At 55.1% G+C, this 57,671-nt stretch carries 41 protein-coding genes and 1 tRNA gene (2 of these 42 cut by a window edge); 8 read left to right on the forward strand and 34 right to left on the reverse strand.

Translation table 11 applies throughout. The features are described 5' to 3' along the window. The 4 genes in view from whiA to uvrC are tightly spaced (at most 48 nt apart) and all read right to left on the reverse strand, a layout consistent with a single transcriptional unit that may run on beyond the window. Positions 1 to 320: the 5' end (the start) of a DNA-binding protein WhiA gene (gene whiA, locus HMPREF1627_RS09505; RefSeq protein WP_034503389.1), read on the reverse strand. It extends 664 nt beyond the left edge of the window; only the first 320 of its 984 coding nucleotides appear in the window; it begins with the start codon at positions 318 to 320; its stop codon lies beyond the left edge, outside the window. 38 nt (positions 321 to 358) lie between these two features. Further along, positions 359 to 1,363, reverse strand: coding sequence for a gluconeogenesis factor YvcK family protein (locus HMPREF1627_RS09510; RefSeq protein WP_034503392.1), 1,005 nt, complete (start codon positions 1,361 to 1,363; stop codon positions 359 to 361). 3 nt (positions 1,364 to 1,366) lie between these two features. Beyond that, on the reverse strand, positions 1,367 to 2,323 hold the full coding sequence (rapZ, locus tag HMPREF1627_RS09515) for an RNase adapter RapZ (protein WP_034503394.1): 957 nt from the start codon (positions 2,321 to 2,323) through the stop codon (positions 1,367 to 1,369). A 48-nt stretch (positions 2,324 to 2,371) separates the two neighbouring features. Next, the gene (gene uvrC, locus HMPREF1627_RS09520) at positions 2,372 to 4,381 is read right to left on the reverse strand and encodes an excinuclease ABC subunit UvrC (RefSeq protein ID WP_034503396.1); all 2,010 of its coding nucleotides are present in this window, start codon (positions 4,379 to 4,381) and stop codon (positions 2,372 to 2,374) included. A 111-nt stretch (positions 4,382 to 4,492) separates the two neighbouring features. Between uvrC and glnA the strand changes: the two genes are divergently transcribed. The 3 genes from glnA (at position 4,493) to HMPREF1627_RS09535 (ending at position 9,811) form a co-directional block, all read left to right on the forward strand. Further along, positions 4,493 to 5,917, forward strand: coding sequence for a type I glutamate--ammonia ligase (gene glnA / locus HMPREF1627_RS09525; RefSeq protein WP_034503737.1), 1,425 nt, complete (start codon positions 4,493 to 4,495; stop codon positions 5,915 to 5,917). Between the two features lie 72 nt (positions 5,918 to 5,989). Further along, positions 5,990 to 7,855, forward strand: a complete 1,866-nt coding sequence (locus HMPREF1627_RS09530; protein ID WP_034503398.1) for an AMP-dependent synthetase/ligase — start codon at positions 5,990 to 5,992, stop codon at positions 7,853 to 7,855. Positions 7,856 to 7,897: 42 nt separating this feature from the next. Beyond that, positions 7,898 to 9,811, forward strand: a complete 1,914-nt coding sequence (locus HMPREF1627_RS09535) for an AMP-dependent synthetase/ligase (protein ID WP_034503401.1) — start codon at positions 7,898 to 7,900, stop codon at positions 9,809 to 9,811. A gap of 61 nt (positions 9,812 to 9,872) precedes the next feature. On the opposite strand, the gene uvrA is transcribed toward HMPREF1627_RS09535, so the two are convergent. The 3 genes from uvrA to HMPREF1627_RS09550 are packed head-to-tail and all read right to left on the reverse strand — an operon-like array spanning position 9,873 to position 16,161. Then, positions 9,873 to 12,713: an excinuclease ABC subunit UvrA gene (gene uvrA, locus HMPREF1627_RS09540; RefSeq protein ID WP_034503403.1), complete on the reverse strand. Its 2,841-nt coding sequence runs from the start codon at positions 12,711 to 12,713 to the stop codon at positions 9,873 to 9,875. A 47-nt stretch (positions 12,714 to 12,760) separates the two neighbouring features. After that, complete coding sequence (locus HMPREF1627_RS09545; RefSeq protein ID WP_034503405.1) at positions 12,761 to 15,172, reverse strand: HAD-IC family P-type ATPase; 2,412 nt, start codon at positions 15,170 to 15,172, stop codon at positions 12,761 to 12,763. Between the two features lie 5 nt (positions 15,173 to 15,177). After that, positions 15,178 to 16,161: a TerC family protein gene (locus HMPREF1627_RS09550; RefSeq protein ID WP_034503407.1), complete on the reverse strand. Its 984-nt coding sequence runs from the start codon at positions 16,159 to 16,161 to the stop codon at positions 15,178 to 15,180. A gap of 210 nt (positions 16,162 to 16,371) precedes the next feature. Between HMPREF1627_RS09550 and HMPREF1627_RS09555 the strand changes: the two genes are divergently transcribed. After that, positions 16,372 to 17,286 carry a hypothetical protein gene (locus HMPREF1627_RS09555; protein WP_034503410.1) on the forward strand — a complete coding sequence of 305 codons (915 nt, stop codon included), beginning with the start codon at positions 16,372 to 16,374 and terminating at the stop codon, positions 17,284 to 17,286. Here HMPREF1627_RS09555 and HMPREF1627_RS09560 read toward each other — a convergent pair. The 4 genes from HMPREF1627_RS09560 to coaE all read right to left on the reverse strand — a co-directional run bounded on the left by HMPREF1627_RS09560 (position 17,262) and on the right by coaE (position 23,148). After that, positions 17,262 to 18,005: a CDP-alcohol phosphatidyltransferase family protein gene (locus HMPREF1627_RS09560; RefSeq protein WP_034503412.1), complete on the reverse strand. Its 744-nt coding sequence runs from the start codon at positions 18,003 to 18,005 to the stop codon at positions 17,262 to 17,264. The genes HMPREF1627_RS09555 and HMPREF1627_RS09560 overlap by 25 nt on opposite strands. Before the next feature lie 90 nt (positions 18,006 to 18,095). After that, positions 18,096 to 20,207 (reverse strand): excinuclease ABC subunit UvrB, encoded by a 2,112-nt coding sequence (gene uvrB / locus HMPREF1627_RS09565; RefSeq protein WP_034503415.1) that lies wholly within the window; start codon positions 20,205 to 20,207, stop codon positions 18,096 to 18,098. 192 nt (positions 20,208 to 20,399) lie between these two features. Next, positions 20,400 to 22,220, reverse strand: coding sequence for a family 16 glycosylhydrolase (locus tag HMPREF1627_RS10885; RefSeq protein WP_052040920.1), 1,821 nt, complete (start codon positions 22,218 to 22,220; stop codon positions 20,400 to 20,402). A 253-nt stretch (positions 22,221 to 22,473) separates the two neighbouring features. Next, positions 22,474 to 23,148: a dephospho-CoA kinase gene (gene coaE, locus HMPREF1627_RS09575; RefSeq protein WP_034503741.1), complete on the reverse strand. Its 675-nt coding sequence runs from the start codon at positions 23,146 to 23,148 to the stop codon at positions 22,474 to 22,476. A 99-nt stretch (positions 23,149 to 23,247) separates the two neighbouring features. On the opposite strand from coaE, the gene brnQ reads away from it, so the two are divergent. Next, positions 23,248 to 24,600 (forward strand): branched-chain amino acid transport system II carrier protein, encoded by a 1,353-nt coding sequence (gene brnQ, locus HMPREF1627_RS09580; protein ID WP_081940815.1) that lies wholly within the window; start codon positions 23,248 to 23,250, stop codon positions 24,598 to 24,600. A gap of 255 nt (positions 24,601 to 24,855) precedes the next feature. Here brnQ and rpsA read toward each other — a convergent pair whose 3' ends face one another. Continuing rightward, positions 24,856 to 26,313 carry a 30S ribosomal protein S1 gene (rpsA, locus tag HMPREF1627_RS09585; protein WP_009409460.1) on the reverse strand — a complete coding sequence of 486 codons (1,458 nt, stop codon included), beginning with the start codon at positions 26,311 to 26,313 and terminating at the stop codon, positions 24,856 to 24,858. A 127-nt stretch (positions 26,314 to 26,440) separates the two neighbouring features. Further along, a complete protein-coding gene (gene polA / locus HMPREF1627_RS09590) occupies positions 26,441 to 29,122 on the reverse strand; it encodes a DNA polymerase I (protein ID WP_034503745.1) in 2,682 nt (893 codons plus the stop codon). A 28-nt stretch (positions 29,123 to 29,150) separates the two neighbouring features. Here polA and HMPREF1627_RS09595 point away from each other — a divergent pair, with 28 nt between their 5' ends. Then, complete coding sequence (locus tag HMPREF1627_RS09595) at positions 29,151 to 29,570, forward strand: PaaI family thioesterase (RefSeq protein WP_081940816.1); 420 nt, start codon at positions 29,151 to 29,153, stop codon at positions 29,568 to 29,570. 46 nt (positions 29,571 to 29,616) lie between these two features. On the opposite strand, the gene HMPREF1627_RS09600 is transcribed toward HMPREF1627_RS09595, so the two are convergent. After that, on the reverse strand, positions 29,617 to 30,207 hold the full coding sequence (locus HMPREF1627_RS09600; protein ID WP_034503417.1) for an ANTAR domain-containing response regulator: 591 nt from the start codon (positions 30,205 to 30,207) through the stop codon (positions 29,617 to 29,619). 73 nt (positions 30,208 to 30,280) lie between these two features. Here HMPREF1627_RS09600 and HMPREF1627_RS09605 point away from each other — a divergent pair. Further along, positions 30,281 to 30,354 (forward strand) — tRNA-Leu (locus HMPREF1627_RS09605). A gap of 177 nt (positions 30,355 to 30,531) precedes the next feature. On the opposite strand, the gene HMPREF1627_RS09610 is transcribed toward HMPREF1627_RS09605, so the two are convergent. The 16 genes from HMPREF1627_RS09610 to aspS all read right to left on the reverse strand — a co-directional run bounded on the left by HMPREF1627_RS09610 (position 30,532) and on the right by aspS (position 51,229). Continuing rightward, positions 30,532 to 30,747 (reverse strand): hypothetical protein, encoded by a 216-nt coding sequence (locus tag HMPREF1627_RS09610; protein WP_173656060.1) that lies wholly within the window; start codon positions 30,745 to 30,747, stop codon positions 30,532 to 30,534. A 150-nt stretch (positions 30,748 to 30,897) separates the two neighbouring features. Beyond that, entirely contained in the window at positions 30,898 to 32,844 is a 1,947-nt protein-coding gene (locus tag HMPREF1627_RS09615; RefSeq protein ID WP_034503420.1) for an acyltransferase family protein, read from the reverse strand. A 73-nt stretch (positions 32,845 to 32,917) separates the two neighbouring features. Next, positions 32,918 to 34,366: a pyruvate kinase gene (gene pyk, locus HMPREF1627_RS09620; protein WP_034503423.1), complete on the reverse strand. Its 1,449-nt coding sequence runs from the start codon at positions 34,364 to 34,366 to the stop codon at positions 32,918 to 32,920. A 9-nt stretch (positions 34,367 to 34,375) separates the two neighbouring features. Further along, positions 34,376 to 35,359, reverse strand: coding sequence for a prolipoprotein diacylglyceryl transferase (gene lgt / locus HMPREF1627_RS09625; protein ID WP_034503425.1), 984 nt, complete (start codon positions 35,357 to 35,359; stop codon positions 34,376 to 34,378). A gap of 49 nt (positions 35,360 to 35,408) precedes the next feature. Further along, positions 35,409 to 36,281 carry an indole-3-glycerol phosphate synthase TrpC gene (locus tag HMPREF1627_RS09630; RefSeq protein ID WP_034503429.1) on the reverse strand — a complete coding sequence of 291 codons (873 nt, stop codon included), beginning with the start codon at positions 36,279 to 36,281 and terminating at the stop codon, positions 35,409 to 35,411. A 76-nt stretch (positions 36,282 to 36,357) separates the two neighbouring features. Beyond that, complete coding sequence (locus tag HMPREF1627_RS09635) at positions 36,358 to 37,104, reverse strand: prepilin peptidase (RefSeq protein ID WP_081940817.1); 747 nt, start codon at positions 37,102 to 37,104, stop codon at positions 36,358 to 36,360. A 3-nt stretch (positions 37,105 to 37,107) separates the two neighbouring features. After that, entirely contained in the window at positions 37,108 to 37,956 is an 849-nt protein-coding gene (locus HMPREF1627_RS09640) for a shikimate dehydrogenase family protein (RefSeq protein WP_034503432.1), read from the reverse strand. Continuing rightward, entirely contained in the window at positions 37,956 to 39,356 is a 1,401-nt protein-coding gene (gene mltG / locus HMPREF1627_RS09645) for an endolytic transglycosylase MltG (RefSeq protein WP_081940818.1), read from the reverse strand. The genes HMPREF1627_RS09640 and mltG overlap by 1 nt, the downstream gene beginning before the upstream one ends. Then, positions 39,353 to 39,826, reverse strand: a complete 474-nt coding sequence (ruvX, locus tag HMPREF1627_RS09650) for a Holliday junction resolvase RuvX (RefSeq protein WP_034503435.1) — start codon at positions 39,824 to 39,826, stop codon at positions 39,353 to 39,355. The genes mltG and ruvX overlap by 4 nt, the downstream gene beginning before the upstream one ends. Then, positions 39,826 to 42,534 (reverse strand): alanine--tRNA ligase, encoded by a 2,709-nt coding sequence (gene alaS / locus HMPREF1627_RS09655; RefSeq protein ID WP_034503438.1) that lies wholly within the window; start codon positions 42,532 to 42,534, stop codon positions 39,826 to 39,828. Before alaS ends, ruvX begins: the two co-directional genes overlap by 1 nt. 107 nt (positions 42,535 to 42,641) lie before the next feature. Next, on the reverse strand, positions 42,642 to 43,265 hold the full coding sequence (gene rpsD, locus HMPREF1627_RS09660; RefSeq protein WP_034503441.1) for a 30S ribosomal protein S4: 624 nt from the start codon (positions 43,263 to 43,265) through the stop codon (positions 42,642 to 42,644). 120 nt (positions 43,266 to 43,385) lie between these two features. Next, complete coding sequence (locus HMPREF1627_RS09665; RefSeq protein WP_034503444.1) at positions 43,386 to 44,756, reverse strand: replication-associated recombination protein A; 1,371 nt, start codon at positions 44,754 to 44,756, stop codon at positions 43,386 to 43,388. A 14-nt stretch (positions 44,757 to 44,770) separates the two neighbouring features. Then, a complete protein-coding gene (locus tag HMPREF1627_RS09670; protein WP_034503448.1) occupies positions 44,771 to 46,189 on the reverse strand; it encodes a L,D-transpeptidase family protein in 1,419 nt (472 codons plus the stop codon). Positions 46,190 to 46,255: 66 nt separating this feature from the next. Continuing rightward, positions 46,256 to 46,873 (reverse strand): L-threonylcarbamoyladenylate synthase, encoded by a 618-nt coding sequence (locus HMPREF1627_RS09675; RefSeq protein WP_034503451.1) that lies wholly within the window; start codon positions 46,871 to 46,873, stop codon positions 46,256 to 46,258. A 13-nt stretch (positions 46,874 to 46,886) separates the two neighbouring features. Beyond that, entirely contained in the window at positions 46,887 to 49,265 is a 2,379-nt protein-coding gene (locus tag HMPREF1627_RS09680; protein ID WP_034503456.1) for a TIM-barrel domain-containing protein, read from the reverse strand. Between the two features lie 146 nt (positions 49,266 to 49,411). Further along, positions 49,412 to 51,229, reverse strand: a complete 1,818-nt coding sequence (aspS, locus tag HMPREF1627_RS09685) for an aspartate--tRNA ligase (protein WP_199805883.1) — start codon at positions 51,227 to 51,229, stop codon at positions 49,412 to 49,414. Between the two features lie 157 nt (positions 51,230 to 51,386). Between aspS and HMPREF1627_RS09690 the strand changes: the two genes are divergently transcribed. Beyond that, a complete protein-coding gene (locus tag HMPREF1627_RS09690) occupies positions 51,387 to 52,766 on the forward strand; it encodes an MFS transporter (RefSeq protein ID WP_052040922.1) in 1,380 nt (459 codons plus the stop codon). Between the two features lie 14 nt (positions 52,767 to 52,780). On the opposite strand, the gene HMPREF1627_RS09695 is transcribed toward HMPREF1627_RS09690, so the two are convergent. The 4 genes from HMPREF1627_RS09695 to HMPREF1627_RS09710 form a co-directional block, all read right to left on the reverse strand. Beyond that, positions 52,781 to 54,736: a DEAD/DEAH box helicase gene (locus HMPREF1627_RS09695; RefSeq protein WP_199805890.1), complete on the reverse strand. Its 1,956-nt coding sequence runs from the start codon at positions 54,734 to 54,736 to the stop codon at positions 52,781 to 52,783. A gap of 220 nt (positions 54,737 to 54,956) precedes the next feature. Continuing rightward, positions 54,957 to 56,312, reverse strand: coding sequence for a histidine--tRNA ligase (gene hisS, locus HMPREF1627_RS09700; protein ID WP_034503466.1), 1,356 nt, complete (start codon positions 56,310 to 56,312; stop codon positions 54,957 to 54,959). Positions 56,313 to 56,357: 45 nt separating this feature from the next. Then, a complete protein-coding gene (locus HMPREF1627_RS09705; protein WP_199805891.1) occupies positions 56,358 to 57,089 on the reverse strand; it encodes an MBL fold metallo-hydrolase in 732 nt (243 codons plus the stop codon). Positions 57,090 to 57,097: 8 nt separating this feature from the next. Then, a protein-coding gene (locus tag HMPREF1627_RS09710) for a DUF349 domain-containing protein (protein ID WP_034503469.1) crosses the window boundary here: on the reverse strand, positions 57,098 to 57,671 show its 3' end. The gene runs 740 nt beyond the window's last position; 574 of the gene's 1,314 nt are visible here — the last part of the coding sequence; the start codon falls outside the window, past its right edge; its stop codon occupies positions 57,098 to 57,100.

The following is a 57,671-nucleotide window of genomic DNA, read 5'->3' on the forward strand; positions in this document are numbered from 1 at the left end:
GCAGCATCAACGAGGCCACTGAGACGTGCGAGTTCATCCGCCCGGTGCACGACCCGAACCACGTAGCGCTTGCCCCGGCGCAGTGACGAGCCCGAAACCACAACAACGAAGGACTCGACGTTGTAAAGAGTTGAGAGGAAAGCGCGAAGACGGCGGACCGCAACGGAAGAATCAAGTTCGGCCTCGATGAGGATGCGGCCACCCACTAGGTGAAGACCACCCGAAAAACGAAGAATCGCGCAGACCTCGGCCGCCATCGCGGACTGCGAAGTAACCGCGCTACGGGCAAGCTCATCCTTCATATCCGATGTGAGGGACACCTTTACTCCTTTAGAGAAAGTACAAGCACTGTGAGAAATCAGGGAAGCCAGGTCTCGCTACGACCAACTTCACCAAGGAAACCATCAAAAGCATCTCGTAAGGCCGCGGCCAGACGAAGAGGATCATGGTGAGGCTCGCCGTCGCCCGTGCGCACCTGGCGAAGGAGGACTCGCGCACCCAAAGCATCAGCGGCCTCGGCAAGGTCATCAATATCATCAGTCGTCGTCGGATCAGCAATGACGACATCGAGCTTGAAACTCGGTGCATACCGGGCAATAACGCGAACATGGTCAGCCGTGGTCATCGTGTCTGTTTCCCCGCGTTGACGCGAGAGATTCAAAATGAGCGCACGATGGGCTTCGGTGGTGACCAGCGAACGGTGAAGTTCAGGAACCAACAGGTGCGGAATCACCGACGTGTACCACGAACCTGGTCCTAGAACAACCCAGTCGGCCTCAGAGATCGCTTCAGTGACAGCTGCAGGAACGCGCGGCTTTGCTGGGGTCAAACGAACCGCTTCAACCGTCCCGGGGGCAATCGCAACTTTCGATTGTCCCTTCACCGTGTAGTGCCGGCCGTTGTCATCCATATCAGCTTCAATGCTCAGTGGATCGACAGACATCGGAAGCACGCGCCCCTGAGCGCCTAAGAGGCGACCAACAAAATCGAGTCCCTCTACCGGATCATCGAGAAGCTGCCACAAACCGGCAATGACGATGTTACCAACTGCATGTCCATCCATTGGGCCGCTGGTCTTCAAGCGCATTTGGAAAACATCGCGCCACGTCAGCCCCCACTCTGTTTCTTCACACAGTGAGGCAAGCGCCATGCGCAAGTCGCCAGGTGGGAGAATCGGCATTTCTGAGCGCAGACGTCCAGAAGAACCACCATCGTCTGCAACTGTGACAACAGCGGTGAGCTGACGCGTGATGTGTCGAAGGGCGCGAAGAGTTGCGGACAATCCGTGTCCGCCACCCAGAGCGACGACACGATTATTCGAATCGCCGCGCTGCATCCACCCAGCAGCATCAACGTAGGTCATCGACTATTCCTTTCCCATATCGCGGTGCGTGACGCGAACACTAAATCCATGTTCACGCAGCCGGCGGGCAATGAGCTCTGCGCTCGCCACTGAACGGTGCTTCCCGCCCGTGCACCCAACTGCGATCGTCGTGTACCGCTTGAGCTCACCAATATACCCCCTGAGCATGGGAGCGAGGAGATCTGCGTAGCCCAGAACAAAGTCACGAGCACCGGGTTGTGAAAGCACATAGTCAGCGACGGGTTGGTCTTTTCCTGTCAGATGGCGCAGTTCATCGACCCAGTAAGGGTTCTTTAAGAAACGAACGTCCAGAACATGATCTGCATCCAGGGGAAGTCCATGCTTAAACCCAAAGGATTCAACCGTAATTCGAAGTGGAACATCACCGGCATCGGCGATTACATCACGAATATGTCGCGTCAGATCGTGAACAGACATCCCCGAGGTATCAATGACGACATCTGCCGCGCGCCGAACCGGAGCAAGTGCGCGGGCCTCGGCGTGAATTCCTTCGAGAAGAGTGCCGTCTCCTTGAAGCGGGTGAGGGCGTCGATTCGATTCATAACGCCGAACCAACGTGTCCGTCGAGGCTTCAAGGAAGAACACTCGATAGGTCACTCCAAGCTCGCGCAGCTGTTCAAGGGAACGAGCGAAGTCAGCAAAAAACTCTCGGGAACGTACATCAACAACGACAGCTAGACGGTGCACTCCCCCGCCGTCTGGGGACATCATTCCCACGAGGGCAGGAAGCATAGCCGGTGGGAGATTATCGACAACGTACCAGTCAAGATCTTCAAGAGCGCGAGCGGCACCGGTTCGTCCTGCACCTGAACAGCCGGTGATGATCACGACTTCGTTTGAACCCGGATCGGGAACCTCTGGGGCAATCTCATCAAGCAACGGAATCCCTCCAGGAACAGTGTCCTCAGTGGGAACGGGGGGCATAGGGATATCGCTCATAGTCCTATGGTGCCATTTGTTGACGATTGTTACCGAAGTTTCGCCACTTTAGTCAGTTTTCTGCTCAGGGTTCAACGCATCGAAAATAGTCTGCGCAAGGGTATCTCCAATCCCAGGCACTTCGGCGATGGCCCCGACAGTGGCCTCGCGGATCTTCTTCACCGAACCAAAGCGGCGCAGGAGCGCCTTTTGTCGGGAGGGGCCAACGCCCGGGATCTCGTCAAGAACCGAACGCTGCTGGGTCTTTGCACGACGTTTCCTATGAGCAGTGATTGCAAAACGATGGGATTCATCGCGCACATATTGGAGCATGTACAAGGCAGCCGAGGTCCTGGGGAAAATGACCGGGAAATCTTCTCCTGGAATCCACACTTCTTCCAATCGTTTGGCCAAGCCAATCAGCGGAATATCGATTCCCATTGCGTCGAGTGCACTGCGTGCAGCATTCACTTGAGGAAGACCGCCATCGACGACCACAAGATCTGGCCGATAGGAAAAACGCCGTGGTCTCCCGCTAGCATCGACCGGACCGGACTCGAAAGCAATACCCTCATCATCTTCGCCATCTTCACCGTTTTCCTCGGCCAGGAGACGACGGAAACGTCTCCGCAATACTTCATCCATTGCCGAGGTGTCGTCCGGCGTCCCATTTCCGTCATCACCATGGATGTTGAAGTGCCGATAGGCATCTTTACGCGGGGTGCCGTCTTCAAAGACGACCATCGATCCGACCTGCTGCTGCCCCTGAGTATGCGAAATGTCGTAACACTCGATTCGAAGAGGCGCGGCAGGAAGATCAAGGTATTGCGCCAATTCATCCATTGCTTGGCCTCGTTGAGCAAGATCGCCCGAACGGCGAGTCTTGTGAAGCACCAGGGCCTGCTTCGCATTCTCCTTCACAGTCTCCATAAGCTGGGCCTTATTTCCCCTTTGGGGGACATGAATATCGACGATGCCGCCGCGTTTGCCCGCAAGCCACTGAGCCAGTGTCTCTCGATCATCTGGCATGACGCTGACAAGAATTTCTCGGGGAACCGCACGCGTAGGAGTGTGGACAACATCATCGACAGAGACTGCTTGGGCCTGCTCAATGGCGCGCGCTCCCGTTCCAGAGTCCTCCGGTATTTCGGAGTAAATCTGTTCGAAAAGCCGAGACATGAGCTCCGATTCATCAGCATCATCATCGCGCTCAATCACCCAGCCACGGGTACCGCGGATTCTTCCGCCGCGGACGTGGAAAACATGAACAGCTGCATCCAATTCATCGCTCACAAGAGCAAAAATATCCGCATCCGTTCCGTCGCCCAGAACCATGGTGTTCTTTTCGAGCACCGTTCGCAGCGCCTGTAAATCGTCGCGTTTTTCAGCCGCGGTTTCAAAATCAAGCTGAGCGCTTGCTTCGCGCATCTCGGCCTCGATCTGGCGCAATACGGGAGTTGCCCGGCCTTCCATGAACTCGCACATTGCTTGGGCAAGAGCTCGATGTTCTTCTTGAGAGATACGCCCGACACAAGGGGCTGAGCACTTATCGATATAGCCCAATAGACACGGGCGCCCTTGCGCCTGCGCACGACGAAAGACCCCGGCTGAACAGGTTCGCAGCGGAAACACTCGCAAGAGGAGATCAATGGTCTCTCGAATCGCCCACACCTTTGTGTAGGGTCCAAAGTATCGACTGTCCTTCCGGCGCGCCTCGCGCGTGACCTGAACTCGGGGATACTTCTCCCCCATGCTGACCGCCAGATAGGGATAGGACTTGTCGTCCTTAAACATCACGTTAAAGCGTGGATTGAATTCTTTAATCCACGTGAATTCCAAAGTGAGCGCTTCAATTTCGCTACGTACAACGGTCCATTGAACCGAGGCCGCAGTCGTGACCATTTTCTGGGTGCGGGGATGTAGATTGGCTAGATCCTGAAAATAGTTGGTCAAACGCGCACGAAGATTTTTGGCTTTCCCAACGTAGATCACTTGCCCCTGTTCGTCGCGAAAACGGTACACCCCGGGATCGGTCGGGATTTCCCCGGTTTTCGGACGATAGGTTGATGGATCAGCCATTCTTTTAGCCTAGCCGCGCCATGAACTTTGTGCGCACCCAGCAGGCCTATGGAAAAACTCTTGGTGCTGGGTTTATCATTTCTTGAAGTTACCGGTGCGGAAAGGTTCGTCATGTTTACCCAGGCCCAAGAAGTTATCGACTTCATTGCACAAGAAGAGATCGCGTACATTGATGTGCGCTTCTGTGATCTTCCCGGCGTTCAGCAACACTTCACGATTCCCGCCAGCGAACTCGAGGCCTCGGTCCTTAAAGACGGCCTGATGTTCGACGGCTCCTCAGTTCGGGGCTTCACGCAAATCCACGAGTCGGACATGAAACTGATTCCCGATCTGTCCTCTGCTTTTGTTGATCCTTTCCGCGCTAGCAAGACACTGGTCATTATTTTCTCGATCGTCGACCCTTTCACCGATGAGCCCTTCTCGCGCGACCCGCGCCAAGTCGCTGCCAAGGCCGAGGCTTACCTGCGTTCGACCGGAATTGCCGATACGTGCTACATCGGAGCAGAAGCTGAGTTCTTCGTTTTCAATGACGTTCGCTACCAAGTGAGTCCGCAACACACCTTCTACGCTCTCGATTCTGACGAGGCCTACTGGAATACCGGACGCAGCGAGGCGGGTGGAAACCTCGGGTACAAGGTTCCCGTCAAGGGCGGATACTTCCCGGTCTCCCCCGCTGATGACTTCACCGACCTGCGTGATGAAATGGCTAACCTCTTGACCGAGGTCGGACTTACCCTTGAACGCGCCCACCACGAGGTTGGTTCTGGCGGCCAGCAGGAAATCAACTACCGCTTCAATACCCTGATGGCCGCAGCTGATGACATGATGAAGTTCAAGTACGTCATCAAGAACGCTGCCCGCGCCGCCGGCCTGTCTGCCACCTTCATGCCCAAACCGATCTTCGGAGACAACGGCTCGGGAATGCACACACACCTGTCACTGTGGAAGAACGGCGAGCCTCTTTTCTACGACGAACGAGGCTACGGTTCACTTTCCGACACCGCACGCTGGTTCATTGGCGGACTACTGGAGCACGCTCCCGCGCTTTTGGCGTTCACCAATCCGTCGGTTAATTCTTTCCGACGCCTTGTTCCAGGTTTCGAGGCTCCGATTAACCTCGTCTATTCGGCGCGCAATCGCAGCGCCTGCATTCGTATCCCTGTAACAGGAACTTCACCGGCTGCAAAGCGTGTCGAATACCGAGTTCCCGATCCCAGTGCGAACCCCTATCTTTCCTTCGCTGCATGCCTCATGGCGGGAATTGATGGAATTAAGCGCCGCATTGAACCCGCTGCGCCAATCGACAAGGACCTCTACGAACTACCGAGCGCCGACTACGACTCGATCGCAAAGATCCCTTCAAGCTTGGAGGGCGCACTCGAAGCGCTTCGCAATGATTACGAGTTCCTCACTGAAGGCGATGTCTTCACAGAAGACCTGATCGAAACCTGGATTAACTATAAAGAAACGGTGGAGATTGCCCCCATGCGAGCTTATCCTCACCCGTACGAATTCCAGCTGTACTACGATCTGTGAGCTAGATGGCATTAGATTTGGCGCTACTATGCCTAGTGTCAACCTGAAACGTAGGTCTGAAACGGAGACGCAATGAAACGCTTGCGCGATGGCTCGTACACCATCAAGCCCACGTTCACGATTCACACCGATGAGCTACTTCCGGATCTATTCATGCGGCGAGCAGAAGCACATCCGGATCAGGTTGTCGTTGAAACACGTAGTTCTGTTGGTGCGGTTCGATCGATGACCGCAGCTGAGCTCCAACGTCAAGTCGAATACACCGCCTGCGGCCTTATTGGACTGGGCATTGAGTCCGGAGACTCTATTGCGATCCTCGCCTCCACCTCTTTTGAGTGGATGCTTCTGGACCTCGCCTTGCTCTCCATTGGCGCAGTTACGGTACCCATCTACGAATCCGACTCAGCGTCTCAGATTCAGCACATCCTCGAGGATGCACACGTTGTTCGTGTCTTTACCGCAACAACTCAACAGTCTGAACTTGTCCGTACGGTTGCCCCCGATTTTACGCGAGCAATTGAGAGCTTCGATCAAGGAGCCTTGCGCACTATCGCACGGGCCGCACGCAACGTTTCAATTGATAACATCAAGGAACGTCGTTCATCTTTAAGCTCCTCGTCGATCGCAACGATCATCTATACATCGGGCACGACGGGCGTCCCAAAGGGAGTTGTCCTCACTCACGCGAATTTCCTCGCGACGATCGCAGGCACACGCCAGGTGCTGGGTGAGGTCATCGATTCGCCTGATACTCGTCTCTTGCTCTTCCTCCCCGTCGCACACGTTTTGGCACGTTTGGTGATGCACGTTGTGCTCTCCGGTGCTGGCGTTTTAGGTTTCTCGCCGAATATCAAGAATTTGCTTCCTGATATCCAGGCGTTCAAGCCTTCAATCCTGCTTGTCGTTCCTCGCGTTCTTGAGAAGGTTTATAACGCTGCTTCCTCTAAGGCCGGTGGCGGTCTTAAGGGACGAATGTTCGCGTGGAGTGCAAAGCAGGCGCGCAGCTACTCTGTGGCTCAGCAGCGCACTTTCGGCCCTTCGCTGACGAAGAAACTTCGTCACGGCCTCGCAGATGCACTCGTCCTCAAAAAGATTCGCTCCGTCCTCGGACCGAACTTGCGCTACATCGTCTCCGGCGGCGCACCACTGGCAACCGATCTCGCTCAGTTCTATGCCGGCATGGGAATCACTCTTATCCAGGGTTACGGCCTGTCAGAAACAACCGGTCCGATCGCAGTTCAGCATCTGGGAGCAAACCCGATTGGAACCGTTGGCCTTCCCCTTCCTGGTAATTTCATCAAAATTGCCAAGGACGGCGAAATCCTTGTCCGAGGCCAGGCAGTTATGCCCGGTTACTATCACCTTCCCGAAGAAACTCAGGCAGTCATGCCCGATGGACGCTGGTTCCACACAGGCGATATCGGCTCTATCTCGCGTAACGGTCAGCTCTCCATTACCGGTCGTAAGAAGGAATTGATCGTCACTGCGGGCGGTAAGAACGTCTCCCCAGAGATCCTCGAAGACGCTCTTGCGACACACCCGCTCATCGCGAACGTCATTGTCGTCGGCGATCAACGTCCCTTCATCGGCGCTCTGATTACCTTGGATGCCGAAATGCTCCCCGATTGGCTTCGCAAGCACGGGCTGCCCCGCTGCTCCCCTGCCGAGGCCGCACAACTTTCTGAAGTTCAGGCCTCGCTTGAGCGCGCAATCGAGCGCGCAAATAAGGCTGTCTCTCGCGCCGAATCTATCCGCAAGTTCCGCATTATTGACGCCAGCTTCACCGTAGAAAACGGATACGTTACACCTTCGATGAAGCTGCGTCGCCGCAAAGTGATCGCGGACTACGCGCACGAGATTGATGAGCTTTACGGAGGACCCGTTGAAGCGACTGAAAGGCCGCGCCGCAGGTTCTCCTTCCGACGACGCGAGCACTGACGTCCTCGGCCTCATCGCAACAATTACCGAAAGGGAAAACAGATGACAGTACGCAGGCTTGCAGACGGTTCGTGGGAGTCTCCGGCTACGCGACAGGCAACTCCCGAAATGAACATTCCGAAGATGCTTCGCTTGCGTGCTGAAAACTACCCCTCACAGGTAGCGATCGAACGCCGCTCTCCGGTTGGGGCGTGGCGGCCGGTCACCATTGATCAGTTTTTAGCTGATGCGGACTCTCTTGCGCGCGGATTGATTGCTCTGGGGCTTGAGCCGGGAGAGCATCTGGCAATCCTCGCACCCACATCCTACGAGTGGGCACTCGTTGACGTTGCCGCCCTGTCGTGTGGAGCAATCACCGTACCGATCTACGAAACAGACTCGGCTGTCCAGATTGCCCATATTCTCAAAGATGCCGACGTTCGCATTGTCATCACTGCGACATCTCAACAAGCTGAGCTTGTCCAGTCTGTTCGCACTGAGCGCGTTCGGCAGATCTTATCGATCGACAAGGGTGCTCAAAGGGTCTTGGCTCAGGCCGGGATTGAAGTACCGATTGAAAAAGTTCGAGAGCGCACTGACGCAGTAGCACTCGAGGACGAAGCAACGATCATTTACACCTCCGGAACCACCGGTGTTCCCAAGGGCGTCGTGCTGACTCACGGCAATTTCATTAGCCCAATGCTTCAGGCCTACGACTTCTTGCCTCTCCTCATTAACGACCCGCGTTCTCGTTCGCTCCTGTTTTTGCCTGTCGCACACGTCCTCGCACGTTTTGTCATGTACTGTTTGCTGGCAGGTCAAGGGGTCGTTGCTTTCTCCCCTGATACACGCAACTTGGTTGATGACATCGCCACATTCAAGCCGAGTATGCTTCTTGTCGTTCCGCGTGTTTTGGAGAAGGTTTTCAATGCCGCTTCGGCCAAAGCTGGCGGTGGTTTCAAGGGACGTATGTTCTCCTGGGCCGCCCAGCAAGCACGTGCACTATCTCAAGCCACTGCGTACGCGAACACCCCCAAACCCGAATCCCTGGTTGCAGGTCCGCTCCCCGACACGACGCCGGTGCCTGACGCCTCGGAAATCCCCTCGCCCGGCCCTTCGACATTGCTCAAGATTCGCGGTCGAGTCGCCGACGCTTTGGTCCTCTCGAAGGTCAAGGCGATTCTCGGCCCCAATCTGCACACGATTATTTCGGGTGGTGCTCCTCTAGCTCTCGACCTCGCGAATTTTTACCGTGGTTTGGGTATTACGCTCCTGCAGGGCTACGGGCTCTCCGAAACAACTGGTCCGATCACTGTCGAGACCCCGGAAGATTTTCCCCCAGACAGCGTTGGGTTCGTGTGGCCGGGTAACCAAGCAAAGTTGGCTTCCGATGGTGAGCTCCTTGTCCGCGGGATCTCCGTTTCGCGCGGGTACCATAATCTTCCCGAGGCGACAGCTGAGGCCTTCGTTGACGGCTGGTTTAGGACTGGGGATCTTGCTTCGATTGACGATCGAGGCCACGTACGGATTACCGGCCGTAAGAAGGAATTGATCGTCACTGCGGGTGGTAAGAATGTTTCTCCAGAGATTTTGGAAGATGCTCTTTCCACTCATCCCCTCATCGCAAACATTATCGTCGTCGGCGATAACCGCCCCTATATTGGCGCGCTCATCTCCCTAGATACCGAGATGCTCCCCGAGTGGCTTCGCTCGCATGGACTGCCCATCGTGGATGCGGCACAAGCTGCCGAACTCCCGGCAGTTCGTGAGTCTTTGGAACGCGCGATCGCCCGGGCGAATAAGAAGGTCTCACGCGCGGAGTCGATTCGACGCTATCGCATTGTTAATGCCGCCTTCACCGTGGAGAACGGCTATATGACTCCCTCTTTGAAGCTGAAGCGACGTCGAGTACTGGCAGACTTTGCCGATGAGGTAGAAGCGCTCTACGAATCCGGGACGACTCCCGAAGCTCAGTAAAGTTGTGCGGGGCGGCTAGAGAGTATCTAGTCGCCCCGTTGTTTATGCAACTGAGAAGTGCTTACTTCCCGTTGAAGATCTCTGCCAAGAATTGACCGGTAAAGGACTCCTCGACCTGTGCAACTTCTTCAGGAGTACCTTCGGCAACAACAGTGCCGCCTCCGCTGCCTCCTTCAGGTCCCATGTCGATCACCCAGTCAGCACTCTTAATGACATCCAAGTTGTGCTCAATAACGATAACCGTATTGCCCTTGTCAACGAGGCTTTGCAAGACGAGCAGCAACTTGCGGATATCTTCCGTATGCAAACCCGTCGTAGGTTCGTCGAGAACGTAGACAGTACGGCCAGTTGAGCGTCGTTGGAGTTCTGAGGCGAGTTTTACGCGTTGCGCTTCACCGCCCGACAGCGTGGTCGCCGCCTGGCCGAGGCGCACATAGCCCAATCCAACTTCCACCAAAGTGTTCAGGTGGCGCGCGATACGCGAGATCGGCGCGAAGAACTCTGCGGCCTCGGCAATGGGCATATTGAGAACGTCAGCGACGCTCTTTCCCTTGTACAAGATCTCCAGCGTTTCGCGGTTATAGCGAGCGCCATGGCAGACTTCGCAGGGAACGTAGACGTCCGGAAGGAAGTTCATCTCGATCTTAAGAGTGCCGTCGCCCTTGCAGGATTCGCACCGACCTCCCTTGACGTTGAAGGAGAAGCGGCCCGGACCGTAGCCACGTAACTTCGCTTCAGGGACCTCAGCAAAGAGTTTACGGATCTGATCCCACACACCTGTATAGGTCGCGGGGTTAGAACGCGGCGTCCGACCGATCGGCGACTGGTCGACATGCACGACCTTATCGAGCTCATCGGTTCCAGTAACCGAGCGATGTCGTCCGGGAACGAGGCGTGCACCGTTGAGGCGCGTTGCCAGTGAACGGTAGAGAATCTGGTTGACCAGAGTCGACTTTCCCGAACCTGATACACCTGTTACGGCAATAAATGTTGAGAGTGGGAAGGAAACCGTCACATCTTTCAGGTTGTTCTCGTAGGCACCCTTCACCGTAATTTGTCGCTGGGGATCTCGCGGACGCCTAGTGGCGGGAACAGAAATTGAGCGCTTTCCACTTAAATATTGACCGGTCAGAGAACGCTTATTCTGGCGAAGTTCGTCAAGCGTTCCACTGTGGACAATCCACCCACCGTTCTCGCCAGCGCCAGGACCAACGTCAACAATCCAGTCAGCTGCTTCAATCGTCTCTTCGTCGTGTTCGACAACGATCAGAGTATTTCCAAGATCGCGAAGTCTTTCCAAGGTCGCAATAAGCTTGCGATTGTCGCGTTGGTGAAGACCGATTGAGGGTTCGTCGAGAACATAGAGCACCCCGACAAGGCCTGAACCGATCTGTGTCGCGAGACGGATGCGCTGCGCTTCCCCGCCGGAAAGGGTGGCGGCGCCTCGTGAAAGGGTCAGATAAGACAAGCCAACGTCAACGAGGAAGTTCAAACGCGCACGAATCTCAGTCAAGATCGGTGCGGCAATGACCGAGGACCGCTGCTCAAACTCAACATGATCCAGATGGCTCTTCGCCTGACTGATCGACAGATCCGATAGCTGCGCAATCGATAAATCACCTACGGTGACGGCAAGAACTTCCGGACGAAGCCGAGCTCCATGGCACGCACTACAGGGCACCTCGCGCATGTAGGAGTCCATCCGGTCAACCACAAGCTGTGATTCAGTTTCTTCTTTCTTGCGCTGAATGTAGGTCAGTGCGCCTTCGAACCCGGTCGTGTAGGAACGTTCGCGTCCCCAACGGTTTCGGAACTTAACCTTTACCTCGTAATTGCGACCGTTGAGGATGGCATCGCGAACTTCAGCAGGGAGATCTTTCCACGGAGTGTCCATGGAGAATCCGAGTTCTTGAGAAAGCGCCGTCAGAAGGTGCTTGTGGTACTTAAAATTCGAATTCCAGACAATGACAGCACCCTGTGCGAGAGAAAGCTCCTCATCTGGAACGACAAGTTCGGGATCGACTTCAAGCTTCGAGCCAAGCCCTGAGCACTCCGGACACGCGCCGTAGGGAGCGTTGAATGAGAAGGTCCGTGGTTCAATCTCATCCAAAGTGAGTGGGTGGTCATTGGGGCACGAACGTTTCTCCGAATACTTACGGCGTCGCTCGGGATCATCCTCTTCCAGATCGATGCAATCAATCACGACAAGACCATCGGATAGACGCAGCGATGTTTCGACAGAATCGGTCAAGCGTTGACGCATACCTTCGCGGACAACAAGGCGATCAACAACGACTTCAATCGTGTGCTTGAGCTTCTTTTCGAGAGGAGGAACCTCTTCCAAACGCATCAATTGTCCGTCGACAATCGCACGTACATATCCGGAAGCTTTGAGTTCTTCAAGAAGATCTTGATATTCACCCTTGCGTCCGCGAACTACGGGAGCAAGTACCTGGAAGCGTGTTCCCTCCGGCATTGAGCGCACACGGTCGACAATCTGCTGTGGAGTTTGAGCTTGAATACGTGCGCCGCATGTTGGGCAATGCGCGATACCCGCGCGTGCATACAACAGACGCAGGTAGTCGTGGATCTCGGTAATTGTGCCCACCGTCGAGCGAGGATTACGCGATGTCGACTTTTGGTCGATCGAAACCGCCGGGGACAGCCCTTCGATGAAGTCAACGTCAGGCTTATCCATCTGGCCGAGGAATTGCCGTGCGTATGAGGACAAAGACTCAACGTAGCGTCGCTGTCCTTCGGCAAAAATCGTATCGAAAGCGAGAGAGGACTTGCCGGAGCCTGATAGTCCTGTAAAGACAATCATTGAATCGCGAGGGAGGTCAAGATCGACGCCCTTGAGATTGTGCTCGCGCGCACCGCGGACAATTAACTGATCATGCACTCAATCAGTTTACGTGTTGACACGTTCTTTTTCTCGAACATGTGTTCTTAATCGCGCGCGCGTCCTTCTTCTTCGGCTTCACGAAGTCGACCCAAATAGAGGACACGCGAGAACGCCTCAATCACGGCACCAGCACACAGTCCAGCACATACGATGACAAGCCACAAAGAAGCTGAAGGCCACTCAAATGCGAAGAAGTGACGGGCAACCGGAATGAAGACGCCGAGTACTCCCCCGGCGGCCATCGTACAGATGAGTGCAATGCGCCAAGGCACAAGAGGACGTGCAGTAATTGACAACAGCCATAGCCCCGCGATCAACACAGTAAGAGCTGCCGCCGTGGATCCTAGCGCGGTTCCATCTCCAACCGAAGAATAGACAGCAAGAGCACTGACGCCCAGAACAATGCCACTGGGAATGGCAAGAGAGAGAGTTCGCACGAGGAATCCCGGAACATAACGCCTATTGTTTGGCCCAAGCGCAATAAAGAACGCGGGAATGCCAATGGTCAAGGTGTCGACGTAGGTAAAGTGGCGCGGCAAGAATGGATAACGCCATGCGAAAATCGCGCTCAGAATCACAAAGAGCGTCGCGTAGGTTGTCTTGGCGAGGAACAGAGAAGAGACGCGCTCCATATTCGCCATGATGCGTCGACCTTCGCCCAGAACGCTCGGTAACACAGAGAACTTCTGATCAACCAAGACAAGCTGCGAAACGGCTTTTGTCGCTGCGGCCCCGTTACCCATTGCAATACCAAGATCCGCGTCTTTGAGTGCAAGGGCGTCATTAACGCCATCACCTGTCATCGCGACGCAGTGTTTTTGGGTCTGAAGAGCCTTGACCAACGCCCGTTTCTGTTCGGGAGTCACGCGCCCAAAGACATCAGTAGATTCAACGATCGCCAAGAATTCAGGTGAGGTCGGATCACTCGGAAGCTGCCGTGCATCAAATGCTTGAGGCGCATTGCCATCCGGCGATTGCAAACCAACTTGAGCTGCCAGCGCGGCAACAGTTGTCGGGCTATCACCAGAAATAATCCGGACGCGCACTCCTTGCCTACGAAAATATTCCAGCGTCTCACGGGCATCATCTCGAAGGTCTTCCTCAAGGACAAGCAACGCAAGAGGCATGGGACGCTCAGGAAGCGTCTGGTCCTGAATTCTTTCGCCAAAGCGAACGACGACGAGGACACGCAAGCCCTCTTCGGCGTACAAGCGGACTTTTTGACGAAGACCTTCAAGTTCCGCGATCCCATCGATGAGCATCTCGGGAGCACCCATGACAATCGAGGACTCTGCAGTCCCCCATGCCGCCCACTTTCGTGCCGAGGAGAAGGGAATCGTCCATGAATCTACACAATGTTCTAAGGGTAAGGAAGAATCTGAATCCAAGTACTCCTTCACCGCATGGGCAGTCGCATTGGTTTCGTCATCGTTCAGCACGCGAAGAGCAGTAAAAAGCTCCCCATCAAAATCGTGAGTCTCAAGGACTTCAAGCGAACGCAAACGAATCCCACCGGTCGTCAGCGTGCCAGTCTTGTCCAAACACAGAGCGTCCACACGGGCCAGAACCTCAACAGCCGGAAGTTCTTGAACAAGCGCGCCTCGACGGGCCAAAGTTGCTGATCCAATTGCGAAGTTCATCGAGGTCAGAAGCACCAAGCCCTGAGGGATCATTCCGACAACGCTTGCAACGGCCAAGACCAAAGCGTGCTGCCAGGCATGAGGAACTCCGTCACCGGCAATACGAGTCTGTGACCATAAGGTCAGCAGAATAATCGGCGGAAGCGCGACCGAAATAACGCGGAGAATCTTATTGATGCCCTGCTGAATCTCAGAAGTTGCCAAAGAGAAAGTTCGTGCGTGACGAGCGATTCCCTGCGCATACAGGTCAGCTCCCACCGCTTGGACGTGCATCAATCCAGAACCAGCAACAACCGATGTGCCTGCAAGAACTCGATCACCAATTTGCTTGAGGACGGGACGAGATTCGCCGGTGAGCATCGATTCGTCAATTTCGAGGCCAGATACCTCGAGGATTTCGCCGTCAGCGGCAATCTGGTCACCCAAACTGAGCTCGATGATGTCGTCAAGAACGATATCGTCAACATCGATCTGTTCAGTAAGGCCATCTCGACGTACCTGTGCCCGGGGCGCATCGACTATTGCAAGATTGTCTAGTGTCCGCTTCGCGCGCACTTCGGAGAAAATCCCGATGATCGCATTGATGATCATGATTCCGCCAAAAACTGCGTCTTGCCACGATCCAAAAACGATCACGATGACCATAGCAACGCTGAGGATTGCGTTAAACAGGGTCAGGACATTCGCTCGGATGATCGAGGCCAATGACCGCGAAGAGGGCAGCTTCGTGAGATTGACCTGCCCGGCCTGGCGTCGGGTTTCAACCTCTTGCGGCGTTAAGCCGGTAATTGCAGTTTCTGGCGTACTCGTTGTCACTAGGGCTAGCTCCTGGTCTTGTGGCGGCGAGAATGAATAAGCGAAGTAATAACGGTGACGATTAACGTCGTGGCAATAACACCCAAAGAAATGGGAATACCAATCTCTGGTACGGAGTGGATTGGCTGGCCGCCGTTAATGAAGGGCACAGAGTTCTCGTGCATGGCATGAAGAACAAGCTTGATGCCAATGAATCCCAAAATCACAGCAAGGCCATAGTTCAGGAAGACAAGCTTCTCCAAAAGACCGTCAATGAGGAAGAAGAGCTGGCGAAGGCCAAGAAGCGCGAAGGCATTGCAGGCGAAGACTAAATAGGACTCAGTCGTAAGGCCAAGAATCGCAGGAATTGAATCGAGGGCGAACATCAGGTCTGCTGACCCCAGTGCGAGAACGACTAAGAAGAGCGGGGTAACGGAAGTACGCCCGCTATGCCGATAAAAGAAGCGATCACCGATGTAGCCATCGGTCACCGGGAAGATGCGGCGGACAAAGCGGACAAAGCCGTTCTCTTCGACTTCTTCTTCCTCTTCCGATGCGCCTTCCCGTGCCTGGGAATAGGCGGTCCACAAGAGCCACGCACCAAAGAAGAAGAACATCCACGTGAACCGATTAACAAGCGTGACACCGACAACGATGAAGAAAGCACGGAAGATCAGCGCCAAGATAATGCCTGCCAATAATGCCTTCTGCTGGAATTCGCGAGGAACCCTAAAGGAAGACATGATGATGACGAAGACAAAAAGATTATCCAGCGACAGCGACCATTCCATGATGTAGCCGCTGTAGAACTGGATTGCAAAACTTGGACCATAGATGGCCCAGATAGCAACACCGAAAGCAGCAGCAAGAGCAACGTAGCCCAAAGTCCACGCTGTCGCTTCTTTCATCGATGGCGCATGAGGTTTGCGTACATGTCCAACAATATCGGTCGTAATCAGTGCAATTACGACGATGGCCAGGCCAATCCAACCAAGGATGTGTACGTCCACAAGTGACCTTTCAGGGAGTGAGGCTTGAGGTCTCTTCCCACCCATAATTGGGCGGCAACACCGGGTACCGAGGCGATACCGCGTTGACGATGGTGCGCTTCGTGGGAGTACTCCCCTCACTCATAGAGTAACAACGATTCTGCTCACACTCCTACATAAGAATGCCAAGTCGTTAAGAGCTTCACACCGCAGTGCTCTAAACTCGTTGGAGTGAGCGTTAAAGACCCTGCAGCCCAGATTTCCCGACTGCGTCGCCTGAAGGAGACCCTTTTCGGGTCAACCCAGGCTCCTTTCGAACTCCCGGTCGTACGCTCGTGCGCATTTGATACCACTCGCCTCGCTCACGCCGCCGGCGTCTCGCGCCTCGCTGAATTGGGTCGGCGTGAAGTACGTGAACTTGATCCTTCTATCCTTGCAGACACCGATCTCTTCTTTACCGAAGTACGCAATGCTCTGGAGCACCGCGGAATTATCTGGCTCATCGGCCCCATTAATCGTGAGGATCTCAAGCGTCTCGCCGGTCCTTTGTTCCATCTTTTTGTCAACGTCGGCGCCGAGCACTCCAAAGAGCAAACAGTCTTTGCCTTGCGAGTCAGCAAGCTCGTTCACGAACTGCTTCCGGACCCACGCTTCCGCGAGGCTCTCCAAGGAATGAATGCAACGCGAACGCCACACGGCCTCGTCCACCAAATCGAAGCCAGCGGGGTCACGGTCTATAAACGTTCACTGATCACCCGAATCCTCAAAGATCCACGTGTGTGGGTCTACCTCGTGGTTTTTGTGTACTCCTCGCTGCGCGCCTTACCGGTGATCTTCGTCCCGCAATTCCACGGATCAGTCCTTGTCCTATGGTCGATTGATGTCTTGACCGCACTTCCCTACACGTGGGGAATCCTGGCCATGATCACCGCTTCGAGGCCATTGGAGCGCTACGCCGGCGCAATCGTCGCACTCGTAACCTTCATAGCGCCATACGTTTACTTCTGGATCCACGGACGCGGGTATCCGGGATCGGTTGTTGTCATTGTTGCTCTGATGATCCTCGCGTCAATCGCAACTGAAGTTTGGCGCTCTGTTCAGAACTCGCGACTGGTGAAACGCTACTCCGCGTCACGCAATTCTTGAGGAATCCCTTGGATGGAACGGATTGCGCTCACTACGAGAATCCAGATTCCAGCAACCCACCAAATCCCTGTGAGGATAATCGGCCGCACAGGGGCGTAGGCAACGAGCGCCGCCGTCGCAGCAACCCACACCAGTGCCGCCACAATATTGATTGCACGCAAACGCCCCACTCGGAATGGATGAACAAAGGCGATCGGCGCGACCGTCAGCACAGCCAAAATAACCGTGGCAACAAGGTTGAAAACCGCGCAAGTTTGGAAAATCCACATAATCGCGGCTACGACATTCCAGGCGGCAGGGAATCCCATGAAGTAGTGGTCGGGAGTCTTCAGCGACACATTGCAGTAGCAGAACATCGATGAGACGCAGACCAGCAGGGCCATGGCAATACCGAGTGTGCGTGATCCAAAAGGAAGATGGAAGACCATGAACAGAGCGGGGATAAAAGTCCACGTGAGATAGTCGACGATATTGTCTAGAGTTGCCCCATCGAAGCCAGGCGCGTATTCACTCACGCGCACGGCCCGCGCAATCGAACCATCGACGGCGTCAACAAGAAGCGCGATTCCCAGCCACAACCACATATGGCGGATATGCCCTTCGAAAAGAGCAATCGTTGCGAGTGCCGCCCAAACAACACCGGTCAGAGTAAAGGCATGAGCGCCCCATGCCATGGCACGCCTGGTGAAAGGAAGGGGACGCGTTTGCGTGTGCGCCATCGTAGACACAATCGACTCCCAAAGTCGCGAACAAGAACATACCTATCTTAAGCGGTTCTCGAAGCGATACCTACCACTTTCCACAACTACTTAGTTGGCGGCTTTCATCGCTCTCAGTTCTTTCTTCAGCTCACTGAGTTCATCACGAAGCCTTGCCGCAAGCTCGAATTGAAGATCCTGAGCGGCTTCCATCATCCGATCAGAAAGCTGACGGATCAGTTCTTCCAAGTCACTCTCGGCCATCTGAGCAAGTTCTTCACGTGTGCGCGTTGAGCCTTCTTGGCCCGCAAACGAAGCCATCTCATCAGCGCGAATATCACTTGCCGTGCGTTCGCGCCTATATCCGCCCTCGAGGAGCTCCGCTGTGTCAACTTCTTCACGAGCGAGCATGTCCGTAACATCTGCAATCTTTTTGCGTAGAGGCTTGGGATCAATACCGTGTTCGGTGTTGTAGGCAATCTGAATTTCACGGCGTCGCTCAGTTTCGTCGATTGCAGCACGCATCGAATCAGTGATGTCATCGGCGTACATGTGAACTTCACCAGAGACATTTCGCGCGGCGCGCCCAATGGTCTGAATGAGAGAACGCGTCGAACGCAGGAATCCTTCCTTGTCGGCGTCCAAGATTGAAACGAGAGAAACTTCGGGAAGATCCAGGCCTTCCCTCAAGAGATTAATTCCCACAAGAACGTCGAAAGTTCCCAAACGCAACTCGCGTAAAAGTTCAACGCGTCTGAGAGTATCGACATCTGAGTGCAGGTATTCAACCTTCACTCCGCGCTCGGCAAGGTACGTCGTCAGGTCCTCAGCCATCTTCTTTGTCAGTGTTGTCACAAGAACGCGTTCGTCACGCTCGACCCGCTCACGAATCTGCTCAAGGAGGTCATCGACTTGACCTCGAGTCGGCTTGACCACAACCTTCGGATCAACAAGTCCTGTGGGGCGAATGATCTGTTCCACTACCCCATCGGACCTATCGAGCTCATAGGATCCTGGCGTAGCTGAGAGGTAAACGGTTTGACCAATACGCTCGGTAAATTCATCCCATTTGAGCGGCCTGTTATCCATCGCCGAAGGCAAGCGGAACCCATGCTCGACCAATGTACGTTTACGCGACATATCCCCTTCAAACATGGCTCCGATTTGAGGAACTGTCACATGCGATTCGTCAATGACGAGCACAAAGTCGTCAGGGAAATAATCGAGAAGGGTATGAGGCGGGGTGCCAGCCTCGCGCCCATCAATATGGCGTGAGTAGTTTTCAACGCCCGCACATGTCCCGATCTCTTTGAGCATCTCTAAGTCATAGCTTGTGCGCATTCGCAGACGCTGCGCCTCGAGCAATTTCCCTTGCGATTCAAACCATTCAAGACGCTCTTCAAGCTCCGCCTCAATCGAAGCAATTGCACGTTTCATTCGTTCTTCGCCCGCAACGTAGTGCGAGGCGGGAAACAGATACACATGATCGACTTCTTTAATAACATTGCCGGTGACAGGATGGAGCACAGCCAGAGAATCGATCTCATCGCCAAACATTTCAATCCTGATTGCCAGTTCCTCGTAGACGGGAATGATCTCGACCGTATCCCCACGCACTCTGAAGGTCCCACGCGTAAATCCAAGGTCATTTCGCGCGTACTGCATGGAAATGAACGCCCGCAGGAGGTCATCACGGTCAATCGTCATTCCCCGACTCAGTTCAATCATTCGCGCGACATATTCTTCCGGCGTACCAAGGCCGTAAATACACGACACCGAGGAAACGACGACGGTATCGCGACGAGTAAGCAATGAGTTTGTCGCACTGTGACGTAGCCGCTCAACTTCTTCGTTAATCGATGAGTCTTTTTCAATGAACGTATCGGTCTGGGGAACGTAAGCTTCAGGCTGGTAGTAGTCGTAGTACGAAACGAAGTACTCGACCGCGTTTTTGGGCAGCAACTGCCGAAACTCCGCAGCAAGCTGCGCAGCTAAGGTCTTGTTGGGTTCCAAGACCAATGCCGGACGTTGGATCTCCTCGATGAGCCACGCGGTTGTCGCACTTTTCCCGGTTCCCGTTGCCCCCAGCAGGACGATGTCTTGTTCGCCCGCGCGAAGTCTCTCGGCGAGTTCGTGAATAGCCTTCGGCTGGTCACCCGATGGGGTGTATTCAGAAATTACTTCAAAGGGGTATTCCTGACGAAGGATGGGGGTATCACTCATAGTCTTAGGCTAAGGACTTCTGCGAGGTTCTGCGCGTTCACCACTGCGAAGATACGAAACTATAGTCTCGAGGAAACGTCATCATTGTTTTCATCCACCGCAAATAGGGGTCGGTGCAGGTGTTCTTCGAGATGAAGATTACCTACACCGACCCCTGCGCACAGTCCTAGCAGGTTGCTTGGAAGCTATGCCTCATTTACGCCGAGGACTCATGTGTTGAGCGGTTGCAGGCGTCGGCCAAGCGAGCATCAGCACTCCCACTACTGCCAAGAGCCCAGCGAACACAAACCCAAGGGAGGAACTTCCTGTTGCGGCAAGTGTGCGTGCAGAACTTGGATTTTGAGCAGAGTCAGCCTGTTCGTTTCGCGCGACAGCGGAGTTTTGCGCCTCTGCCTCATTGGTGGACGTGAGTGCGCTTCGATCGCTGCCAAGCACGCTGAGATGCGAAGCTTCCGGAAGAAGCTGCGAGAGCGCTGGTCGCTCATTTGGCGCTAAAGCATCAGGCTGGCTCACCGATGTGTCTGCCGCGCCTTCGGTTGAAGGATTCGCAGGGGCTTCAGATGGTGCCGATGCTGTCGTTTCAGGACGCGTAGGCAGGGCTGAGCTTGCTGCTTCCGTGGGCTGCGCCGGCGCCGTAGCATCGGCGCTTCGACGAGCTCGAGGCGGACGTTGAGTAGTTGCAGAGGCTACCGGTTCCGAGGCCGTGGGCTGAGTAGAGGGAACTACAGTAGTTGGTCGCGGCGTAGCCTTGGGATCATCGGAAGGCTTGGGCGCCGAAACAGTCGGTACCGGCATGGGTGCGATCGAGGCCGTGGGCTGGGCAGAGGGCGCTGCGCTCGTTGGCTGAGCAGGCGCGCTCGGCTGCGCTGTTACTACACTCGAAGGCTGAGGGGCCGCAGTAGTCGGCATGGGAGCAGGCGCAGTCGTCACAGTCGGTTGAACGCTAGGTTCTGGATCTGCGGTAGCCGTTGAGGGAAGCGGGGCCGGTTCGCTCGTGGCATTGCCGTTCTTCTTCCACACACGGACGTAGTCAACGAGCATGTCAGAACCAGCACCTTGATAGGCTTCCTTGAACTTAATCGCATCGGTGTACGTCGTATCACCACGCTCAGAGGCTAGGAAAGAACCGCCAACCATGTGGTTGAGACGAAGCACCATGCCGTTGGCATCGTTGATAAAGGGGTTATCCCCTTTAACTTGATCGTAAGTGACGGTGTGTCCCCGCTTCCCATCCAAATAGAAGGTGATTGAGTTCCCGTTCTTTTCCACACCATAGGTATGGAACTGAGTCTGCGAAGTACCATTGCCCCCGAGCTGTCCCATGTGTTGCTCAGTCTTTTGAGGATTACCGACCCGAGGCGTATGAACATTCGCTTGGAGGAAATTCGGATCCCATCCTTTAGCTTCTACAACGTCAATCTCACCGTGAGCCGGGAATGATGCCGGGGCAATACCGGTCATCCAAAATGCTGGCCACGACGCAACGGCATTAGGGAGTTTGATACGCGCCTCAGCATAGAAGTCGCCATATGCAGCGTATTTAATACCTTTGTTGTCGCGCGTCTGCACCATTGCTGAAGTGAAAGGAGCTTTGTAGGTTTCGGAGCGCCCATTAACCGTCCGAGTGCATTCGCGGTCGACCGTGACCATTGAACGCGAACGGCTGTCATACTTTTGACGCGTCGGCTCGTACTTCGCTGTCAAATGGAGGTTTCCACCCGAGACAGACGCATTCTCCTTCGAATCGGTGTACTGGGCCTGTGAGCGCGTCTTCGGATCGAAGCAGGAGTATTCGTATCCCCACTTCGAGGTGTCAAGTTCATTTCCGGTGAATTCATCCTGAAAGATCAGAGTGTTGTATCCCAGGGCTTGAACTTCATTGGGAGTCGGCTGAACATCCCCTGCGCTCGCAAAGGACAATCCCCCTACCGTCATCGCAGCGCCGAGCGTGAACGCTCCAAGCGTACGCACAGCTCTATTCCCCGAAAAACGATTCGTCTTTACGTGTGCCATTTATCCTCATCCCTGCGGCAAATGTCGACTGCGAAACCAGAGATCATCCCGTATCGCGTACAAGAAGCTGCTGAATCAATAGGGCAGCGCGATCTCTGAATTCCGGTGCTCAGGCCGATACCGGTTTACTTACATGTTCAAATCTATAGTTGCAGGTAAACCTGGTTTTTCCTGAGTGATTTCCGGATGAATAGTTGAAGATTTCCCATTGAAATAATGGGAAAACTGGGCGAATACTGAAGCCTATATTCGGTTAAATCCCCGAGCGGCTCAGCCAACGCGCAACGAAGCTACGGGTCAGATCTGTCAGATCTTCTTCACTGCCTGAGTTGTCGACCCATATCGACGCAAGTTCCCGCCGCTGCTCATCACTTATTTGTCTGCTGATTCGCACTGCCGCTTCTTCCCTGCTGACCCCGCGTTTCTCCAAACGCTCAAGACGCACATCCATTGGGGCCCTCACCATAATGACACCATCGAAGGCAGCAGCGTCTTCGCGCTTTGTCAGTAGCGGCACATCATAGACAGCGAGCTTTCCGTCTCCAGCTTGTGCAAGACGTTCGTGCGCCAAAGCAGCGATTGCTGGATGAGTGAGTGAATTGAGAAGAGCTGTACCCTCGGGTGAAGAAAAAGCACGCTGCGCTAAGAGCTGTCGGTCAAGGACCCCGTCTGCTCCGGCAAGGTCACGCCCAAAACTCGCAAGCACCGCCTCGTACACCGGATGCTCGGGGGAAAGCACCTCGCGCGCAAGTACGTCCGCGTCGACAATGTGCGCGCCGAGGCCTCGTAAAGCATGCGCAAGCGTGGACTTCCCAGCGCCGATTCCCCCGCTGAGAGCAAGCACGTGAGACGGTCCCAAGGGATGCGCCGCGGGAATCGCTCGTAAAAGAGTGGCGCTCGATGAACCTGAGCGAATGAGAGTGTTCACATCTGAAGCGTAGAACAATGAACACCACTTGGCTAAAGTGGCATGAAATGACAGAATCTCAGGGGTACTTATAACTTCTATAGGGTTTGAAGCAAAATTGTGACTGAATCGACGACGACTACACAAAGCAAGCGTTCGCAGGGAACGGGCTTGCTGATCGCAACATCGCTGACGCTGTTTTCGATGTTCTTTGGTGCGGGAAACCTGATTTTCCCTCCAATTATGGGAGCGAACTCTGGCTCTCACTTTAACTTGGCGATGATTGGCTTCCTCATCGGTGGCGTCGCGCTTCCCGTCATTGCGATCATTGCAATTGCATTATCGGGAAGTGACCTGCGTGACCTGTCTGGGCGCGGCGGAAAGTTTTTTGGAATTGCTTTCTCATGCATGGTGTATCTGTCGATCGGCGCCTTCTATGCCCTTCCACGAACCGGTGCTGTTTCTTTCTCGACGGCCGTAGCACCGTTGATTCATTCAACCGCTTTTGTTTCATCGTTGATCTTCAACGCCTGCTTCTTCGGCGTCGCTTTGTTCTTGTCGTGGAACCCGAGGCAGATCATCCACCACCTCGGTAAAATCCTGACTCCTGTTCTGCTTGTTCTGCTCGTACTCTTGGTTTTCTTGTCTTTGGCGAAGCTACCGCCTTCAGACGCTGCTCCGGTCGGGCAGTACGCAAGCGCTCCCCTAACCGCAGGGCTCCTTGATGGCTACATGACGATGGATTCCATCGCAGCTCTTGCTTTTGGAATTATCGTTGTTGCGTCTTTCGATCAAGGGGAAGGCGGGCTCAGCGGGATCAAGCTCGTTCGCAAGACCAGCTCTGCTGGTGTAATCGCAGGCATTCTTCTTGGCCTGGTCTACGTTGGACTCGGCCTGATCGGCCACGTGATTCCCAATGGTCAGGGCTATTCTGATGGCGCTGCGCTCCTAGCCGATGCCTCCCGAATCACCATGGGAACTGCTGGACAGGTCGTCTTTGGGTTGATTGTTCTCACCGCATGCATGACAACTGCGGTAGGTCTTCTTGCCGCGACCTCGGAGTTCTTCGAGCGGCTTATTCCTCGAATCCCCTACAAGACATGGCTCGTTGGCTTCACGATCATTTCATTCGTCTTGGCATCGGCCGGTCTCAAGGCAGTCCTGAACGTCGCAGTGCCAATTATTACTTTCCTTTACCCGATCGCAATCTCAATCATCTTCGTGACGATCGTCACGCATCCGCTGCGCTACTCCATGCGCATTCATTGGACATTCCGTCTGGGCGTCTGGGTTGCCAGCCTATGGTCACTTCTGACCACCGCAATCTCGCTTGGGATCTTGACCTTCGCATCTCCTTTGCTTGCGTGGAGCCCCGGGCAGGATCTTCAGCTTGGATGGGTTCTTCCCTCATTGGGCGCAGCTCTTCTTGGCTTGTTCACTGATATCGTCTTATCCAAGCGCGCTCAGGCGTAGTCCTTGCGCTCTTGTACTGAAGTGGCCCGTCTCTTACGAGACGGGCCACACTCTTAGCTTGAATTACTGAAGGAACGCTTCTTCTTGCGCTTCAATGCAGAATCTGGACCCGAAAATGCGGTTATTTCACTAGCAGTTCATGCCAATGATTCGTCTGCACAATGACAGCAGCACAGTCTGAACAATCGCAAAAAACTGAGGCCCCGGTTTTCACCGGGGCCTCAGAACTGACTATGAGCGCTTAGGCGCTGTGATTCAGTTGTTGGTCAGCTTCTCACGAAGTGCTGCAAGTGCCTCGTCGGAGGCAAGGGTGCCTTCGGAGTCGACCGGGGTCGAGTAGGAAGCCTGCTCTTCAACAGCAGGAGCTGCTTCGGCGTCTTCTTCCAGAGCCTTTGCAACCTGTGCCTTGTGGGCTTCCCAACGAGCCTGAGCCTGTGCGTACTGAGCTTCCCAAGCCTCGCGCTGGGCCTCGTAGCCTTCCATCCATTCCTGGGTTTCGGGATCGAAGCCTTCGGGGTACTTGTAGTTGCCCTCTTCGTCGTACTCAGCGGCCATACCGTAGAGCGAAGGATCGAACTCTTCAGAGTTGGGATCAACGCGCTCGTTGGCCTGCTTCAGGGACAGCGAAATGCGACGGCGCTCGAGGTCGATATCGATAACCTTGACGAAGACCTCATCGCCAACCTTGACGACCTGCTCGGGCAGCTCGACGTGACGCTGAGCGAGCTCGGAGATGTGAACCAGACCTTCGATTCCGTCTTCAACACGCACGAATGCGCCGAAGGGAACGAGCTTGGTGACCTTGCCGGGCACAACCTGGCCGATGGCGTGGGTGCGTGCGAAGGTCTGCCACGGATCTTCCTGGGTGGCCTTGAGCGAGAGCGACACGCGCTCGCGGTCCATGTCGACGTCCAAGACCTCGACGGTGACTTCCTGACCAACCTCGACAACCTCTGAGGGGTGATCGATGTGCTTCCACGAGAGCTCGGAGACGTGAACCAGACCGTCAACGCCACCAAGATCAACGAAAGCACCGAAGTTCACGATGGAGGACACGACACCACTGCGAACCTGACCCTTCTGGAGGGTGTGCAGGAAGTTGGTACGAACCTCAGACTGAGTCTGCTCAAGCCATGCGCGGCGAGACAGAACAACGTTGTTGCGGTTCTTGTCCAGCTCAATGATCTTGGCTTCGATCTCACGGCCGATGTAGGGCGCGAGATCACGAACGCGACGCATTTCAACGAGGGATGCGGGGAGGAAGCCACGCAGGCCGATGTCGAGGATCAGGCCGCCCTTGACGACCTCGATGACGGTACCGGTAACAACACCGTCTTCTTCCTTGACCTTCTCGATCTGTCCCCAGGCGCGCTCGTACTGTGCGCGCTTCTTGGACAGGAGCAGGCGACCTTCCTTGTCCTCCTTCTGGAGAACCAGGGCCTCGATCTGATCACCAACGGCAACCACATCATCCGGGTTGACATCGTGCTTGATGGAAAGCTCGCGAGAGAGGATGACACCCTCGGTCTTGTAGCCAATGTCAAGAAGGACCTCATCGTGGTCAACCTTGACGACAGTGCCCTCGACGATGTCGCCATCGTTGAAGTACTTGATGGTCTCGTCAATAGCGGCGAGCAGGTCCTCGCGGGACCCAATGTCGTTCACTGCAACCTGGGGCGTTGAAACTGCCGGCTGCGAGTTGGTGCTGGTCATGTAGTTGTGTTCTCCGAAACGGACGTATTACTAGATATGGACAATTGCGGCTGCAGGGCGCAAATGGCTATTGCACACAGCAGTACCTTGAGCATTCTAACAGAATAGGACCGAAAGTCCACCCACCCTAGTGCGCAGCATCCTTCCATGTCGGGCCAAACCCAATCGCTACTTCCAGTGGAACTCGTAGAGACATCACGCCTTCCATTCCCTCGCGGACCAGTTGACGCAGTTTCTCTTCTTCTCCCGGTGCAACCTCGAAGAGCAATTCGTCATGGATTTGGACCAGCATCCTCGATCTCAGACCCGAGTCTTTGAGCTGTGCGTGCACATCCAGCATCGCCATTTTGACAATATCGGCGGCGCTTCCTTGAATCGGAGCGTTCAGCGCGGCTCGTTCAGCCATCTCGCGTCGCGTTCGATTCGCCGAATGCAAATCCGGAAGATAACGCCTGCGTCCACGAATTGTCTGTGTCCATCCCCATCGGCGAGCTTCGTCTACAAGGCCTTCAAGGTAATCACGGACACCGCCGAAGCGTTCGAAATAGCGATCACGCAGGGCCGCGGCCTCGTGAACGGGAATCTGAAGCTGTGCAGAAAGACCGTAGGCGGACAAACCGTAGGCAAGTCCATAGGACGTTGCCTTAATTCGCGAGCGTTCTTCGGCCGTTACATCTTCCGGCTCAACTCCGAAGACCATTGCTGCCATAGTGCGGTGGAGGTCCTCCCCCGAAGAGAAGGCATCGATCAGCCCTGGGTCTTGCGACATATGCGCCATGATCCGCATTTCGATTTGAGAGTAATCCGCGCTCATGAGATTCGTATACGGCTCTTGCGCAACAAACCCACCACGAATCCGCAGGCCGTCGGCGCTACGCGCAGGGATATTCTGCAAATTCGGTTCAGACGAGGCCAAACGCCCCGTCGCTGCAGCGGTTTGCGAAAAAGTCGTATGAATACGTTGGTCGACACCAATGCTCGAAATCAAACCATCGACCATCTGCTTGAGCTTGATGCGGTCACGATGGACAAGTAGGTGACGCAGGAAATCATTTCCAGTTTTTTCGAAGAGATCCGTCAAGGCCTCGGCGTTAGTCGTGTACCCAGTCTTCGTCTTCTTCGTCTTGGGCAGAGCAAGTTCCTCAAAGAGCACAGTTTGGAGCTGTTTAGGAGATGAGAGATTAACTTCGTGCCCCAGCACGTCCCATGCCCCACGCTGCGCCGTGTCAACATCCAAAGCAAGTTCATGAGAAAGGGCTGTCAAGAAATCTTCATCGACACCGATCCCGCATTTCTCCATCTGCGCGAGCAAGACCGCAACTGGCATTTCCAAATCATCCAGCAGATGTGACTGGTCACTTTCTTTAAGCTTCTCAGCAAGGATGACGTCAAGAGAATGCATTCGCGCAGCGTCTTCGGCTAGCTTCTGAGCGCGCTCATCACTGATTCCAACCTCAAAGAGAGTTGTGCTGTCTTTCTTCTCTTGCGAGTCAACACCTAAATACCGAGCAAAAAGCTGGTCGAGTTGATACCCGCGGTGTTCCGAATTCACCAAATAGGCAGCGAGAAGAAGATCAGTATGTGCTTTACCGAGCGTCCAACCACGCGCTCCCAAAGCATGAATGCAGCCCTTCAGATCGTGAAGAATCAGGCCGTCTTCACTGAGAATTGAGGCAAGAGCCTGATCTTGCTGTGCCGAGAGCAAAGCGGTGTCAACAACCAGCGCATCAGTCGCCGTCGCAAGTGCAATAGCACTCGCTTCCGGAGCGTTCACGCTGAGCGTGCCATCAACCAAGAGTGCAAGCTGTCCCGGATGCTCTCTACGCCATTGATCAACTAAGGTCGCCTCATCAGCAATCGCCCACGACACCTGTGGTTGCTCAGCGGGCATCGAGACTTCGGCCTCGTCATCGTCACTGGCACTCCCCAAACCAATCTTCGCCACCGAAAGGACTCGAGAGCGCAGAGAACGAAACTCCAGGGCATCACACAGCTGGCTGAGCGCCTGGCGGTCGGTTACTTCGCGGCGCAAGTCCGTGATGTCACACTCAAGGTCCATGTCAGTCAGCAGGTGGTTCAATCGACGGTTGCGTCGCACGTCCTCGAGGTGCTCGCGCAACGCTTCGCCCCGCTTGCCCGTGATCTTGTCCGCGTTCTCCAAGAGATTGTCGAGGCCGTCGAAACGGTTGATCCACTGGGCTGCAGTCTTCGGACCGACACCGGGTACGCCCGGGAGATTGTCGGAAGTTTCTCCGACCAGTGCGGCGATTTCCGGGTATCGGTAAGGAGGGACCCCATATTTTGCTTCAACGCTTTGCGGGGTCATCTCACGCAAGTCACCCGGGCTCATTCCCGGGTAGAGAACGGTCACGCTATCGGTGACAGTCTGGAAACTATCGCGATCCCCCGAGGCAACATAGACGCGCATATCCGCATCTGCCGCACGTTTCGCAAGAGTGGCAAGGATATCGTCTGCCTCGAAGCCTTCCCGTGACAGTGAGCGAATACCCATCGCACTCAGCAGATCCCGAATCAGCTCGATTTGGCCCTTAAATTCTTCAGGTGTTGCGTCTCGTGTTCCCTTGTATTCGGGATACTCATCGGTACGGAAGGAATGACGCGAGACATCGAAAGCAACCGCAATATGGCTGGGCTGATAGCTCTCCAACAATTTGATGAGCATCGATGCAAAACCATAGACCGCATTTGTGTGTTGTCCTTGGGCTGTCACGAACTTATCCGCAGGCAGGGCATAAAATGCACGAAAGGCCATTGAATGACCATCGATGACAAGCATTGTCTCCTTCATAGAAGACACACTACGGCGAGAGGGCACGATGCACACTTTGAATGCAGAGAATGATCGGATTGATAACTGGGCGGATACCCTCATGTCACGTCTGGGCATCCGCCTGATTTCGGCTTCCGCCCAAAGTACCCTTGCCGAAATGCCAATTGCTGGCAACACTCAGCCCCGTGGTCTTCTACATGGTGGAGCCAGCGCCGCGCTTGCGGAAACAGTGGCTTCCCACGCCGCCCAGATTCACGCGCATTCTCTTTATGGCGAGGCCGGCGTCGCCGTGGGCGTCGAGCTGAACATTTCACATATTGCCCCCGGTCGAGGCGACTGGGTTCGTGCGTGCGCTACGGCGGTCCACTTGGGTAAGAGCTCGACTGTTCACACTGTGACTATCACAGATGAACACGATCAAACCCTTGCTGTGGCACGCGTATCGAATCGCGTGTTGCATAACTAAGGGCGCGAGCCAATGCTCGCGCCCTTAGAGAAGTTCTGTGTGGTCCTTAGCCTTCGACCTGATTAATCACGGCATCGGCGACCTCACGCATCGAAAGCCTGCGATCCATAGAAGTCTTCTGAATCCAGCGGAAGGCATCAGGCTCGCTCATCCCCATATTCTTCATGAGGAGACCTTTCGCGCGATCAACACGTTTGCGAGTTTCAAAACGATCAGTGAGATCTGCAACCTCTTCTTCAAGGGATTCGATTTCCTGATGGCGCGAAAGAGCAATCTCAACTGCAGGGATAAGATCTGCGGGGCTGAAGGGCTTCACAACGTAGGCCATTGCTCCAGCATCACGAGCACGTTCGACGAGTTCTGTCTGGCTAAAGGCAGTGAGCATGACGACTGCACACGAGAGTTCAGCAAGAATCTTCTCTGCTGCGGTGATGCCATCCATCTTCGGCATCTTGACATCCATGACACACAGGTCCGGCTCAAGCTCGAGAGCAAGCTGGACGGCCTCTTCACCGTTGGAAGCTTCCCCGACAATCTCGAAACCGGCACCGGTGAGCGTCTCCACAATATCGAGGCGAATCAGGCCCTCATCTTCCGCGACAAGAACGCGGCGCGGCTGTGCAACTTCTTCACTCATGTCGTCTTCCTTGTACGATAGTTTGTCACTAGCACCGGTTATATCTTATCCTTATTAGCGCGCTTGCGCTGTTGCCCCGATAGCCCAATTGGCAGAGGCGGTCGGCTCAAACCCGGCTTGTTGTGGGTTCGAATCCCACTCGGGGTACGAATATGTATCATATTTTCGTCAGTGGCTTTGAGATCACAATGATCTCAAAGCCACTTTTTCTTGCAATCACGCGGAAACAGTGATGCGCATCAGCGAGGTAAATCCATCAAATAAACGTCAACCCCGCCAAGCAATTAAGTTGACGGAGTTGACGTTAGAGAGACAAATCACATCTCAGGCTGCTGGGATAAGCTCCAAGCCCAAGAATTCTGCAGCTCGATCACGCATTTCAGGGCGTTCCAAGTCATTGAGCGCCTCCTGAATCTTCTGATCGGTCCAATCCTGATACCAAGGACGGACAGCCTCGCTCAGCTGCGAAACCGGAACATTGAGCGCCTGGTAGCGACCCTGCGCGGCACGAACCGAAATCTGTGTATTCATTTGATTCATTTCTTTCTCCTCTTCCTTCTTCTTCTGCATCTACCGGTATGCGCTCAAGGTGCGCAGGCAACCAGACTGTAGATGCCGGTAAGGGCAAAGCCTTACGACTCATCCAACACGGATGAACAGGTAATTATTCCACACGCTACTGAGGTGTGTCTAGTTATTGTCTCCCATGAGTCCCGTCATAATCATTCGAGCGTAGGCTTCTCGTCCCTCTTCCGTCAGGTGCTGGCCATCGTCGTAAAAGTACTCATCGTGGCCTTCACTGGCTTTATACCAATCGAGAATGCCGACTTGCGGATAACGCTGCGCAAGCTGGCGCATCAAGGCATTGTTCTCATCCTGGAAGGGGTAAGGGGCGCGGATTGTCACGAAGAATACAGGTCTCTCCCCCGCTGCTTCAATCAAGGGTTGCGCTGAGTCCATCGATGTAATCGGGCCGTTACCCCCCAAAGCAACAATCACGGGAGAGCCGTCATGTCCTTGGGCTAAATCTTCGCTATATACCGCAACTCCCTTTTCAAAGGAACGACCAACTTCCGTATCCGTAAAAGACTGCGGGAAGAGGGTTGGGATCCAGTAGTAGCTTGCTCCTTCAGACACGGAATCACCAATCAAGACCAAGGGAACAGTGCATGTTCCGTCCTCTGAAGAGCATGACCATTGAGAGGGGTCGTAGTTGTCAGGAATAATCGCAGCCTTCGGGTATACCGCTTTCCCATTCGCATCGTGATAGCTGGGAGGCGGCGGGCTTGTCGTCGTGATTTCTTGCGAAGGCGAATCGCTTGGAGAACCCACGGATGTGGAAGGAGTGGAAGCGGTCGAAGCAAAGATTTCGTTGGCCTTCTTCGAAGCCGATTCAAGGAAGACTGTAGGAATGCTGGCGATCACAATGCTCACAACCAAAGCAATGCTCAGCGCCGATATACACAGCCGAACTTGGCGCGTATTCTGAGCACCGCCGCGCAAAGCACGCCAAGTCTTCTGACGCGCAAAGGAAGGCGCATTCTCAACAAAACGATAGCTGGCCTCGGTAATCAGGAGGAAAACGCCAGCTTCCACCACCCAAGCCCACCACGGAAGCGCAGAAGTACGCCTGGCGGGGTTCATCAGTAGGATCAAGGGATAGTGCCACATGTAGGCACTCATGGATCGCGAGGCGACCACCTGAAGCGGACGCGTCGATAACACACGCGATATCGCGCCCGGGACAATCGCGCCGCTCACAACAATTGCACATACCAGTGCTGAGGCGAAGAAACCTCCTCGATAGAGCCAGGTCATGTATCCGCGCCCATAGATGCTCACAGCAACCAAGTAAGCAAGTCCACACCACGATGCACACTGAAGTAGCCGTGTTTGCAGAGCATTGAGGCGTTCAATGTAGCCCTCTGCATACGCGAGGGCAACACCAACAAGAATCTCTGCGAGCCGTGTGTCTAAGCCGTAGTACACCCTTGATGAGTCGGACCCGGGCTCGAACAATACAGCCATCTCGCAGGCAAAACAGCCAGCGAAGAACAAGACAACAAGAGCTGCTTTTCCACGAGATCGGAAAAACTCACGCAGTAAGAGAACGATAACCGGCGCCAGTACATAGAACTGCATAATGACGGCGACGAACCAGAAATGGGTCAGCGGCGAAGGGAGGCCAGCCTGTGCGAAATATGGAACATCGCGAAAGATGTAGAACCAGTTCGAAAAGAAAGCAAGAGCAGGAATCGCATCCTCATGCATTTTGAGCAGCAGCGGCGGCGCATAGAAGAAGGAAGCAATCGCTGAGAAAGCCGTGACAAGAAGCATCGTTGGCCACAAGCGAACAAAACGCCTGAGAATATACGCGCCAACCGCAATATCCCGCTCCCCTTCAATCTCTCGAAGAAGTGAGCGCGAAACAAGGAAACCAGAAATCACGAAGAAGAGAGTGACGCCGATAAAACCACCTTGTGCAGGAGAACTCGGGCGCAAGTGGTACAAAACGATGGCAATAATTCCCAGTGCACGCAGGCCATTAACCCCGCTTAAGTACGTGGGCTTTGATACCTGCGCACTTTGAGAATTCTCGCGTTCTATTTGTTTTGATGACCGTGGCAACGTCGTCAAGGTACGTCAAACTCCTCAAAATGTGAGGGGGTGGAAGACCACGCGGCCTGCCACCCCCGTCATTAAATCAAACTTAAGCATCTCCACGTGATCCGCCGATCACGTAGTCAACCTCGTCTCCTAGACGGTGGACGCGCAACAGGTTCGAGGAACCAGGGGTTCCCGGCGGCATACCTGCGACGATGACCATCTCATCACCAACTTCCGCGAGACGCGCACTCTGCGCGACCTGATCAACCTGCCAGACCATATCGTCAGTGTGAGCGACCTCGGGAACCCGATAAGCCTGAATACCCCACGACAAGGCAAGCTGGCGACGCGTCGATTCAAGCGGAGTGAAGGCGAGCATCGGAATTGGCGTGCGCAAGCGAGAGAGCATGCGCGCCGATGTTCCTGACTGAGTGAAAGTTACCAAGAAGCGTGCATCAAGCTTTTCAGCGATAACTGCAGCCGCACCGCAGATCGCAGATGCGCGATCCAACTCAACGGGTCCAAGCGCAGCAATACGCTCGCCACCATTTTCTTCAGTGCTCTCAACAATTCGCGCCATAGTGCGGACCGCTTCAATGGGGAAAGCACCCACGGATGTTTCGCCCGAAAGCATGACTGCGTCTGCGCCGTCGAGAATTGCGTTTGCACAGTCGGAAGCTTCTGCTCGGGTCGGACGTGGATTCTTAATCATCGAATCCATAACCTGGGTCGCAACGATGACCGGCTTGGCAGCGCGACGAGCGAGCTCAATCGCACGCTTCTGCACCAGAGGGACATCTTCAAGAGGCATTTCAACGCCCAAGTCGCCTCGAGCAACCATGATTCCATCGAAGGCATCAACAATCTCTGCAAGTGCTTCGACAGCCTGGGGCTTCTCAATCTTCGCGATGACCGGCAGACGCTTACCGTACTCATCCATAATCGCGTGGACAGAGTCAATGTCAGCTGCGGAACGGACGAAGGACAGAGCAATGAAGTCTGCATCAACTTGAAGACCCCATCGCAGGTCTTCCTCGTCCTTTTCGCTCATTGCCGGGACAGAGACAGCAACACCGGGAAGGTTCAATCCCTTGTGGTCCGAAACATACCCGGGAACCTCAACGCGGGTAACAACATCGGTTGCGCTTACCTCAACGACGCGCACTGCGACGTTGCCATCATCAATGAGCAGGCGATCACCGGGAGCACAGTCACCAGGAAGACCCTTAAAAGTCGTTCCGACCAGCTCTTTAGTACCGGGAACATCACGAGTCGTGATGGTAAAAGTATCGCCGATTTCGAGGTACTGTGGGCCCTCTTCGAAGGTTTCGAGGCGAATTTTTGGACCTTGAAGGTCAACAAGAACAGCTACCCCACGGCCCGAATTTTGAGAGGCTCGGCGAACACGTTCGATAACTTCTTCATGTTCCTGAGCAGTGCCGTGAGAACGATTAATTCGGGCGACATCCATGCCGGCATCAACAAGAGCCTGGATCTGTTCAGCAGAGGCTGTCGCGGGTCCAATAGTGCATACAATCTTTGCTCGACGCATGTTTCTATCCTATCGTGCCTCGAGGTCTTCGACCGGACGACTTTCCGAGGGCTTGGGACTATCGACCCCATCCTCGTTGTCCTCGGATCCCTCCTCGACGGTGTTTTCGCTGGCCCCGGCCGTTTCCATAGTTTGCGCGTCATCCTCTTCGCCAAGGCCGCTCTCGCGCGTGATTTCAGCCTCAGTGAGAGTCGTCGAGGCTGCACGTTTTCCTGCATAGAGATAGCAGACAATACCCAAAATAAAGACAAGGATTGAGGTCCAGACATTGATACGAAGACCTAAGAAATGATGCGCATCATCAATACGGAGCATCTCAATCCAGACACGCCCCAGGGTATAAACCATGATGTAGCAGGAGAAAAGCTGTCCGGACTTCACAGACCGACGTTTATCAATGAGGAGCAAAACAGCGACACCCGCGAGGTTCCACAGCGATTCATAGAGGAAGGTTGGGTGGAACAAGGTACCGCTGGCGTATCCAAGTGGCATGTGTGCACTGTCGACGTGCAGGCCCCACGGCAAGGTTGTTGGCGCCCCGAAGAGTTCTTGATTGAACCAATTTCCCCAGCGCCCAATCGCTTGAGCCGCAAGAAGCGGGACGGCCAGAGAATCTGCAATAGGGCCGAGCCGCTGTCCGCGATGGCGTGCGACAAGCCAAACTGCAAGTGCTCCCCCGGCAACCGCGCCCCAAATCCCTAAACCTCCGTTCCAGATTGCGAGGGCCATGATCGGATTGCCATTCTTACCGAAGTAGGCATCTGGAGACGTAATGACGTGGTAGACGCGCGCCCCGATAATGCCACCAGGAACAGCCCAAAGTGCAATGTCATAGAAGAGCTCACGGTCGCCACCCCGAGTTTCGTAGCGCCTTGCAGCCCAGTAAACAGCAATCAGAATTGCGCAGGCGATGATGAGACCATAGGCGCGAATCGGAATCGGTCCGAGGTACCAGACCCCTTGACTTGGTGACGGCAATGCTAAAAAGCGCATGAATAGTATTCCTTGCGGATAAAGATGGTTGCCGTACTACTCTAATCGATTATTCGCGACGAGTATCGTTCCACGTCCCATCTGCACCCTTATGTGCCGCCCGAACCCGCATCCGACGGTCAGCAAGCAACGACGGATGGTGACCGGCACTGACCATTTCAGCGACTAACTCCTCAGGTTGATCGCTGCGCATGAGAGCTTCCCCAACGAGCACAGCATCTGCGCCAGCACGTGCGTATTCAAATACGTCCCGCGGCCCCCGCACGCCGGACTCGGCGATAGCAAGAACATTCGTTGGAATAACATCAATGACCTCGTCAATAACGTGGCGGTCAACGACCCCCGTACTGAGGTCACGGGCGTTGACACCGATCATCACAGCGCCGGCTTCTAAAGCTCGAAGAGCATCGAGGCGCGAGTGGGTTTCGACGAGCACTGACATTCCCAGCGATTGAGCGCGCTCGAGCAGCCCTTCCAGAGCCGGCTGCGAAAGAAATTGCGCGATAAGCAGGACTGCATCTGCTCCGGCCCTGCGGGCCTCAAAGAGCTGATATGCGGAGAGAATGATGTCCTTACAAATAAGTGGAAGCTCTGTTGCAGCTCTTACCCGCGACAGGTCCTCATAACTGCCGTTAAATAACGAACTCTCGGTCACGACCGAAAGCATCGCTGCTCCCCCGCGCTCAAAAGCCTGAGCAAGAGGGGTCGGGTCCTCGATATCTGAATAGACACCCCATGGGGAAGCACGTTTAATCTCGGCAATGACGGAGGTAGCACCATCCGAACGTAGGTACTCGTCTGGATGTCTTAGGGGGTCGGGAACACTTTCACACGCGCGTTTGAGTTCATCAAGACTCACGCGCTCTTCACGCAAAGCGCGCTTACGCTGCGTGTGGGCAATGATCGCGTCAAGTTCCGCCACCTTCACCTCCTCGTGAGAACCTATCTCAAATGCTAGTCTCCCACGGGCAAAAGGCGTTAATCAGACAGCTCGCAGGCTAAATCAGAGCACTGAAAAGATGCAGGGAGGTCGGGATAGCGACGCCCCACAGAAGATAGGTCAGCAAGGAGGAACCGATCATCCATGGACCAAAGGCAATACGCGATCGTGTGCCAGCTTGGCCACTGACAACCATCCACAAAGCCGCAAGTGCCGCGGATACCAAAGCAATAACAAATCCAAACAATGCCGCATGCCAACCAAGAATCCCCAGCATCGCCCCAAGGATCGGCGCCAAACGAACATCACCGCGGCCAAAGCCTCGTCGCGGTAAAGACCCCAGCCAAAGCGGTAGGGTCCAGATCAACGCGCCAACCCCGGCCTCGGCAAGAACGCGAATCGAATGAGGATGGAAATAGACGCTCACCCCGGCCCCGCACAAGACACCGCACGCAAGCGCAATGACATAGGGAGTGGGCAGACGATGAGTCTTAGCGTCAACATACGCAAGAAGAGTTCCCATCATGGTCAGCGCGACGACCGCAGGTGCTGCAGGCCTTGTCTGAGAAGCGACAAGGCTGATCGCACCTACCAGTACAGCCGACCAGACAACGCCGTTTCTCTTAAGCGGGGTAAGCGAGGCCTCAATAAAGTAGCGTCGTTGAATCGCCCATCCCGAACGTGAAAGCCACAGCGCAAAAGCGAGCCAGACAACGACAGAAAGAATCAGATTCCACTCGCCCATTCCCAAGGCATAATCGTGAGCGAAGTAGTACCCACGAGCCGATATGGCGACGAGTCCCATCTTTTACTTCGCCTCCAACAGCTGAAACACCGAAGAGATCGCGTGACTATCAGCTTCAATTCCCGTCATTAACTTAAACTGGAGAACCGCCTGATAGACCAGCATTTCTACGCCGAAGGCGACGGGGATACCACGCTCGAGGCAACACGAAATTGCAGCAGTTTCGCGCGGTGCATAGGTCACATCAAGAAAGCTCGAGCGCAATGGCATTGTTGAGAGCTCACCAACGTAGGGGTCAAGCGCACCCGAAGGTAAAGTCGAGACGACAAGATCTGCTTGCTCGCAGCAACGAGACAAGGTGCCAGCCGCCGTCAGGTCATGACCGCTGTAGGTCACTCCCAAATTCATCGCGCTGCGGTTGAAATCAGCAGGGAGCTTTCCTCCACTAAAAGCACGAGCAACAACATCGACCTCGCGAAACCCAAGAGAGATCACCGCAGCGAGAGCCGAGGCCGCAGTGGCACCCGAACCGATAATGATGGCTCGCCCGCCCAAATCCATGCCCGCGTTGCGCCGACTCAGCTCGATCGCGCGACTCATTCCGAAGACATCAGTGTTGAAACCCGAAAGAACCCCACCCGATGGAATAAGGGTATTAACAGAACTCAGCGCAGCCGCCTGCGGTTCAACAACGTCAAGGAGAGGAATCACCGCCTTCTTGCAAGGCATCGTGATTGAAACTCCGACGCATTCACTGTCTAAAGATGCGATCCACTGATGTAGGTGCTGAGCATCGACCTCACACTTTCGGTACTCCCATCCAGTAATTCCAGCGCTACGCCAGAGTTCTTGATGGATGAGGGGTGAGAGGGAATGTTCAATCGGCGAGCCGATGACTGCTGCCCAGGGCATCAGCACTTTCCTTGATGCGTCGAACAGTATTCTTCCAAACGCTTAGTGTTTTGCGTCTGCTCGTCATGCGTAGCCGCGAAGAGCGTCTCGCCGGTATCCAAATTCACCGTGACAAAGTACAGCCAATTGCCCTCCGCAGGATGCAAAGCAGCTTCAATTGCCTCGGTCGAGGGCTGCGAAATTGGCGAAGGAGGAAGACCTGGATTGCGGTAGGTGTTGTAGGGGTTCTCAGCAGCAAGGTCGTCTGCAGTCGGGATTCCCCCGGTCTTGCCAACGCCGTATAAGACGGTTGAATCCATCTGAAGCAAACCGTGGGTTTCACCATTCGTATCTGCCAAGCGGTTATCAATTACACGAGAAACCATCGGAAGATACTCCGTATTACGAACTTCTCGTTCGAGAATTGATGCCTTCGTTAAGATCTTTTCGCGATCCGCGGCGGCAACGCCCAGCCCATCAAGCCGCTGAGTCGTCCGAGTAATCATCTGAGAAATCAGAGAAGTCGCCGTCGCTCCCTCTGCGAGTTCATAGGAACCCGGAGCAAGCCACCCCTCAACGTTTCCATTGGCTTCAGCTGGCAAGCCTAAAGCTGCCGTATCTGCCATTGCTGACTTCACCTGATCAAGCGGGATATTGGCCACCATCGAAATCTGCTCGGCGACCTGGTCCTTTGTCTGTCCAGGAGTCACCGTCACCGTGTTATCACTGCGGTTCGCATCATCTAAAAGTGCAGCAATCGCGCCTGAGGCGCTCATCTCCTTCTTGAGCGTGTAGCTTCCGGGCCGAATACTCACCGCTGCTTTATTCGCATCAAATGCGCGGATGAACGCAGTGAGTGATTTAACGACGCCCGCGTCTACTAGGCGCTGACCGATCTGCTGGCCAGACTCACCGTCATACACCGTCACAACAACCTGCCCGCTACCAGGACCCGGGTAGTCATCGGCAGTTGTTGAAGACGAGGAGGAACCACGCAATTGCGTGTATGCAAAGTACGCACCGCCCGAGATCAGGGCGAGTGTCAGCAACAGGACAAAAAAGGTCCGAATTGCCCTGCGGCGTTTGCGTTTACGCACCAAGCGCCGCTCCTGTTCGAGGCGACGAGAGCGCATTCCCGTCGTCTCAACTGCGGTGTCTTCTTGGGCGCCGCGCCTTGAGCGACGCGTGGGTAGGTGCGCGGGAAGAGCCTGCGCTGCAGGCGTAGTAGCTTCTGTTTCACGAGGCCGCGCACCCACAGGAGACGATTGAAGAGAATCCCCTGGGGTGCTTTCCGACGAACGGACAACTGGTCGTCGTACCTGTGAGGACTCGGGGGTCTCCTCGGGAGTGTTTTCTTGCGAGCGGCGTTGGTGAATACTCGCGCGCTTCGGGAAAGGATATTCGGGAGTGCTCTCGCTCATCTCTGTCCTTCCTCGAGGACAATTTCCCTTCCGGGAGCTTGTCCGCTCATTCGTTCCATCTCCAGGGCTGTCTCCAGAATAATCGAGGCCGCCACTTGATCAATCATCTGTCGATGTTCGCGTCGTCCGACACCGGCTTGAAGCAACCGTTCGTGTCCTTCGTGTGAACTCAAGCGTTCATCGACCAAGCACACACGACACGCAGGTAAAGCCATTTTAATCTTTCGCGCGTACCTGCGTGCGCCTTTCGCTGAAATGCCTTCACCGCCTTGCATGTGGCGAGGAAGCCCGACGACGATTTCTATGGCATTCAGCTCGCCAGCAATCCGCGCAATCTCATCAAGTTCCGAAGCATCGTCTTGACGAGTCAGCGTTTGGAGCGGCAAGGCCAGGACTGCTCCCGCATCACTACGTGCGAGACCAACCCTGACCGTGCCAACGTCAACTGCCAGACGAACTCCTGGACGCATTACAGCTCTTGGATCTGCGAATTCACATCATTGAGAGCATCTTCAATGGCTTCCGGATTGGATCCGCCGCCCTGAGCGAGGTCGTCGCGGCCGCCACCGCCACCACCGAGAATCTTTGCGGCGCGACGAACGAATTGTCCTGCACGTGCGCTGTGTTGGCGAGCAAGATCATTCGTTGCGACAGTGACCATAGGCTTACCGTTAATCACGCCGGCGAGTGCGACAAGCACGGGACCGTCATTACCCAGGCGCTCACGAATATCGGTCGCCATTGCGCGAAGATCATCAGCCGATCCCAAAGCTCCCACGGGAGCCACGACGCTGGTGAATTTACCAATCTTGCGAGCATTTTGAGCGAGCAGTGCTGCTTCTGCGAGCGCCTGCTGCTCACGGATCTTTTGAAGTTCCTTTTCTGCTTCACGCAGACGTCCCATCATGGATTCGACGCGTGAGGCCAGTTCGTCAGGACGCCCGCCAAGCATGGAGCTCAGCTGGGACACAAGCGCGTGTTCCTTCGCTTGGAAGGCGTAGGCGCCATCTCCGACAAGGGCGTCGATACGGCGTACACCCGAACCGATTGAACCTTCGCTCAGCACAGTCACGCGGCCTAAATGTCCGGTTGAAGGAACGTGGGTTCCACCGCATAGCTCGCGATCAAAGTTATCGCCGATGCTGACAACGCGGACTTCGGAGCCGTACTTTTCGCCAAAGAGCGCGATCGCACCTGAGCGCTTGGCATCGTCGAGCGACATGATCTCGGTGGTCACAGCGAGATCCTGCGCGAGCTTCTCATTGACAAGGCTTTCGATCTCGTTGAGTTGTCCTTCACCCAGGGCTGTTGAGTTCGTGAAGTCGAAGCGCAGACGCGAGGGCGAATTCTCGCTACCTGCCTGCTCGGCATCCTTGTTCACAATGCGACGCAAGCCCGCGTAGACCATGTGGGTTGCCGTGTGTGCGCGCGCGATTGCAAGCCTGCGCTCGGTATCGATTTCCGCGTATGCCTTCTCCCCCAAGGTCGCTTTGCCTTCGGTGAGAGTCCCGCGGTGAACTGATAGCCCACGAATCGGCGCCTGCACGTCATGGACCTCAATCACACCGCCATCAGCGAGGCGAATGGTTCCGTGGTCGGCTAGCTGACCACCCATTTCTGCATAGAAAGGCGTGCGGTCAAGGATGATCTCTACCTCTGCCGGAGCGCTCGCCGCAGGAGTGGGAACACCATCCACGAGCAAGCCGACGACCTGGGCGTCAACTGCGTTTTCCGTGTAACCAACGAAAGTCGAGCCGCCGCCGAGTTCCTTTTCGATGTCGTGGAAGATACGAACGTCGGTGTGGCCGGTCTTCTTCGCGCGAGCATCGGCACGAGCACGTTCCTTCTGCTCTTCCATCAGCGCGCGGAAGGCCGCCTCATCAACTTGCACTCCCTGTTCAGCTGCCATTTCAAGGGTCAGATCGATGGGGAAACCGTAGGTGTCGTGAAGCGAGAACGCAGACTCACCCGAGATCATCGGCGTACCAGGAGCAGACTTTGCTTCTTCAACAGCCACGTCCAAAATGGTCGTTCCAGCGCTCAGAGTGCGTCGGAACGCTTCTTCTTCGGCGTAGGCTACCTCGGAAATCGTGCTCCAGTTTGTTTCCAATTCGGGGTACGAGGCCTTCATCGCATCCTTGGATGCTGTGAGCAAAATCGGCATAGTTGCCGTATCAACACCCAGCAGGCGCATGGAGCGCACAGCGCGACGGATCAGGCGACGCAGAACATATCCGCGACCATCATTACCGGGGCGCACGCCATCACCAATGAGCATGAGAGACGAGCGGACGTGGTCGGCGACCACGCGCAGGCGTACATCATCGTCGTATGCCGCTCCTGCTTCGGGGCCAGCTGCACCGAGTCCGTAGCGCTTACCGCTCATTTCTTCAGCGGCTGCAATTACGGGATAGACCTCGTCGATCTCGTACATATTCGGCTTGTCCTGCATGACGAATGCAAGACGCTCCAAACCTGCACCGGTATCGATAGCTTTCTGGTCAAGTTCGCCGAGCAGCGGATAGTCCTTGCCGGCGCCTTCGCCACGCATGTACTGATCGAAAACCAAGTTCCACAGCTCAAGGTAGCGGTCTCCACCTGGATCAACGTTGCCGCCCACGGCCTCGGGGCCGTAGGAAGGACCACGATCGTAGTGCCATTCGCAGCAGGGGCCGGCGGGACCGGGCTGGCCGGTATCCCAGAAGTTCTCTTCGCGGGGAAGACGAACAATATGACGAGGATCCATGCCGATCTGTTTCGTCAGGACGTTGAATGCTTCTTCATCCTTTTCCCAGATGGTCACCCACATGCGCTCACCGTCGAGGCCGTACTTGCCTTCAGACTGATCACCCGTGAGCAGATCCCATGCGAAGTTGATCGCGCCTTCCTTGAAGTAGTCGCCGAAGGAGAAGTTACCGTTCATCTGGAAGAAGGTACCGTGGCGAGTGGTTCGTCCAACGTTATCGATGTCATTGGTACGAATGCACTTTTGAACAGATGCTGCCCGGGGCCAGGGTGCAGGTTCAACCCCGATGATGTAGGGAATAAAAGGAACCATTCCCGCGATGGTGAAGAGAATCGAGGGCTCAGGAGAAACAAGAGACACCGACGGGCGAATCTCATGGCCTTGGGATGCAAAGTAGTCAAGCCAACGTTGACGAATTTCAGAAGTGCGCATAGTACCCCATAGTAGTGGACAACAATCAGAATCGTGTATTGGTCATTCGCGCGTGCTCAATAAAGCAAAGCCCCGAGGCAGTGCCTCGGGGCTTTACCTAAACGCAATCAGCGCGAGTAGTGTTCGACGACCATCTGCACGTCGCAGGTGACGGGAACCTCTGCACGCTTCGGGCGACGCACGAGCGTTGCCTTCAGGCGAGAGAGCTCAACGTCCAGGTAATCGGGGGTTGCAGGAAGTGCATCGCGGTGGACGCCCTCGGCTGCAATCTCGAAGGGGACGGTGGTCTGAGACTTGGGCTTGACCTGGATGGTCTGTCCGGGCTTCACGCGGAAGGACGGACGATCGACGATCTTGCCGTCAACCATGATGTGACGGTGAACGACGAACTGACGAGCCTGCTGGATGGTGCGAGCAAAGCCAGCGCGCAGAACCAGAGCATCAAGACGCATTTCCAGGAGCTCAACCAGGTTTTCACCGGTCAGACCTGCGCTGCGGCGTGCCTCTTCGAAGACGTGACGCATCTGCGCCTCGCGGATGCCGTACTGTGCACGAAGACGCTGCTTTTCCTTCAGACGAACCGCGTAGTCAGATTCTTGACGGCGACGGCTACGGCCGTGTTCACCGGGGCCGTAAGGACGCTTCTCGAAGTAGCGAACTGCCTTCGGGGTGAGTGCGAAGCCAAGGGCGCGGGATTCGCGCACCTGCTTGCGTGAACGATTGTGAGCCATTAAATGACCTTTCCTGTCTCTGATGTCGCACCCGCGATGCGGATGCGGGGTCAACTCCAGGCATTGTGCCGTCGGCTAAGACCCCAGGTATGTGTCACCCATACGGGCAACCGGATCAGTCTAGCGTACTTTTAATAGTTCACGAAGCACTGCAAGCCGTTTAGTGAGGATAGCCTCATTGCCGTTCATCGTCGGCTCGTAGTACGAAGCACCAACAAGATCGTCGGGTAGGTACTGCTGCGCCGCAACATGGTGAGGGCCATCGTGAGCGTAGATGTAGTCGACGCCATGTCCTAAACGTGAAGCTCCACTGTAGTGAGCATCGCGCAGGTGCGGGGGCACCGCTGATCCCTTGCCCCGTCGAATATCAGCCAGCGCAGCATCAATCGCCAGATAAGCGCGATTTGATTTCGGCGCCACTGTGACGGCAATGACTGCTTCGCTCAGAATGATCCGCGCTTCAGGCATGCCGATCATTTGAACTGCTTGCGCGGCTGAAACGGCAGTTGTCAGCACCTCGGGAGCAGCCATACCGACATCTTCAGCAGCGCAGATCATGACGCGCCTGGCAATAAAACGTGGGTCCTCCCCCGCTTCAAGCATCCGCGCGAGGTAGTGCAACGCTGCGTTAACATCAGAGCCGCGCATGGACTTTATAAAAGCGCTGGCAACATCGTAGTGCTGATCCTGATCCCAACGAACCAAAGCCTGATTTGCAGCATTTTCGACATCGTCGGCGTCGATCACCCAAGGCTCCTGCGCATTCTCCGCCGCGGCTTCGCTCTTTTCCGCGCGCGAGGCCGCAGCCGCCTCGAGGAGGGTCAGCGCCTTGCGCGCATCTGCGCCAGCCAAGCGCAAAAGGCCAGCTCGAGCATCATCAGACAGGTCAAAGAGCGCTTTCAAGCCCGTATCACTGGCAAGAGCACGATCAAGCAAAAGAGAAAGATCTTCGCTGGTGAGCGCATGCAAAGTCAGTAAAAGAGAGCGCGAGAGTAGGGGGGAAATTACCGAGAATGAAGGATTTTCGGTCGTGGCAGCAACCAAAGTAACCCAGCGATTTTCGACCGCCGGAAGAAGGGCATCTTGCTGCGATTTGGAAAAGCGGTGAACTTCATCGACAAAGAGGATTGTCTCTTCTCCTGTCGAAGTTAGTCCTCGGCGCGCTTGCGCAATCACGTCACGGAGGTCTTTCACTCCGGAGGTAACTGCAGATACTTCACAGAATCTACGCCCCGATGCGCGCGCAATAAGGTAGGCAAGAGTCGTCTTCCCTGTCCCGGGAGGCCCCCAAAGAATTACGGAACTCAAGCCTGCGGGGGAATCAGTACTTGGAGTGAGGAGTCTGCGCAGAGGCGACCCCGGCTTCAAAAGATGCTGCTGGCCAACGATTTCCTCGATGCTCTGAGGACGCATCCGAACTGCCAGCGGAGCATGCTCATCAACCACAGGGGTCCCGAATTCTTCGATTCCCTGTGAATCAAAGAGATCCATCTTCACTCCCCGATTTAGTAGTGGCTGATCACAACTGTGCCGTTATCTGCCCATTCGTAAATCCAATGGGCGGCGTCGACAGGCATATTGACGCACCCGTGAGAGCCTCCATAGCCCGACCAACCGAAAGAGGACCGCCACGGTGCTCCGTGCATCGCATATCCCCCGTAGAAGTATGTTACCCAAGGAACACCTTCGGTTTTGTAGGGAGTGCCGTCGGCGTTCTCTCCCTCCATTGTTTGAGATTGATACTGGAGATAAACGTGGAACTTACCCGTAACGGTTGGAGTATTGGGAGCTCCGGGAACCATCGGAGTCGGGCCATGCACAATGGTGCGACCTTCATAAGCCGAAACAGTGTTCTTTGACAGATCAATATCGATCCACTTTTCACCAGCAGAGGCTTGGTAGACATCGTCGCCGTAACCATCAGGGATATCTTGGCGATCATATTCGGGTTCAACCTTGTCATAGTCAAAGTCGCCCGAATAGGACTTCCCGTTCTTCAGAGCATCTTCGATTCCAGAAATCACTGATTCAGTGTTATTTGCGCGGTAACCGACGGTACCCGCCTTGAGTACACCCACGACGTCCCCACGGCTATTGACACCCTGGATTCCCTTTTCGGATTCAACGTTCGTCGACTTCGCAAGCTCATTAACCCAAGCTGAAAGAGCCTGGGAATCAAGCACTGCCGCTTTGTCTCCTTCGACACTGACCTTGACCCACTTCATCTTGTCTTGTTGCGAGGCAGTGAAGTCATCAATTCCATCAGTGATCGTCACGCTGGGAGCTATCAAAGCCATCGCCAGCGTCTTTGCTTCCTCAGCCCTTTCGGTCGTCACTTGAGGTTTACGAACCTCAACTGGAATCGAACGTCCTTGTGTCCCCAAATCCGTGGCAACTTCTTGCTGAACTTTCGTGAGTTCGGAGCTCTCGATAGTAATTCCCTCTTGTGCGGGAACAACTTCGAAGGTAGTACCGTCATCACTGACCTTGAGGTGGGCATCGCTCATCGGCGTTCCCACCTGTGAGGTTAAAGCAGTGCCGAAAGCGGCGAGCTTCGACTGGTCGAAGTTCACGACAGGTGTAATCGAACGCGAGCGGAAGAGCCCGCGAAAACGGGAAAATAGACTTCGATTCTCAGAAAAAGCCGCATCTACGGTTGCGGGAACATCAACCGAGATTCCCAGATCTGAAAGCGAAGCTTCACGCGTCTGCTCTGCAACAGTTAAGGTCACTTTTGCGGAATCAACCCTTTGACGGAGCTGATCTTCAACCTGCTGTTGAGACAAAGAAGAGATCGATTGCCCAGCTAAGGACGTGCGCGGGAGCGCATGCGCTGAGTAGAACCACCCAGACACGCCAAGGGCGATAAGGGCAACAACCGTGATTCCAAGGAGGACCGACAGTTTGAGGGATAGCTTTTTCATAACCCTCTCATGCTATCTGTTTTCACTGTCGATTCCGGCAATAATGCGCGTAGAAGAGATGTGCTGTTACTCCCACAAACTTAAGTCTCCAGCTCCACGCCGGGCAATACGCGCGCTACCATCGGTGTAATCAATGACCGATGTCGCCTCGTCACCGCCGACCGGTGCCACAACGACTAGGTCAACTTGAGAGCCAATCTTGTCATCAACCTCAAAGCCATCACTCATAACGTCGCTCTGCCCTGGAAGAATCAGCGATGAAGCGACCAGAGGCTGGCCGAGGGCAGACAGGATTGACTGAACGACGCGGTGGTCTGGAATACGTACACCAATAGTGTGCTTCTTCTTGTTAAGCGTCATTCGGGGAACTTCTTTAGTTCCGGGGAGAATGAAGGTATAAGGCCCCGGAGTCGAGGCTTTCATCGCACGAAACTGCGAGTTGTCCATAATGACCAAGTCACCAAGGCGCGCAAAAGTATCACAAAGAAGTGAGTAGTTGTGCTTCTCGTCAAGGCGACGAATGACGCGGATACGATCAATTCCAGATTTATTTCCCAGTACACACGCGAGCGCGTAACCCGAATCTGTCGGTATAGCAACTAGCCCACCGGAGTTGAGCACATCGACGACGCGATCAACAAGGCGAGTCTGCGGATTCTCGGGATGAATTTCAACAAAAGACATGATGTTCCTTCATTCACTCGAGGTCTGACGCAATGGCAATCTGAGTCAAAGCATCGCGCAGATCGTGCGGAATATCCTCATGATTAAGAGCTGCAAGGAAACTGCCAAGCCCTTGGTTCCAGCATGAGTCCAAGCGGGTCAAAAGTTCAACCTCACAGCGGGCGTGTGTCAAAATCCGATGGATTTCGCGCGTACGCTTGTCTTTTTCGCTCATAGCCTCACGGGTCACCAGGAATTGAGCGCCCTGCGCCGGAAGGAAAGTCCCCAACTCTATGAGTTCGGCGTGGACGTTCGGGCCAAGAAGACGAAGAGACAGTTCTCGCTGCTGGGGAAGAGATCCCAAATCTCCCACAGCTGCCTCGACTCGCAAGATTCCCTCATTATCATTCCAGTGAATCTTTGTTCGAACGAGGCTCTCATCACTGTCACGGTCCTCGAGCAATTCATAATCGCCATCGGCACCTGTTACAACCAAGATCTCAAGAGCATCAGGATTCTCAACACCGACATATGATTGGCGTCCCAAGGCTCCAAGAACACCGTCCGATTCAGGCTTCGCTGCGCGACCGCACAGGGGAATAACACTTCCCGCCCGAGCAAAAAGCGGAGTGCGCCCCAGATCGGACCAACACGCGATCTTTCGATCTCCCGCATAGGCGAGATTCGCCATCAAATCAACCCAGGTTCCCTCTGGCAACCAAGCGTTGCTCACGCTCTTACCGGTGGCCTCGTAAGAAGGAGACGTCGCCGGGGCGACAATCATCTGGCTACCGAAACGGAAGCAATTGGGAACTTCCCATGACTGCTCATGGCCATCGTGTTCCCAATACATCGGGCGGATCAGCGGGAGCAGTTCTTCACGTCCGTTCAGCTGCTCGGAATGCAAGTACCCGACCAGGCGGTGTCGCAAGCGCAGGTATTCCTCTTGGATATCGCAGTGCGGCTCATCGAAGACCCAGGGTTCTTTGCGAGTGAAGGGATTATTCGATGAGTGAAGCCTCATGATCGGGCTAAAGACGCCGCTTTCCACCCAGCGCGTCTCCAATTCAGGATCACGACGCCCCAGCATATGGCCGCCAATATCGTGGCTCCACCAGCCGTATCCGATATTCGAAGCGGTCGCAGTAAACTCCGGCTGGAAGTTCAAAGAGTCCCACGTAATGTAGGTATCGCCAGAAAATCCGAGCGGGTAGCGCTGAGAACCCGGACCGCAGTAGCGCGAAAGAGTGAGTCCTCGCCCATGGCGGTGCGCGCTATCGAGATAGTGGTAGTGATTCAGTACCCACAACGGATCGAGGCCACGTGTTGAAGTGTGTTCTCCCTGCTGCCAATCAAGCCACCAAAAGTCGACTCCCTGATCCTCAAGAGGATGCAGGATCTCTTCAAAATAGGCGAGCATAAACTCCGGATCCGCAGGATCAAAAAGCACCGTCTGATGAGACTCGGGATCAATTCCCATGCGAGTCGCAAGACGCTCGTATCCGTCCTCGAAATAACGGATTCCATCCGCTGGATGCAGGTTGAGCGAAGTGTGAAGGCCACGCGAATGAAGGGAGGAGAGGAAACGCTCGGGATTCGGGAAAAGCTGCGGATCCCAGGTGTATCCAGTCCACCCAGAGCCTGCTCCTTCCGGAGGCTCAGTGATATGCCAATCCATGTCGATCACTGCGACGGATACGGGGACCGCGCGGGAAGCAAAATCATCCATAACCCGCAGATATTCTTCTTCGCTGTATCGGTGATAGCGACTCCACCAATTGCCCAAGGCAAAGCGAGGAAGAATCGCTTGGGGCCCGCTTAGACGATAGAAAGAACGAACGGCCTCGGGGAAATCTGCCCCTGCTGCAAAGATATAAATATCTGTATGCTCGGGCCGCGAAGGCAAGAAATTACCGTCTTCATCCACCGGGCAGGTGTCGTCCATAAGAGAGACTATTCCCCGGCCATCGACCACCCCTCGGTCGAGTTCGCATCTACCATCGACCGTGTCAAGAGTGCGGCAGGTCCCTCGCAGATTCCGACCTTGAAGCCAAGGAAACTCCCGGTCTGTCCCCCATCGCCACGTTCCACCCCAACTGTCTTCTTCACGTACCTGTGCCCAGAGTCCATTAGAACTGGGAGCTTCACCGTCGTAGTGAAAGTGCATATGTGCAGTTTCAATAGTGATCGAGCCCGAGGGGTCACGGTCGATACGCAGTTCTTTCGGAGAAACGCACTCTCGCTGAGCCATCATCTGAGTTGGCCCATCGACGAAGTCTCCTCGTGGATCCCACTCAAGACGAATCACTGTGTCCGAGAGGACCTGAATTCGCCAGCATGTCCCGCTTACCACCTGCTGAGAAGGTGGTGCAACTACAGCGGACGGTAAAAGATGCGGGGGAAGAATAGCCATCTCGTTTCACTCCTGGGAATCGGTATCGAGTCCTGCTGAAGGACTAGCCTAATCCTTTGAGAGGCCTTGTGCCTACTTGCATTCATCAGAATTTTGGGGTGGATGATGCGCATCATCCACCCCAAAATCACTGAGAAATCAATTCCTTAGGCGCCCTGCTTTTCGCTTGACGCTTGAGCATCTTCCTCACCGCGTTTCTTCGGCTTCGCGTCAACGCCAGCTTCCTTACGCTGTGCAGGAGTAATGGGTGCAGGAGCATCGGTCAACGGATCATAGCCACCACCCGACTTCGGGAAGGCAATGACGTCACGAATCGATTCGGATTTGGTCAGCAAGGACACGATTCGGTCCCACCCAAAGGCAATGCCACCGTGCGGCGGAGCGCCGAACTTGAAGGCATCGAGGAGGAAGCCGAACTGTGTTTGTGCTTCTTCTTCTCCGATTCCCATCACCTTAAAGACACGGTTTTGGACATCGCGACGATGGATACGGATCGAGCCACCACCGATCTCATTACCGTTGCAGACAATGTCGTAAGCGTAAGCCAGAGCGTTTCCAGGATCCTGGTCGAAGGTGTCGAGCCATTCGGGCTTTGGCGAAGTGAAGGCGTGGTGGACTGCCGTCCATGCACTGTGTCCAAGCGCAACATCACCCTCGGCCTCGGCATCTCCGGTCGGCTTGAACAGAGGTGCGTCGACAACCCACGTGAACGCCCAAGCATCGGGATCGATAAGGTTGCACCGCTTGCCGATCTCCAAGCGAGCGGCACCAAGCAGCTCGCGCGAGGCGGTGGGCTTACCGGCAGCGAAGAAGATGCAGTCACCGGGCTTGGCGCCAGTTGCCTCGGCGAGGCCAGCGCGCTCAGCTTCGGTAATGTTCTTTGCAACCGGGCCGCCCAGGTTTCCTTCGTCGTCGATCGTGACGTAAGCAAGTCCCTTGGCGCCGCGCGCCTTGGCCCATTCCTGCCACTTGTCGAAGGTACGGCGAGGCTGAGAACCACCACCGGGCATAACAACCGCGCCGACGTAGGGTGCCTGGAAGACACGGAAAGTCGTGTCCTTGAAGTACTCGGTCAGGTCAACAAGCTGGTACCCGAAACGCAGGTCAGGCTTATCCGAACCGTACTTCTCCATGGCATCTTTGAAGGTCATGCGAGGAATCGGAGTCTGGAGGTCATAGCCAATGAGCGCCCAGACATTCTTCATGATCTCTTCGGCAACTGCGATCACGTCGTCCTGATCGACGAAGCTCATCTCGATATCAAGCTGGGTAAACTCGGGCTGGCGGTCCGCGCGGAAGTCCTCATCACGGTAGCAACGCGCGATCTGGAAGTAGCGTTCCATTCCGGCGACCATCAGCATCTGCTTGAAAAGCTGAGGAGACTGCGGAAGCGCGTACCACGAACCGGGAGCCAGACGTGCAGGAACAATGAAGTCACGCGCACCTTCGGGTGTGGAACGTGTCAGCGTCGGCGTTTCAATTTCGACGAAATCGTGAGCGTAAAGAGTATCGCGGGCCGCACGTGAGACCTTCGAGCGCAGGCGCAACGCGTATTGTTCCGGTTCGCGGCGCAGATCGAGGTAGCGGTACTTCAGTCGGGTTTCCTCACCAACATTGCCTGAATCTTCAGCGTTGGAAGAAACCTGGAAAGGAAGAGGTGCCGAGGTATTGAGAATCTCAATGTCATCGCCCATCACTTCAATGGCGCCCGTTGCAAGATTCGGGTTCTCATTGCCTTCAGGGCGAGCGCAGACCTCTCCAGTCACTTTCAAAACGAACTCGCTGCGCAATTCGTGGGCGACGCGTTCATCGCGAACCACCACCTGCGCGATTCCCGAGGCATCACGAAGATCAATGAATGCGACACCGCCGTGGTCGCGGCGTCGATCGACCCATCCGGTCAGGGTGACGGTTTGGCCGACAAGGTCAAGGCCAAGCGTTCCAATATTGTGAGTGCGAAGCACTGTTTTTCCTTTCGTTGGTACCATCCGCGAGACGAGCGGCGGCACGGACATCATACTCCTTTCGCGCCGATGAGCCGGGAAAATACCTGTGCGCACGTGCAGTTGATCAGGCAAGCATTGTAGAAGTGACCCTCGAAAGTGTGTAACGTGTGTTGCTATGGGTTCACGCTCCGATTCTCAGGCGTGGTCGAGTGCCGAAAAAGGGCTCATGCTCTCCGCAGTCATCTTGATCACGCTTTCCGCTTTTGAATCGCTTGCAACAACGACAATCATGCCGAACGTCGTTGCGTCTTTCCATGCAGACTCTTGGTTTGCAGTAGCCTCGGGAACCGCGCTCATTACGAACCTCATTGCCAACGTTCTCGCCGGTGGACTCAGCGACGCGATCGGTGTCAAAAAAGTCTTTGCATGGGGACTCATACTTTTCTGCGTCGGATTACTGATCAGCGCCTTTTCACCCCATATCGCAGTCTTCGTTCTTGGCCGTCTCGTCCAGGGTCTTGGAGGAGGATTTATCATCGTCCCCCTCTACGTGCTTGTCGGGGCGATAGCCACTCCCCTGCACCGTCCGCGTTATTTTGCAGCATTCTCACTCTCGTGGGTCTTCCCCGCATTAGTCGGGCCCGCTCTTGCCGGATTCGTCGCGACTTATTGGGGATGGCGAATTGTTTTCGGAGTCGCACCCTTCCTGGCAATTTTTGGAGCCATTCCCTTGCACTCGGTTCTCAAGGGACTGGTCAGTACGCCTCAGGGGCGTCTCCCCTCTGCGCGTTTCCTTCGCTTGGCTTTGGGCTCAGGTTTGGGTGTCTTCCTCTTACAGATCTCGGGAACTTTCCAGTCGGTGTGGGCAATGTCAGCGGTCGGAGCCCTCGGCTTCGTGCTCTCAATCTTTACCCTGCCTCGTCTGCTCCCAAAGGGAACCTTCAGGCTCAAGCGCGGAATCCCCGCTCTTGTCATGACGCGTCTTCTCATGATGGGGGCAGTGACCGGTGCGGAAGTCGTCATGCCGCTTCTTCTTCAGCGCATCCACGGGTGGAGCGCGAATACGGCTTCACTTGCCGTTACTATCGCGACGCTTTCATGGGCGAGCGGCGCTTTCATTCAGTCGCAGTTTAAGAATCGACGCGTGCGCCTTCTGCTTCCCAAAATTGGTTCCTGCATGATCGTGATCGGTCTTGCTCCCCTGTCGATGCTTCTCAACCCGTCCCTACCGAAATGGCCTGTCTTTATTGCTTGGCTTTTGTCTGGTATCGGTGTCGGTTTCACGCACTCAACGATTTCTGACTTCACCTTGGGTTCAACCGATCCTTCAATGCACGGACGGGCATCTTCGTGGCTTCAGGTTGCTGATTCAGCAGGCGCAGCCGTCGAGCTTGCTTTCGTCTCTCTTGCGCTAGCTCTCTGGAACGCTATTGGCTTCACGGGTCCCATTGCTTATCTTCCCGCAACCTTCATCGCGCTTTCGATCGCTGTCGTGGGAGTCTTCGCAGCAATGCGAACGCGCGAGGAAGACCTCCTCCCCCGCGCGTCCGTGTAAGTTCCTCGTCCGACTCAGCGACCGAAGCGGCGCTTAGCTACCTTCTTCGAGGCTGACTTGCGCTGCGGCTGCGCAAACCGACCACCACGCGTCGAACGTTCGCGATCCCCAAAGCGACGCTCGCCTCGGCGATCATCAAAGCGGTGCTCCTCAGAATGCGGAAGATGACGCCCGCGTCCCCGATCGAGGCGATGGCTACCTTCTCGGGATTCCTTACGCGCAATCGGACTCTTCTTAGGCGCGTGTGATTTGCCATCGGGGCCTTCATCGACACGGATTCGCAAGGCTCGTCCAGAAACATGAGCCTTGGAAATGCGCGTCATGGAATCTGCACTGAGATCTGTGTGAATCTCAACCAAAGAGAAAGTCGGGTAAATATCGATGTGGCCGATATCTGCCCCTGAAATACCACCTTCACCGGTGATTGCACCGACGATGGCACCGGGCTTGACGCGGTCCTTCTTACCGACCTCAATGCGGTAGCGAGTACCGGTTCCCACCGCGTGACGAGGCGTTGTCGAAGTCTTACGTCCCTTAAGCGGACGCTCACGATCACGGCCGCCTTCAAAGCTCGCCCGAGCAAATTCTCCGGACTCATCGAGTTCTTCTTCGCGGCGAATCTTGCCGTTTCCGCGTCGGTCGTCAGCAATTCGTGCACTCGGGCCCTCATCACCGACCGCATTGGCTAAGAGAGCGGCAGCGATATCTTCAATCTCAAGAGAGGTCGTATCGTGAATTTCGTCAAGAAGCGTGCGGTATAGATCCAAACGCCCCTTCTCGATTCGCTCGCCAATCGAATCTAAGATCCGGCTGGCTCGGAACTGGGAAACCGCAGCGGGAGAAGGAATCTCAACTTCCTCCATCTGAGTTCCGGTGAGCTTTTCAATCTTGCGAAGACGAGAGTGCTCACGAGGCGTGAAGAAGGTGAGCGATCGCCCCTGACGTCCCGCGCGCCCTGTTCGTCCGATTCGGTGAACGTAGGCCTCAGCTTCACGAGGCACATCGAAGTTCACGACCAAACCAATACGTTCGACATCGAGGCCACGGGCAGCAACGTCGGTCGCGACCAAAACGTCCAAGGACCCATTCTTCAACCGCTCGACCATGCGCTCGCGCTCGGTTTGCGCGACGTCACCAGAAATACCGGCCGCTTTAAATCCTCGAGAATTCAATTCGAGTGAAATCTCTTCGACATCAAGGCGCGTGCGGACAAAAACGATCGCTGCGTCGGATTCTTCGTTGCTCTGGTGCTGCGCTCGCGTCGCTAGGACCCGTGACAAAGCACCGATCTTGTGCTTGTAGGGAACCACCGCGTAGGTCTGGTGAATAGTATCAACTGTCGATGACTCTTCGGATACAGCGATCTTGAGGGGATCCTTGAGATGCGTCTGTGCGATCTTTTCGATTGCGGCGGGCATAGTCGCGGAAAAAAGCGCAGTGAGGCGATCGGAAGGAACAGAAGACGTGATGGTTTCAACGTCTTCCGCGAATCCCATACGAAGCATTTCATCAGCTTCGTCAAGGACAAGCATTGAGACCCGGCTCAGATCCAAGGCACCCTTTTCGATCAGATCAATGACGCGCCCCGGTGTTCCTACAACAACTTGAGCTCCGCGCTTGAGCGCGCCAATCTGCGGTCCATAGGCGGAACCACCGTAGACCGGGACAACATCGATATCACGACTATGAGAAGCAAAATCCGAAATTGCCTGTGCGGACTGCATTGCCAGCTCACGCGTGGGGGCAAGAACAAGTGCCTGCACATGGCGTTCATCTGAATCAATCACGGCAAGAAGAGGCAAGCCAAAAGCAGCGGTCTTTCCCGTGCCAGTCTGAGCGATTCCAACGACATCGTGCAGTTCGAGAAGTGCAGGAATTGCCTCAGCTTGGATCGGAGTGGGAACTTCATACCCCATCTGGGTAATGGCTGCGAGAAGATCATCGGGGAGGCCGAGATCAGCAAAGGTCATTTCAGTGGCGTTTTCGGGCGCAGTGGACACAAGTTTCCTTACAATTAGCGTCGCTCTGGGTCGACTTCACGGATGACGCGCGACCCCACACCGTTTTCACCGCCGAGACGCACTCGACCACCATTGGGTTGCGCCTCGTTGCCTTGCAAGGCTATCAGTTACTTGGGCGTGAAGACAGCGGTGCCTCCGGTGAGATCGCACACCGAAGGCACCCTGAAGCTTAGTCGTTCGAGTCTTGCGTAGGAACAACCGAGGGATGAAGGTCTTCTGCCGGAGGCTGCCAATTGTAGATATCAGCTTGAACCTGCTCACCTGAACGGATGTCCTTGACGGTATCCGCTTCGCCTTCGCTTCCCGGGAACCATACGAAGGGAATCCCCCGCTTGTCAGCAAACTTAATCTGTTTGCCAAACTTCGCCGCACTGGGGGCAACATCGGTGGGAATCCCGCGCTTGCGCAGGATCGTCGCCAGAGCATTGCAGTGTTGACGCTGTTCTTCGTCAGCAACTGCGATAACAACGCAGGTCGGCACCTTACGAGAAGCTGTCACCATGTCCTGTGAAAGGATTCGTGACACCAAACGAGACACGCCGATAGAGAGGCCGACACCGGGATAGCTTCGCTTTCCGTCCTTGGCAAGAGAATCGTAACGTCCGCCGGAACAGATCGATCCCAAGTCCTCGTGCCCAACGATTTCGCTTTCGTAAACGGAACCCGTGTAGTAATCCAGTCCACGAGCAATCTTCAGATCAGCCAGAACAACACCCGGCATCGCTGCCCCAGCCTGCTCAACCAATGCGCACAGTTCATCCAAGCCCTGAGTGAGTGTTTCACTCGATACGCCCAGCGCATTCACCTCCGAGCGCAGATGCTCGGAATCCTCGGTACGGATCTGCGCCATACGCAAGAGCACCTCGATTTGCGGCTGCTCAAGCCCGGCCTCGGCAAGCTCCTCAGCCACACCTTCGGGTCCAATTTTATCGAGCTTATCGAGGCCGCGAAGTGCAGACTCAACGTCATCGACGCCGAGGCCCTCACAAATTCCCTGGACAACCTTGCGGTTGTTGACCAAGACGTGAACGGGAGGAATCGGCAAAGACATCAAAGCTTCTGCCATGACCAAGGGCAGATCCACTTCGTAGTGGAAGGGAAGCTCGCCCAGACCAACAACATCAATATCTGCCTGAGTAAACTCGCGGAAACGACCGTCCTGTGGGCGTTCACCGCGCCAGACCTTTTGGATCTGATAACGCTTAAACGGAAAATCGAGCTCGTTGGCGTTCTCGATCACGTAACGCGCAAAAGGAACAGTCAAGTCAAAGTGAAGGCCCATTTGGCGCTCCTTTGAGGAACGTCCACCTTCTTCCTTCAGTGCTTGAAGACGGTCCAGAACGTAGATTTCTTTCGAGGTTTCACCCTTGGATTGAAGCTGCTCAAGAGTCTCGACAGCTCGAGTTTCGATTCCCGCAAATCCGTGAAGCTCGAAAACCGAACGAATGTGGTCCAAAATCGCCTGTTCAACGATGCGCCCCTGCGGGAGCCACTCTGGGAAACCTGAAAGTGAAGTACGTGCCATGAGTCCTATTCTTTCACGCGCCGGCTCACATGTCGGCGCAAGTACCTAACCGATGCTTCGAGCGCGCCTAAGGTAGGCGTTTGACTCCAGCTCATCCCCCATGGTCGTTGCAACCGAGTGTCCAGGGAAGAGAATCGTCTGCGGGTCGATCACATTGGCGAGCGTACGCAAGGAATGACGCATTTGGGTCTCGTCACCACCGGGCATATCGGTTCTGCCAACAGAGCCCGCGAAAATGACGTCACCACTGAGCGCCCAAGGAACAACGACCTCGGTATCTAAAGCGCGAGTACCGTTCCAGAACACAGTGAGCTCCGATGCGCCCAAAAAGAGCGCTGAACCTTCGGTGTGTCCGGGGGCCGGAACCATACGCAAGTAGACACCTCGAACGTACTCGAGAGTATCGACTGGGCATTCCTTGATGAGCGCAGGCTTTACCCACGGTACATTCACTTCCTCAGGAAGAGGAAGGCTCACGTACGAGGCCGGGTCATCCAAGCGGTACACGTCAGGACTCGGGATCCACACCGGAGCCGGACCATCTGGTGCCCACGAGGCGATCTCTGCGCAATCCCAGACGTGGTCGGCATGGCCGTGTGTCGCCAGCACCGCACCCACGTAGGCGTTGTCTTCCTCCAGTGCCTCTCGAATCTTGTCACGAGCACCAAACGAAGGGTCGACAACAAGAGACTGAACCGGCGCACTACCTTCGCTTCTGGGCGAAATGACGTAGCAATTCGCACCATAGAAGGGTGTTGGGATCACATGGATCCGAATTCCCTGACTCACGAGAGCGTCGAAGAAATCTGGTCGAACCATGCCTTCTTGGTTTCCAAGGCCTGCGTCAACTCACGAACTCGAGCATCGTCACCCTGTGCCTTAGCGGTCTCAAGGTCTTCGCGCAGCTGCTCAAGCTGTTCTTCAAGTTGTCCAAGCATTCCCGTTGCACGCGCGCGCGTTTCGGGATTTGTTCGACGCCACTCCGCTTCTTCCGCCTGGCGCAAAGCATCTTCAACGGCGCGCAGTCGAGACTCGATCTTTCGGAAGTGCTCAGAAGGAACACGACCGATCTCTGCCCAACGATCCTGAATCGAACGAAGCGCAGACTTGGCTTCCTCATGGTTCGTGATGGGAAGCAGTGCTTCAGCTTCCTTGAGGAGCTCTTCCTTTGCACTCAAGTTCGCCTGGTACTCGGAATCAACTGCAAGATCATTACGGTGACGAGCATCAAAGAAGGCCTGCTGAGCGGAACGGAAACGTGCCCACAGCGCGTCGTCTTCACGGCGGGACGCTCGCGGTGCGCGCTTCCACTGCTCCATCAGGTCGCGGAAAGCAGCGGAAGTTTCACCCCAGTTGGTG

It is taken from the genome of Actinomyces sp. S6-Spd3 (assembly GCF_000758755.1).
GTDB lineage: Bacteria > Actinomycetota > Actinomycetes > Actinomycetales > Actinomycetaceae > Pauljensenia.

Bases quoted from the DNA above. Each gene is read 5' to 3' on its own strand.
- uvrC (WP_034503396.1), bottom strand. From the start codon at position 4,381: ATGGCTGATCCATCAACCTATCGTCCGAAAACCGGGGAAATCCCGACC.
- uvrB (WP_034503415.1), bottom strand. From the start codon at position 20,207: ATGAGTGATACCCCCATCCTTCGTCAGGAATACCCCTTTGAAGTAATT.
- ruvX (WP_034503435.1), bottom strand. From the start codon at position 39,826: ATGCGTCCAGGAGTTCGTCTGGCAGTTGACGTTGGCACGGTCAGGGTT.
- HMPREF1627_RS09675 (WP_034503451.1), bottom strand. From the start codon at position 46,873: ATGTCTTTTGTTGAAATTCATCCCGAGAATCCGCAGACTCGCCTTGTT.
- HMPREF1627_RS09695 (WP_199805890.1), bottom strand. From the start codon at position 54,736: ATGACCTTTGCTGATCTCGGCCTCCCCGATGATCTTCTCGCAGCCATT.
- alaS (WP_034503438.1), bottom strand. From the start codon at position 42,534: ATGCGCACTTCTGAAATTCGTCAACGTTGGCTTGACTACTTTGCATCC.
- HMPREF1627_RS09635 (WP_081940817.1), bottom strand. From the start codon at position 37,104: ATGGGACTCGTCGCCATATCGGCTCGTGGGTACTACTTCGCTCACGAT.
- pyk (WP_034503423.1), bottom strand. From the start codon at position 34,366: ATGCGTCGAGCAAAGATTGTATGCACTATTGGACCCGCGACAGCCTCT.
- HMPREF1627_RS09640 (WP_034503432.1), bottom strand. From the start codon at position 37,956: ATGCCCTGGGCAGCAGTCATCGGCTCGCCGATTGAACATTCCCTCTCA.
- HMPREF1627_RS09600 (WP_034503417.1), bottom strand. From the start codon at position 30,207: ATGAGTGAAGAAGTTGCACAGCCGCGCCGCGTTCTTGTCGCGGAAGAT.
- polA (WP_034503745.1), bottom strand. From the start codon at position 29,122: ATGAAGGAGACAATGCTTGTCATCGATGGTCATTCAATGGCCTTTCGT.
- HMPREF1627_RS10885 (WP_052040920.1), bottom strand. From the start codon at position 22,220: ATGGCACACGTAAAGACGAATCGTTTTTCGGGGAATAGAGCTGTGCGT.
- HMPREF1627_RS09595 (WP_081940816.1), top strand. From the start codon at position 29,151: ATGCACACTTTGAATGCAGAGAATGATCGGATTGATAACTGGGCGGAT.
- HMPREF1627_RS09670 (WP_034503448.1), bottom strand. From the start codon at position 46,189: ATGAAAAAGCTATCCCTCAAACTGTCGGTCCTCCTTGGAATCACGGTT.
- rpsD (WP_034503441.1), bottom strand. From the start codon at position 43,265: ATGGCTCACAATCGTTCACGCAAGCAGGTGCGCGAATCCCGCGCCCTT.
- lgt (WP_034503425.1), bottom strand. From the start codon at position 35,359: ATGCGCTTTTTAGCATTGCCGTCACCAAGTCAAGGGGTCTGGTACCTC.
- hisS (WP_034503466.1), bottom strand. From the start codon at position 56,312: ATGGCACGTACTTCACTTTCAGGTTTCCCAGAGTGGCTCCCGCAGGGG.
- glnA (WP_034503737.1), top strand. From the start codon at position 4,493: ATGTTTACCCAGGCCCAAGAAGTTATCGACTTCATTGCACAAGAAGAG.
- rapZ (WP_034503394.1), bottom strand. From the start codon at position 2,323: ATGAGCGATATCCCTATGCCCCCCGTTCCCACTGAGGACACTGTTCCT.
- mltG (WP_081940818.1), bottom strand. From the start codon at position 39,356: ATGAGCGAGAGCACTCCCGAATATCCTTTCCCGAAGCGCGCGAGTATT.
- HMPREF1627_RS09510 (WP_034503392.1), bottom strand. From the start codon at position 1,363: ATGACCTACGTTGATGCTGCTGGGTGGATGCAGCGCGGCGATTCGAAT.
- HMPREF1627_RS09535 (WP_034503401.1), top strand. From the start codon at position 7,898: ATGACAGTACGCAGGCTTGCAGACGGTTCGTGGGAGTCTCCGGCTACG.
- HMPREF1627_RS09530 (WP_034503398.1), top strand. From the start codon at position 5,990: ATGAAACGCTTGCGCGATGGCTCGTACACCATCAAGCCCACGTTCACG.
- HMPREF1627_RS09680 (WP_034503456.1), bottom strand. From the start codon at position 49,265: ATGGCTATTCTTCCCCCGCATCTTTTACCGTCCGCTGTAGTTGCACCA.
- HMPREF1627_RS09560 (WP_034503412.1), bottom strand. From the start codon at position 18,005: ATGGCGCACACGCAAACGCGTCCCCTTCCTTTCACCAGGCGTGCCATG.
- HMPREF1627_RS09610 (WP_173656060.1), bottom strand. From the start codon at position 30,747: ATGAATCAAATGAATACACAGATTTCGGTTCGTGCCGCGCAGGGTCGC.
- HMPREF1627_RS09665 (WP_034503444.1), bottom strand. From the start codon at position 44,756: ATGGATCTCTTTGATTCACAGGGAATCGAAGAATTCGGGACCCCTGTG.
- HMPREF1627_RS09690 (WP_052040922.1), top strand. From the start codon at position 51,387: ATGGGTTCACGCTCCGATTCTCAGGCGTGGTCGAGTGCCGAAAAAGGG.
- rpsA (WP_009409460.1), bottom strand. From the start codon at position 26,313: ATGACCAGCACCAACTCGCAGCCGGCAGTTTCAACGCCCCAGGTTGCA.